This window comes from Roseateles sp. GW821-FHT09B06 (genome assembly GCF_059418245.1).
Window position 1 is genome coordinate 56060 of the sequence record NZ_JBWKPM010000008.1, and the last position, 53182, is coordinate 109241.

Here is a 53182-nt window from a genome sequence, read left to right on the forward strand (position 1 = left end):
GAGATCGTCGGGGAACGAATGGCTCAGGCCGAGCAGGCCGACATTGACATCGAGAATCGTGAGGGACTGGCCCACATTGATCGTGCTGGGATAGGGAGTGGCGGGACCCGAATCGGGGATCGAAATGACGCCGCTGCTGCTGAATGTGAACGTGACCGGGCTCGCCTGAGCCAGCCCGCCGCACAGGGCCAGAGCGCCGAGGGCCGCGGCCCTGATCAGTTGTTGGACCCTCATTGTTTTGCTTTCTTTCATCATCATCTTTCCTCCGCGGCATGCGCACGCAGGGGCGGCAAAAGCAAAAACCGGGCCTTGTGAGGCAAGTCCTTGATTTCAGGGGCATGGGCCGGCCCGGAGCGGGCGGCCGAGGCCTCAAGGTGTAAAGCGGGCCGACAGGGTCAGGTCTTGCGGAAGCCGGCGCCGAATCCGCAGGGGCTCGGCGCGGGGCTTCCGCCGTGCCGGATCAATGCCGGAAATGCCGCACGCCGGTGAGCACCATCGCGATGCCGCGCTCGTTGGCGGCGGCGATCACCTCCTCGTCGCGCATCGAGCCACCGGGCTGAATCACGCAGGAAGCGCCGGCGTCGGCCAGCACGTCCAGGCCGTCGCGGAACGGGAAGAAGGCGTCGCTGGCGACGGCCGAGCCCGTCAGGCTCAGACCGGCGTTCTCGGCCTTGATCGAGGCGATGCGGGCCGAATCGATGCGGCTCATCTGGCCGGCGCCGACGCCCAGGGTCATGCCGTCGCCGCAGAACACGATGGCATTGCTCTTGACGTACTGCGCGACGGTCCAGGCGAACATCAGGTCGTCGAGCTGCTGCGGCGTGGGCTGCAGCGTGGTGACGACCTTCAGGTCGGCCGGCTTCAGGAAATGGTTGTCGGCGCTCTGGATCAGGATGCCGGAGCCGACGCGCTTGCTGTCCTGCGCGTTGCGGCCTTGCTCCCAGGGCGTCTTGCCGCCGGCGGCCGGCAGGGCGATTTCCAGCAGGCGCACATTGACCTTCGGCGCGAAGATGGCCTTGGCCTCCTCGGTGAAGCCGGGCGCCATCAGCACCTCGACGAACTGCTTGACCACCAGCTCGGCCGCGGCCTTGTCCACCACGCGGTTGAAGGCAATGATGCCGCCGAAGGCGCTGGTGGGGTCGGTCTTGAAGGCCTTGGCATAGGCCTCGGCGGCGCTGGCCGCCACGGCCACGCCGCAGGGGTTGGCATGCTTGACGATCACGCAGGCCGCGGGACCATGGGTCCCTCCGGTCCCGTCGAAGCTCTTCACGCATTCCCAGGCCGCGTCGGCATCGGCGATGTTGTTGTAGCTCAGTTCCTTGCCCTGCAGCTGCTTGCCCGTCACCAGCGCGCCGGGGGCGGGGTAGAGGTCGCGGTAGAGCGCGGCGCTCTGGTGGCTGTTCTCGCCATAGCGCAGGTCCTGCACCTTGATGAAGCTGCTGTTCATCTGGGCCGGGAAGGCGCTCACCGTGCCGTCCTCGGCCAGGGCGCTCAGGTAGTTGCTGATCGCGGCGTCGTACTGGGCGATGCGGTTGAAGGCGGCGACCGAGCAGGCGAAGCGGGTCTTGTCGCTGGTCTTGCCGGCACTCTTCAACTCGGCCAGCACGCCCGCGTACTGCGCGGCGTCGGTCAGCACCGTGACGTCCTTCCAGTTCTTCGCCGCGCTGCGCACCATGGCCGGGCCGCCGATGTCGATGTTCTCGATCGCGTCCTCCAGCGTGCAGCCGGGCTTGGCAACCGTGGCTTCGAACGGGTAGAGGTTGACCGCCAGGATGTCGATGGTGGCGATGCCATGCTCTTGAAGAGCGGCCACATGCTCGGGCAGGTCGCGGCGCGCCAGCAGGCCGCCGTGGATCTTCGGGTGCAGGGTCTTGACGCGGCCGTCCAGCATCTCGGGGAAGCCGGTGTGCTGGGCCACCTCGGTGACCGGCAGGCCGGCATCGGCCAGCAGCTTGGCGGTGCCGCCGGTCGACAGCAGCTTGATGCCCAGGCCGTGCAGTTGCTGGGCGAATTCGAGGATGCCGGTCTTGTCGGACACGGAGATCAGGGCGGTGAGTACTTGGCTCATGGCGAGGGTCTCGGGAGTTCTCGGGAGTTTCGGGAGTTCGTTCACAGCAGCTTGTGGTCGGTGAGCTTGCGCCGCAGGGTGTTGCGGTTGATGCCCAGCCAGTCGGCGGCCTTGCTCTGGTTGCCGCCGGTGCGCTGCATCACCATCTCCAGCAGCGGTTTCTCGACCAGCTTGATCAGCATCTCGTGCATCGAGTGGGGCTCTTCGCCGTCCAGGTCGTGGAAATAGGCTTCGAGGTTCTCGCGAACCACGGTATCGATGGGCTTGGGCGTCATGCCATTAACCTTGTTGTTGTGCTTGTTGTGTCGTCTTCTTGATCTTCGTCATTGGCCGCCGGCAGCGCCAGATAGGGCAGACGCTCATGCGCGTCGCCCAGCGCGCCGAAGAAGCCGCGCAGGGCCTCGACCTGGGCCTCGCAGCTCTCCAGCAGATTCATGCGCTGGCGGAAGGCCTCGCCGCCGGGCAGGGCGCGCACGGCCCAGCCGATGTGCTTGCGCGCGCTGCGCATGCCGGTCAGCGCGCCGTAGAGGCGGTAATGGTCGTCCAGATGTTCGATCAGCCAGTCGCGCGCCTCGCCCACCTGTGGCGCCGGCAGCTCCTCGCCGGTGGCCAGGAAATGCGCGATCTCGCGGAAGATCCAGGGCCGGCCCTGGGCCGCGCGACCGACCATGATCGCGTCGGCGCCGGTATGGGTCAGCACCTCGCGGGCCTTGTGCGGCGAATCGATGTCGCCGTTGGCCACCACGGGAATGCGCAGCGCGGCCTTCACGGCCCGGATCGTGTCGTACTCGGCCAGGCCCTTGTAGCCCTGCTCGCGGGTGCGGCCATGCACGGTGACCATCGCGACGCCGGCGGCCTCGGCCCGGCGCGCCAGCGCCACCGCGTTCCTCTCGGCCGCGCACCAGCCGGTGCGCATCTTCAGGGTGACCGGCACGCCCTGCGGCGCCGCCGCGGCCACCACGGCCTCGATGATCTCCAGCGCCAGCGGCTCGTCCTGCATCAGGGCCGAGCCGGCCCATTTGTTGCAGACCTTCTTGGCCGGGCAGCCCATATTGATGTCGATGATCTGGGCGCCGCGTGCGATGTTGTAGGCGGTGGCCTCGGCCATCATCGCCGCGTCGGTGCCGGCGATCTGCACCGCGATCGGCGCGGTCTCGCCCTCGTGGTTGGCGCGGCGCGAGGTCTTCAGGCTGTGCCACAGATCCTTGCGCGAGGTCACCATCTCGGAGACCGCATAGCCGGCGCCCAGGCGCTTGCACAGCTGACGGAACGGCCGGTCGGTGACGCCGGCCATCGGCGCCACGAACAAGCGGTTCGGCAGCTCATGGGGGCCGATATGCATGGGAGGGGGAGGGAAGTCTGCTCAAAAAAGAGGCAAGAGTATACCTCCTGGGCGTCTCCGGGGGCCGGGCCTGCGCCACGGCGACCGCGGATTCCGGCGCATCCAGAGCCGGCTGTTCTTGTCGTCCGGGGGGGGCATCGGGCCAGGCGTCCGGGAGCGCGATCGCATCGGGTCGACCTCCGCCCTGGGGATAATGCCGACGATGGAAGCCTGGCTGCAAGACCTGATCGCCGCGCTGCTGGAATACCTGGCGCTGCCACAGCTGGGTCTGCCGGCGGTCTTCGTCGTGGCCCTGGTGTCGGCCACGCTGTTGCCGATGGGCTCGGAGCCCGCGGTGTTCGGGCTGGTGAAGCTCAACCCCGAGCTGTTCTGGCCGGCGGTGCTGGTCGCCACCTTGGGCAACACGCTGGGCGGCGGCATCAGCTGGTGGATGGGCTACGGCGCCGAACGGCTTTACGAGCGCGCGGCCCACCATCCGCCGCGCGAGCGCCGCGTGCTGCAATGGCTGCAGCGCTTCGGTGCCAGGGCTTGCCTGCTGAGCTGGCTGCCCCTGGTGGGCGACCCCCTGTGCGCGCTGGCCGGCTGGCTGCGCCTGCCCTTCTGGCCCTGCCTGTTCTACATGGGCATCGGCAAGCTGGTCCGCTATATCGGCATGACCGCGGTCCTGCTCTGGATATTTCCGAACCACTGAATCGCTGACAATGCGGCCGCGCCCACCCGGCGTGCCGATCAGCCCCATTCATCCATGAGCAACACCCCCGCCTACGACGATCTGTGCCGCCGCCACCAGCGCATGCACCGCCTCGCCCATCTGCAGTCCATCGCCTCCTGGGACCAGGCGGCCAATATGCCCGCGAAGGGCAACGAGGCGCGCTCGCTGGCGCTGGCCGAGATGGGGGGGCTGCTGCACCAGCAGGCCACCGAGCCGGCCTGGAAGCCGCTGCTGGAGGCCGCCGAGGGCGAGAGCCTGGACGAGCTGCAGCGTGCCAATCTGCGCGAGATGCGCCGCGCCTGGCGCAGCAGCAATGCGCTGCCGCAGAGCCTGGTGGAGGCCAAGAGTCTGGCCAGCTCGCGCTGCGAACATGCCTGGCGCAGCCAGCGCCCGGCCAACGACTGGGCCGGCTATCTGGAGAACCTGCGCGAGGTGGTGCGCCTCGCCCGCGAGGAGGCGCGCCTGCTGGCCGAGGACGGCGGGCTGTCGAAGTACGACGCCCTGATGGACCAGTACGAGCCCGGCATGCGCGGCGCCGAGGTGGAGCGCGTGTTCGGCGATCTGCGCCAGTGGCTGCCGGGCCTGATCCGGCAGACGCAGGAGCGCCAGTTGCAGGAAACCGTGCTGGTGCCCGAGGGCCGCTTCCCGGCCGCGGCACAGCGCGCGCTGGGCCTGGATGCGATGAAGCTGATGGGCTTCGACTTCGAGGCCGGCCGACTGGACGAGAGCACCCATCCCTTCTGCGGCGGCGTGCCCGAGGATGTGCGCATGACCACGCGCTACCGCGAGGACAGCTTCCTGCCCAGCCTGACCGGCACCATCCACGAAACGGGCCATGGCCGCTACGAGCAGAACCTGCCGCGCGCCTGGATGGGCCTGCCGGTGGCGCGTGCGCGCTCGATGGGCCTGCACGAGAGCCAGAGCCTGTCCTTCGAGATGCAGCTGGGCAGCCACCCGGCCTTTGCCGGCCTCCTGAGCCCGCTGGTCGTCAAGCACCTGGGCGAGCAGCCGGCCTTCGCGGCGCAGAACCTGAACCGGCTGATGACCCGCGTCGTGCCCGGCCATATCCGCGTCGACGCCGACGAGGTGACCTACCCGGCCCACGTGATCCTGCGCTTCGAGATCGAGCGCGCCCTGATCGAGGGCGAGATCGAATGCGAGGACATCCCGGCGCTGTGGGACGCCAAGATGATGGAGCTGCTGGGCATCGACACGCGCGGCAACTTCAGGGACGGCGCCATGCAGGACGTGCACTGGGGCGCCGGCCTGTTCGGCTACTTCCCCTGCTACACGCTGGGCGCGATGTACGCGGCGCAATGGTTCGCCGCGATGCGCCGCGCGCTGCCGGACCTGGACGCCAGGATCGCCGCCGGCGAGCTGGGCGCCGTGTTCGACTGGCTGAACGCCCAGATCTGGAGCCAGGGCAGCCGCTGGGAGACGCCCGAGCTGGTGCGCCGCGCCAGCGGCGAGGCGGCGCTCAACCCGGCGCATTTCAAGGCCCATCTGCAGGCACGCTATCTGGCCTGAAGTCCCGGCGGGGAGGCGGAAAGAACGGGAGCGCCAGGCCGGCGATGGCCATGGCGCCCCCGGGTCGTCGGCGTCTGCGGTCTCTGCTCCGGCAGGCGGTCCCGGCGACGAAACTGCTTCTTGTCTTCGGCCGCGCTTGCGCGCTGCATGGCCGGCATTGTTGCGGCGCCTCCTGGCGCGGCCATCCCCCCGCGTGCAGGGGTTGGTCGCGCGCGGCGTGACGCAGGTCACGCCGCCAGGCGTTGCTCCAGCAGATCCAGGCTGTCGCGCAGGCGTTGCAGGGCCTGCTCGGTGCGCGCGGTGGTCGGCGGCACCAGCGGGGCCGGCGGCAGGTCCAGCAGGCGCCGCCGCGGGTCGCCCAGCACCGCCTCGTCGAGGGTCAGGCCTTGCCGGGCCAGCTTGGGCGCGAGCTCGGCGCGGCGCGCGCACAGCGCGGCGCGCGTGGCCTGGTAGGCATGCTCGGCCAGATGGCGGCGGCGCGAATAGCTGAAGGTGTTGGCCAGGAACATCTCGGCATCGCGCGGATCCGGCTCGAACAGCAGGATGTCGGTCTGCGGATGACTCAGCTCGTAGCGCTTCAGGCCGAGCTCCAGCCGCGAATGGATCAGCGCGCGCAGGGTCTGGCTCAGCACCAGGGGCAGGCCGCCGTCGGCGAGGCGCGGGATGCGCGAGCGCTGCGGCCCCGCGGTCTCGCCGGACTCGAAGGGCACCAGCGGATTCAGGCAGATCAGCAGGTCCAGCCCCTCGTCCAGCAGCACCGAGGCATGGATGGTCTTTTTCAGGGCGCCGTCGACATAGTGGCGGCCGTCGATCTCCACCGGCGGGAACAGGCCCGGCAGCGCGGCGCTGGCCTGCACCGCTCGAGAAACAGGCACATGGTCGAGGCCCGGCATGCCGAAGGGCGTGGCCTCGCCGCTGTCCAGGTCGGTGGCGACCAGCACCAGGCGGTGCCGGAGCTGGCGGAAATCGTCGCTGCGGCCCGGCAGGCTGAATTGCTGCCGCAGCTGCGCCGCCAGCGCGTCGCCCGACAGCAGGCCGGTCGGCAGGGCGCGGCCCAGGCGCTCGAAGGCCGAGAGCGCCGAGCGCCCGCGCGCCAGGCTCTGCCACAGCGCCTCGCCCAGGAGGCCGGGCAGGGCGCGCAGCCGGTTCCGGTATTCGTCCCAGGCGGGGCGCAGCATCAGGCTGGGAACGAAGCGGTCCGGGGCCGGCGCGCTGTTCTCGATGAAGGCGGCGCAGAGCTGGCGCGGCGTCAGGCCGTTGGCCAGGCCCGCGGCGACGAAGCCGCCGGCGCTGACGCCGATATAGCTGTCGCAGCACGTCAGGTCGAGGCCCTCGATGGCCTCGTCCAGCGCGCACAGCGCGCCGATCTCGTAGATCGCGCCGAGCGGGCCACCGCCGGCCAGGGCCAGGCCGATGCGCGGCGCGCGCGGGGCAGGGCGGCTGCGCTGGGCTTTCCGCGGCATCGGCGGGTGCTAGCGATCAGGCCGCGGCGGCTGCCTTGGTGGCGCGCTTGCGCGGCGCGGCCGCGGCCTTCTTGGCGACGACGGGCGCGGTCTTCTTGACCGGCGCCTTGCGCGCGGCGGCGGGCTTGGCCGCGGCGGCCTTCCTGACCGGCGCCGCCTTCTGCGCCGGTGCAGCCTTCCTGGCGGCCGGCTTGGCGCGGCCGGCGCCCACCGCGGCGCTCAGCGCATCGATGCGCTCGATCAGGGCCTCGACCTCCTTGGCGGTGGGCACGCCCAGGCGCTTCAGCGCATTGGCCACGCGGTCCTCGAAGATGGATTCCAGCTTGTCCCATTGCTGGCCGGCCTTGGCGCCGACCTCGCCGGCCATGCCGCTCATCTTGCTGGCCACGGCACCGAGCTTCTCCTCGGCGGCGCTCTGGGTCTTCTTCTGCAGGCTCATGCCTTCCTTGACCAGGGCCTCGAAGACCTTGCCGCCTTCGCCCTGGGCCTTGGCGAAGGCGCCCAGGCCGGCGGCCCAGATCTGCTGGGCCGAGTCCTTCACGGTCTGCGCGATCTGGCTGTCCAGCAGGCCCGATGGCAGACCCTGCAGGCCGGGGATGGCGCCGTTGGCGTCGGCCTTCTTCCTTGCGGCCATCTTCTGAAGCTTCTTGACCATGATGTGCAGTCCTTTGTCTCGGAGGAGGAGGGGATGGCTTCACTATAGGGCCCGCAAGGCCCTTGCCGACGCGCAATCCTAGTGAGTGCGCTCTATCGCGACCTTCGGGAAAGCGCGCAGCGGCGGACCCGCGGCGATCGTCAAGAATCAAGCAAACAAGGCCAGAGCAAACCATCAGGAGACAAGGCATGCAGTATTTCGTCACGGGCGCGACCGGCTTCATCGGCAAGCGGCTGGTCAGGAAGCTGCTGGCGCGGCGCGGCAGCACGGTGCACTTCCTGCTGCGCGAGGAGAGCCGCGGCAAGCTGCCCGAACTGCTGGAGTTCTGGGGCGTCGGCAAGACCCGCGCCCTGCCCGTGTTCGGCGACCTGAATGCCAAGAAGCTGGGCGTGGCGGCCGAGCAGCTCAAGGCGCTGAAGGGCAAGATCGACCATGTCTACCACCTGGCCGCGATCTACGACCTGACGGCGCCCGAGGACGAGCAGGTGCGCGTCAATATCGACGGCACGCGCGCGCTGGTGGAGTTCGCCCAGGCCGTCGATGCCGGCCATGTGCATCATGTGTCGTCGATCGCCGCGGCGGGGCTCTACGAGGGGGTGTTCCGCGAGGACATGTTCGACGAGGCGGAAGGGCTGGATCATCCCTACTTCAAGACCAAGCACGAGAGCGAAGCGATCGTGCGCAAGGAGTGCAAGCGTCCCTGGACGGTCTACCGCCCGGCGATGGTGGTGGGCGACTCGCAGACCGGCGAGGCCGACAAGATCGATGGCCCCTACTACTTCTTCAAGCTGATCCAGCGCCTGCGCCAGATCCTGCCGCCCTGGATGCCCTCGGTGGGCCTGGAGGGCGGGCGGGTCAACATCGTGCCGGTGGACTTCGTCGTCGATGCGCTGGACCACATCAGCCACCAGGACCGCAAGGGCGGTGCCTGCTTCCATCTGGTCGATCCGGTCGGCTACCGCGTCGGTGACGTGCTGGACATCTTCTCGAAGGCCGCCCATGCGCCGAAGATGAACCTGTTCGTCAACGCCGCGCTGCTGGGCTTCATCCCGAAGAGCGTCAAGAAGGGGCTGATGGCGCTGGCGCCGGTGCGCCGCATCCGCAACGCGGTGATGAAGGACCTGGGTCTGCCCGAGGACATGCTGACCTTCGTCAACTACCCGACCCGCTTCGACTGCCGCGAGACCGAGAAGGCACTGAAGGGCTCGGGCATCGCCTGCCCGAACCTGAAGGGCTACGCCTGGCGGCTGTGGGACTACTGGGAGCGCCATCTCGACCCCGACCTGTTCATCGACCGCAGCCTGAAGGGCGCCACCGCCGGCAAGGTGGTGCTGGTGACCGGCGGTTCCTCGGGGATCGGCCTGGCGGCGGCGAAGAAGTTCGCCGAGGCCGGCGCGATCACGGTGATCTGCGCGCGCGACGAGGTCAAGCTGGCCGAGGCGCTGAAGGAGATCCGCGAGTTCGCCGGCCCCAAGGCCCAGGTGCACAGCTACTCGGCCGACATCGCCAACGAGCAGAGCTGCGCCGAGATGGTGGCCTGGCTGACCGAGCAGTTCGGCGGCGTCGACTTCCTGATCAACAACGCCGGGCGCTCGATCCGCCGCGCGATCGAGAGCAGCTACGACCGCTTCCATGACTACGAGCGCACCATGCAGCTGAACTATTTCGGCTGCCTGAGAGTCACGATGGGCCTCTTGCCCGGCATGGTCGCGAAGCGCAAGGGCCATGTGGTCAACATCTCCAGCATCGGCGTGCTGACCAATGCGCCGCGCTTCTCGGCCTATGTGGCCAGCAAGGCCGCGCTGGACGCCTGGACGCGCTGCGCCTCCAGCGAGTTCGCCGACTTGGGGCTGACCTTCACGACCATCAACATGCCCCTGGTGCGCACGCCGATGATCGCGCCCACCAAGATCTACAACAATGTGCCGACCCTGGCACCCGAGGAGGCGGCCGACATGATCGCCCAGGCCTGCATCACGAAGCCGGTGCGGGTGGCGACGCGCCTGGGGATCACCGGCGAGGTCCTGCACGCGCTGCTGCCGCGCGTCGCGCAGATCGTGATGAACACCAGCTTCCGCATGTTCCCCGACAGCGACGCGGCCAAGGGCGATGGGCCGGGCAAGGGCGGCAAGCCCCAGCTCTCGGCCGAGGCGATCGCGTTGCAGCAGATGATGCGCGGCATCCATTTCTGAAGTGACGGACCACCCCCCGCGCGCTTCGCGCGCCCCCTCAAGGGGCGGTGCCGGCCGCCCGGCAAGGCCGGATCGGCGGCACCCGGCCGGTTGACTCCCTAGAAGACCAGCCACGCGAGCAGCAGCAGGCCCAGCGCCAGCGCGGCCCGCCAGGCCAGCGCCAGGTTTTCCTCCTCGTCGGGCCGCAGCCGGTGCAGCAGGCGCGCCAGGCCGGTGTCGCGCCAGTCGCGCGGGCGGCGCGGCGGGCGCTGCGGCGGCGGCGCGCGCGACGCGATCTCGGCGCGCAGCTCGGCCTCCACGCCGTCCAGCAGCGGCGTGATGTCCAGCAGCGAGGGCGCGACCACCGCATGGTCGCATTGCGGGCAGCCGGCGTGGCGGCTCGGATCCAGCGGCGCACCGCAGCCGCGGCAGGGCCAGGCCAGCGCGCGGCCGGCGGGTGCGGGTGCTGCTGCTTGCGCGTCGGGCCGGCCCGGCCGCAGGCGCAGCGCATGGGCCAGGCGCGGCAGGTCCAGCATCACGAAGGGGCTGCGGCAGTAGACGCAGTCCTCGCTGCGGCCCGCGCTCGGCGCGCCGCAGTTCAGGCAGCAGAGCGTCCGCCGCTCCTCGATCAGCGCGCGCCGCTCGGGCGGCAGCAGCGGCCGTACCAGGCCGCGCTCGGCCAGCATGCCGGCATGGCTGTGCAGATGACCTTGGCAGCGCGGGCATTCCAGCGCCGGAAAGCGGCCGAAGCGGGTGCGGTTGTGCACCGCCTTCAGCCGGGTCCGGCACACCGGGCAGTCCAGGGGCTCGGCCCGCGCGGCCGGCAGCGGGCCGCCGCCGCCCTGCTGCTGCAGTTCGCGCAGCAGCGCGACCCAGCCCAGGCCCGCCAGCTGCACCGACTCCAGCGAATCGAACCACACCAGACGGCAGGGCGGGCAATGATCCACCGGCACCGCCGCGCCGCTGCGTCCCGCCAGGCTCAGATGCGCCATCGGCGCCGCGCATTGCGGGCAATGCAGCTGATGAGGCTGGGCGATCAGCTGCATGGAGGGGGAGCGCGGCGCAGACAAGGGTTCGAGGGGTTGGCTGGGGGCGGTGGCAAGTCAGCTGCTCAAGGGGCGCTGCATTCTGACCACGTTGAAGTGCATTGCTGGCTCGCCGCGAACGAACGACTCTTCGGCGACTGGAACAAAGCCTTGGCTTTGGTAGAACTCCCAGGAGTTCTTTGTGGCGACTACGGTCAAAGGTCCGGAGAAGCCAAACTCTGCCTTCTTCGTGCCCAGCGCGAACAGATGCTTGCCGAGACCAAGACCGACGGCCTCCTGACGTACGAACAGGAGCGTCACTTCTCCGGGGGCAAAGCCGACAAAGGCTAGGACGCGATCGCCCCGCTCGGCCAGCCAAATCTGATGCGCTTCAAGGGCTGGCCTGTAGATCTCGGGTGATCGACCCGAGAACCAGGCCTTCATCTGTTCCTCCGAGTAGGCGCCGGCGCACAGATTGAGAACAGAGTCTTGATGCGCATCGAAGAGCGCCGCGGCATCGGCTAACTCTGCCTCTCGGATGACGATGTCGTTGAGCATTGAAGTTGTGACGCCTTGACTTGGTATAGACCTACAAACCCTGTTTCCAGCCGATCCTGTCCGCCTGGGTGGCAGGCCGCTTCCGCAGCAAGGCGGCCGGCGTCCCGCCTAGACGCTGAACACCTGCACCGCCTGCGCCAGCCGTCCGGCCTGGTCCTTCAGCTGCTCGCTGGAGGCCGCCATCTCCTCGACCAGCGCGGCGTTCTGCTGCGCCACCTGGTCGAGCTCGCGCACCTGCAGCTGCAGCTCGGCGATGTCCTCGTTGTCGCGCCCCGAACTTTGGTCCAGCCGCGTCATCAGACCGCCCAGGCGCTGGATTTCGTCCACCATCTGGGCCAGGGTGCGGCCGGTGTTCTCGATCTGCTGCGTGCCCTGTTCGCTGCGCGTCGCCGCATCGCCGATCAGGGTCTTGATCTCGCGCGCGGCCCCGGCCGAGCGCTGGGCCAGGGCGCGCACCTCGGTCGCCACCACCGCGAAGCCGCGCCCGCTGTCGCCGGCGCGCGCCGCCTCGACCGCGGCGTTCAGGGCCAGGATATTGGTCTGGAAGGCGATGCCGTCGATCACGCCGATGATCTCGGTGATGCGCTGGGTCGAGGCGTCGATGCCGCGCATCGCGGCGATCGCCGCGTCCATCTGCGTGCCGGCCTGGCGGGCCACGGCCTGGCTGTCCTCGGCCAGCGCGCGCGCCTCGCCGGCATGGCCGATGCGCTGGCGCAGGCGCTGCATCACCTCGTCCAGCCTTGCGCTGGCACGCTGCGTGGTGGCGGCGGTTTCCTCGGTGCGGCTGGACAGGTCCAGATTGCCCTGGGCGATCTGGCCCGAGGCGGCATGCAGTTCGTCGACATTGGCGCGCACCTCGCCGACCAGGGCCGCCAGGGCGCGCTGCATGCTGTGCATGAAGGCCATCACGCTGCTCTGGTCGCCCTGGGCCACGAGCAGGCGCTGGTTGAGTTCGCCGCGCGCGATGCCCTGGGCCACGTCGCGCACCGCGCTCGGCTCGGCGCCCAGCGAGCGCATGATGCGTCCGGTGATCAGGCCGGCCACGCCCACGCCCAGCAGGCAGGCCAGCGCCAGGCCCGCGAGGGCGCTCCAGCGCGCGCGCTCGTAGCGCGCCAGCGCCTGCTCGTATTCGCGCTGCGCCACCTCCAGCTGCACCGCCACCAGCGCGTTGAGCTTGTCGCTCAGCGGATCGATCGTGGCATAGAGCTCCTGCGCCGCCAGCCGCTCCAGGCCGGCCATGTCGCGCGCCGCCAGCAGGCTGCGCAGCCGGCCGCTCAGCGCATCGGCGCGCGCCATCAGCGGGCCGATCTCGGCCACCAGGCGCTGTTCCTCGGGGACCAGGAAGGTGCGGCTGTACTCGCCCCAGGTGCGCTGCACCGTGGCGCTGGCCTCGTCAACCAGGCGAGCGCCGGTCGCCCAGTCCAGATTGCCCATGCGCACCTTGTGCGTGGTGTCGACGATATTGACCGCATACATGTCGGCCACGATCTTCAGCTGGCGCAGCGGCACGACGCGATCGTCGTAGACGGTGCGCAGGGCCTCGTTGGACTGGGCCAGCAGGGCCATGCCGGCCAGGGCCAGCGCGGCCATCAGCAGACACAGGATGGCGGTGAGCAGGGTCAGGCGGGCGCGCACGCTGGGCACGCGTGCGAACAAAGCATCGAGCAACATTTTTTTATCTCCCTTGAGGACGACTTCGGCCAGGTGGCTCCGGCGTCCGGGGGCGACTATAGCGGGCCGTGCCGACGCTCGTGCCGGCGCGGCCGCATCGCTTACAGTGCGCTGGATCATGCAATTCCACGCCGCCGTACAAGCCGCTGCCGCGCCGACCGCGCTGGCCTGGTGTTTCGCCTTCTTCGAGGGGCGCCTGCTGCTGCGCGAGCAGCTGCTGACGCCGCAGTCCCCCGCGCTGTTCGAGGCGGCGCGGCGCCATTACCTGGGTCGCCTCGACGGGCTGGACTGCTGGGCGCTGCGCCTGGCCGCGGTGCCGCCGGGCTGGGAGGCCCTGCCGCTGCGAGCCGCGATGATGACCCTGGCCGAGCCGCTGATGGGCCTGGCCGGCCGCGCGGCCCAGGTGCTGGAATGGGACCGTGCGCATGCCTTCTGCGGCGTCTGCGGCACGCCCACCGAGGCGCTGCCGCAGGAGCGCGCGCGGCGCTGCCCGGCCTGCGGCCATGCGGTCTACCCGCGCCTGAGCCCGGCCATGATGTGCCTGGTGTGGCGGCGCACGCCCCGCGGCCCCGAACTGCTGCTGGCGCGTTCGCCCGGCTATGCGCCGGGGGTCTACAGCGCGCTGGCCGGCTTCGTCGAGGCCGGCGAGTCGCTGGAGGATTGCGTGCACCGCGAGGTGGCCGAGGAGGTGGGCGTGCGGGTGCGCGGCCTGCGCTATTACGGCAGCCAGAGCTGGCCCTTCCCGCACAGCCTGATGCTGGCCTACACGGCCGAATGGGACGGCGGCGAGATCGTGCCCCAGCCCGGCGAGATCGAGGATGCGCGCTGGTTCCCGCTCGATGCGCTGCCGGGCATCCCGCCGCGCTTCTCGATCGCCGGCCACCTGATCCGCGACCAGGTAGCGGCGCTGTCCGAGGGGCAGTCCTAAGCTGAATCGACAATCGGCTGAGTCGTGTCAAGCCGGCGTGCTTAGGCTCAAGCGGGCGTGGCCGCCCGGCGGCCCCGCCGAAGCAGCGAGCGCCGGCGCGCAGGCCGGCCCCGGCCTCAGGGCTTGCGGCCGCCGACCAGCAGCAGGAGCACGCCGGCCGCGATGGCGCCGATGCCGGCCCAGGTGGGCACGGTGACGGTTTCCTTTTCCTTCATGCTCAGCTCGACCGGGCCGAGCTTCAGGTCGTGGCTGTCCTTGGTGTAGCTGAACTTGCCGTAGAGCAGGCCGGCCACGCCGGCGGCGATCAGCAGGATGGCGATGAGGCGCAGCAGGGCGGTCATGGTGCGGGTCTCCGGCTTGGGGGCAGGTCTTGTGCCGGCCCAGCATACCCCGCCATGCCGTCTTCTGCGGACCGACGACCGGCGCCTCAGCGCCCCGCGTAGTCGATGAGGCCCTTGTTGATGTCGGGAATCTTGCGGGAGAGGCGGTAGACGCCGCCGCCCTCGCGGGTCTTGGAGGCGTCGGTATTGCCCTCGATGGTGTCGATCAGGCCGCCATTGACGCGCTCGATCAGGCCTGTGTGGCCGGCACCGCCGCCGAAGTCCATGATGAAGATCATGCCGGGCCGCAGCAGGCCGGGATCGGCCACCGCCTGGAAGCGCTGGATGCGGCGCGCGCCGGCGCCGGGGGCTCCGGCCCAATGCGCCAGGCAACCGGCGGTCCTGAACATCGGGTTGGCGCGGCCCATGGACTTGGCGGCCTCGTCGAAGCACCAGTAGACGAAGGCGCAGCACCAGGCGAAGCCCGGCCCCAGGCCGACGCGGGCCAGGTAGCGCTCGACCGCGGGGCCGCGATTGGAGTTGGGCGGCAGCTCGCGGATGCCCTTGTCGCACTCGGTGCCGGCGATGGCCAGCACGCGGGCCAGCAGCGCATCGCTGGTGCTGGCCGCGACGGGCACCGTTGCCGGCCCGAACAATATGGCCCAGGTGATGGAACCGACCTCGCCGTCGGCCTTCAGCGGCCGGCCCTCGGCATCGACATGGCGGGCCTGGAACAGCTGCACGGCCTGCTTCATGTTCGGCCCGAAGTTCGGGTTGCCGGTGTCCAGCGGCGGCATGCTCTCGCCCTGCAGCGCCAGCGCGCGGTTGAGCTGCTGCTTCAGCGCCCTGACGATCTGCGCGTCCGGCTCGCCCTGCTTGATGATGCGGCCCGGGTAGTCCATGCGCGGTCTCCGGTGGTGGTGTGCGCATGCTAGGCCGCGAGGGCGCGCGCGCCATCCACCAAGCTAGGGAACCCGATGCGTCAATGGAAGTCCCGGCTGGGCGTCAGGATCGGGCCCAGCAGGTGCGACAGGTCGGCGAAGCGCTGGGCCAGCAGGTGCGAGACGCCGTTCTTTTCCTTCTGCCAGCGCCCCTGCACGGCCAGCAGGCGCGCGTTGATGATGGTGGAGCGATGCTGCAGATAGACGTCGCGCCAGACGATCACCTGCACATTGCCGCTCTCGTCCTCCAGCGAGACGAAGATCGTGCCCTTGGCGGTCTGCGGGCGCTGGCGCACGGTGACGATGCCGCAGGTGCGGGCCGTTCGGCCGCTGGGCCAGTCCGCCAGTTCTGCCGAACTCTTGAGACCGCGCCGGGCGAGCTGTGGCCGCAGCAGGGCCAGCGGATGGCGGCGCAGGGTCAGGCCGGTGGCCGCATAGTCCCAGCGCACCTCCTCGCCCTCGGGCGCGGCCGGCAGCTCCAGCGCGGGCTCGGGCGCCGCGGCCGCGCGCAAGAGCGGCGGCAGCTTCTGCCAGGCGGTGGCCTGCCAGACCTGCTGGCGGCGATGTCCGGCCAGCGACAGCAGCGCGTCGGCGGCGGCCAGCTGCTGCATCTCGCGCTGCTCCAGCGCGGCGCGCAGGGCCAGGTCTTGCGCGTCGGCAAAGGGCGCCGCCGCGCGCGCCGCGACGATGCGCTCGGCGGCCTCGGTGGACAGTCCCGACACCAGGCGCAGGCCCAGGCGCACGGCCAGGCCCTTCGCGCTGGCGGGGCTGGGCTCCAGCGTGCTGTCCAGCTCGCTCGCGCTCACGTCGGCCGGCCGCACCTCGACGCCGTGGCGGCGCGCGTCCTGCACCAGCTGGCTGGGCGTGTAGAAGCCCAGCGGCTGCGAGTTCAGGAGCGCGCAGAGAAAGAGGCCGGGCTCGTGGCATTTGATCCACGAGGACACATAGGTCAGCAGCGCGAAGCTGGCGGCGTGGGATTCTGGGAAGCCGTAGGAGGAGAAGCCCTTGATCTGGCTGAAGATGGATTCTGCGAACTCTGGCGTGTAGCCGCGCTTGTGCATGCCGTCGAGAATCCTCCTGTGGAAGTCCTGCAGCAAGCCGGGCCGCTTCCATGAAGCCATCGCACGCCGCAACTCGTCGGCCTCATCCGCGCTGAAGCCGGCCGCGATCATCGAGACCTGCATCACCTGCTCCTGAAAGATCGGTACGCCGAGCGTGCGCTCGAGTGCCGGCTTCAAGGCCTCGCTCGGATAGCGCACCATGTCCTTTGGCAGCTTGCGGTTCTTCAGATAGGGGTGGACCATGCCGCCCTCGATCGGGCCGGGCCGCACGATCGCGACCTCGATCACCAGGTCGTAATAGTTCTCCGGCCGCAGGCGCGGCAGCATCGACATCTGCGCGCGGCTCTCGATCTGGAACACGCCGACGGTATCGGCCTCGCAGATCATCTTGTAGGTGGGCTTGTCGCCCTCGGGGATGCTGGCCAGCTCGTAGTCCAGGCCGCGCCACTGGCGGTAGAAGTCGAAGCAGCGCCGCAGGCAGGACAGCATGCCTAAAGCGAGCACGTCAACCTTCATCAGCCGCAGTGATTCCAGATCATCCTTGTCCCACTCGATGACCGTGCGGTCCGCCATCGCCGCCTTCTCGATCGGCACCAGCCGGTCCAGCGGCCCCTGGGTCAGCACGAAGCCGCCGACATGCTGGCTCAGGTGGCGCGGCATGCCCATCAGCTGGCGCGAGAGCTGAACCAGCTGGCGCAAGGTCTGTTCGCTCTCGTCCAGACCCAGTTCGGCGCAGAGCTGGCCTAAGCGTTCGTCCGGCAGCGATTCCTCGGACCAGCCATGGTGATCCAGCGTCAGCCGTTCCAGCAGGGCCTCGTCCATGCCCAGCGCCTTGCCGACATCGCGGATCGCGCTCTTGGCGCGGTAGCTGATCACGGTGGCGGCCAGCGCGGCCCGGTCGCGGCCGTATTTGCGGTAGAGATGCTGGATCACTTCCTCGCGGCGTTCATGCTCGAAGTCCACATCGATATCGGGCGGTTCGTTGCGCTCGCGGCTGATGAAGCGTTCGAACAGCAGGGTGCTGCGGCCCGGGTCGACGGCCGTGATGTGCAGGCAGTAGCAGACCACGCTGTTGGCGGCCGAGCCGCGGCCCTGGCAGAGAATCTTGATCGAGCGCGCGTAGTCGACGATGTCGGCCACGGTCAGGAAATAATGCTCGTACTTCAGCTCCTCGATCAGCGTCAACTCGTAGTCGATCCGCTCGCGCCATTGCGCGGGCACACCTTGCGGCCAGCGCTTGGCCATGCCCGCGTAGGTACGTTTACGAAGATGGCTAGAGGGCGTCTCGCCCCTGGGGACGACCTCGTTGGGGTATTGGTACTTGATCTCGTCGAGCGAGAACGTGCAGCCCCCCATCAGGACCAGGGTCTGCGCCAGCAGATCCTCCGGATACAGCTGCGCCAGCCGCAGCCGGCTGCGCAGATGGCGCTCGGCATTGGGCTGCAGGTCCATGCCGCAGTCGCGCACCGGCTTGGCGAGGCGCGTGGCGGTCATCACGTCCTGCAGCGGCTTGCGCGAGCGCAGATGCATGTGCACGTCGCCGCAGGCCAGCAGTGGCAGGGCCGTGGTCTCGGCCACCGCGCGCAGGCGCTGCAGCCACAGCTCGTCGCCTGTTTCTCGCAGCAGCTCGACGCCGATCCAGGCCTGGCCCGGATGATGGCGCAAGAGCCATAGCGCGGGTGCGAGCAGCTCGGCATCGCTGGCCTCGCGGCGCGGCAGCAGGATCAGCTGACAGCCGGCGAGGCGCCCGGGCTGCAGCTGCGCGCGCCGCAGCCGGTACCGGCCCTTGGTCTCGCTCTCGCGCCGCAACCCGGTGATGAACTGGCACAGATTGCCGTAGCCCTCCAGATGCCGGGCGATCGCGACCAGCTTGAAGTCGGGCTCGCCCATCAGGTCGTCGCGCACCAGGAATTCGGCGCCGATCAGCAGCTTCGGCAGGGTGATGTTCAGCCCCTGTTCCTCGGCGCGGGTCCGCATGCGCTTGAGCTGGGTATAGGCCCGCACCACACCGGCCAGCGAGCATTCGTCGGTGATCGCGATGCCCGCATAGCCCAGCTTGCAGGCCCGCTCGACCAGTTCCTCGGGATTGGAAGCGCCGCGCAGGAAGCTGAAGTTGCTGAGGCAGTGCAGCTCCGCGTAATCCGGAATCATGCAAACACCCCATGCAGGAACCAGCCCGATTCGTCCGGTGCCGACAGGCGCTGCTGGTAGATCCACAGCAGTCCGGCCTGCGGGCTCAGGGCCAGCACATAGTCGCGCTGCACCACGCCCGGCCCTGCGCTTTGCTGCCACCAGCCGCCCTCGATGCGCTGCGGCCGGGTCAGCAGTTGCAGCGGCTTGCCCAGATAACGCGGCTGGCTGCCGCGCATCTCCAGCCGCTGCGGCGGCTCCAGCAGCCAGGCGGGCTGCGGGGACAGCGGCGCGCGCGCCGCGGCGGGCCGGGCCGGGCCGGGCCAGGGGGCCCAGCGCTGCATGCATTCCAGCCTGTGGTCCTCCAGCGGCAGACCGGCGCGTACCCGCTCGGGCCCTAGGCGCACGGCCAGGCGCTCCAACAGACGCGGCAGCGGCTCGGTGGCCTCATCCGGTGAACTCGGCAGCAGGCTGGCCGCCTGCTCGGTTTTTCGCACCACCTCGTCGGCGCGCAAGCTCAGTTCGCCCACCGGCGCGGCCAGTTCCAGGCGTGCCAGATGCTCGCCCAGCAGCCGGCTCAGATGGCGCAGGTCGCGCGTGGCGTCGGCGGTGCCGAACTGCAGCGCGCCGTCCAGGCTCACATCGCGGCCGCGCATCGCATCGTGCTGCCAGGCCAGGGTCAGCTGCTTGACGCCGGCATGGCGCGCGGCCAGCCAGCCGCACAGCTGGCGCAGCAGGCTCTCGGCGTAGTGCAGGAGCGCCGGCGCATGCTCGATGCGGAAGGGCAGTTCCAGCCGCGCCTCGAAGCGCTCCGGCGCCTGCAGCCAGACATGGGCCTCGGGCGCGCAGCCATAGGCCCGGTCCAGCGCGCCCAGCAGTGCGTCGCCGAAGCGCCGCGCCAGCGCGGCGCGCGGCAGCGCGCGCACCTGACCCAGACGCCGGCAGCCCAGGCGCGCCAGCATCGCCTCATGGGCCTGGACGGCGCTCAGGGCCGCCAGCGGCTGCGCATCGAGCAACTCGTTCAGCGGGGCACTCAGCCCGTCGTGCTGTCCGGCGCGCGCCAGCGCCAGCGCCGCGAGGCTGGTCGGTGCCCAGGCCATGCCGGTGAGCCCGAGATCGCGCGCTTCGCGCCACAGCCGCCGGTGCAGCCGGCGGGCGCCGCCGAACAGGCGCAGGCTGGCCGCCACCTCCAGCACGACGGCCTCCTCCAGCCGCGCCACCCGCGGCGAGAACTGCAGCGCCCACCAGCCCAGGGCGCGCAGGCTGGCCTCCCGGGCCGCGGCGGCGCCGGGGCTGCCATCAGGCGCCGACACGCTGCCGAGCAGGGCGAGCCAATGCTGCATCACGGGGCTCCTTTTGCGGCTTCTCTTGCGGCGCCTCTTGCACCAGGGACGTGGGTCGCGGCGTCTGCAGCAAGCGCGCGGCCAGCACCGGGGCCAGGGCCGGCGGCACGGCCTGCAGCAGCAGGGCCTCGTCCAGCGCCGGGCCGCGGCGCTTCAGCACCTCGACGCGCAGGCCCCAGGCGTCCTGCGGCCGCACGGCCAGGCGCAGCGGCGCGGCCGAGGCCTGCCGCTGCAGGGCCGCCTCGGGCCGGAAGACGAACACGGGCGCCTGCATGCCCAGGGCGCAGGCCTGCAGCCGGCGCAGCTGTTCGGGCCGGGCCTGCGGCAGCCAGGCCATCACGGCGCCGGCGGCATTGGCCTTCAGCACCTGCTCCAGGGCCCACAGGCCTTGCGTCGGGCTGGCGGGGGCCAGCCAGACCACCTGGCGGGCCTTGATGCCCCAGGCCGCCAGGCCCGGCAGATGCGGCGTGAACGGCGGCCCCAGCAGCAGCAGCGAGCGGCCGCCGGCCAGCAGCGGTGCCAGAGCCGGCCCCACCAGTCGCCATTCGCAGACGCCGGCCTGCGGCTGCAGGATCTCGCTGAGCGCGCGGCCGGGCCAGCCGCCTCCGGGCAGGGCCGCGTCCAGCGCCGCAAAGCCGGTGGCAAAACCGGGGCCGTGGCCATGGGCCAGTTCCGAGCCGCGCCACAGCGCCTGTCCCAGCGGGCCGCTGAGCAGGGGGGCGGCGGCCGGGGACGACCGGACCTGCCGGGGTGAGGCTGCGGCATCCATCATGGCAAGGCGTGGAAAGGTGGGCGGAGAGGCGGCGAGCTATGAAACTGTATTTTTATACAGTATACGAGGAAGCCATTCCAGCCAAGCGGGCGACGCTTACCCGAGCGGCGCGTGCAGGTTTTCGCGCTTTCGGGCTCGGTGCGTGCGAGCCAAGGGCGCCGCGGCCGAACGAAGGGCGGCAACGTCTCGATACTTGAGATATAAGGTCAAACCCTTACATTTGATGCAGAAATCGGAGCCTGACCTCAATGCCCGAGCGAGAGGATCTGCTGTTGTCATCGACGCCGCTGGAGACTGCGCGCCTGTTGCTGCGTGCCCCTCGCGAAGAGGACCTGGACGCGATCTACGCGCTGCATGCCGATCCGGTGACCAACCGCTTCAGCCCCGGCGGGCCGCTGCATTCGCCCGCGGCCGCGGCCGAACTGCTGCAGGGCTGGCTGGTGCATTGGCGGGCCCAGAACTTCGGCTACTGGGCCATCGCACTGCGCGAGCAGCCAGAGGAACTGATCGGCCTGGGCGGCATCATGCATAGGCCCGTGGCGGGCCAGCCGGGCCTGTACCTGTATTTCCGTTTCCGGCCCCAGCATTGGGGCCAGGGTTATGCGTCGGAGATGTCGCAGGCCGCGCTGGCGCTGGCCTTCGAGCGGCTGCAGGCGGCCTCGGTGCAGGCGGTGGTGCAGCCGGCCAACACGCCGTCGCGCAAGACCCTGGACCGCCTGGGCCTGCTGCTGAAGGGTTCGCTGGCCGATGTGCCAGGCCAGGCGCCCAGCCTGCACTATGAGATCACCGCGGCGCGCTGGGCCGCGCTGCCGAGGACGCCCGCGGAACCGACGCCCTTCGGCGCCTGATGATCCCATGGTGCCGAAGGCGCCATGGGATCAGGTGCATTTCCAAGCGAGCGACGCCGATCCGGCTCCGCCGGGCGGCCGTCGCTGCCCCCTTGAGGGGGCCGGCGCAGCCGGTAGGGGGTGGTTCAGTCCTTGGGCTTGTAGGCCACCACGTCGATTTCGACCTTGGCGTCCACCATCAGGCGGGCCTCGGTGGTGGAGCGGGCGGGCTTGCCGTTGGGGAAGTAGCTCATGTAGACGCGGTTGAAGGCGCCGAAGTCGCGCGCGTCGTCCAGCCACACCGTGCTCTTGCAGACATCGTCCAGCGTGCAGCCGGCCAGCGCCAGCACGGTCTTCAGATTGGCCATCACCTGATGGGTCTGAGCCTCGATGCCGCCGGCGATGATCTCGCCCTGCGCATTGGCCGGTACCTGGCCGGACACATAGACGAAATCGCCGGCCCGCACGGCGGGCGAGAAGGGGCGGGCTTGCTGGTCGGAGGCCACGGGCGGGGCACCCAGGTATTCCAGAGGCATGGTGAGGTCCTTGCGGTTGATGGCTTGTGGCTGAAATTGTATTTCAGTGATTTGCGCTTGATACCGGGTTTTCTCTAGGTTTGAAACGCGAAAAACCGCATATCGTTCATTTCGCTGAAACTATTTTTCATGCGGAGAACGTCAACATGCGCATCGCAGCAGCATCCCCAGCCGCCTCGTCTTCTTTGGTCAAGCGCCGCCAGCTTCTGCGCCAGACGATGGCCCTGACCGCCCTGATCGGCGGCCTCCAGGCGCTGCCGCTGCAGGCCCAGCCGGGCGCCGCGAGCAGCCATGCGACGCTGGCCATGGTGGGCGAGCCCCAGACCCTGGACCCGATGGCGTCCACGGCCGATCTGGTGGGCACCATCATGCAGCATGTGTTCGAGCCGCTCTACACCTTCGACGCCAAGTGGCAGCTCACCCCGATGCTGGCCGAGGCCCTGCCCAAGGTTTCGGCCGACGGCAAGACCTACCGCATCGCACTGCGCAAGGGAGTCAAGCTGCATTCGGGCCGCGAGCTGAACGCCGAGGACGTGGTGGCCAGCCTGCAGCGCTGGATGGACAACGCGCCGCGCGGCAAGGCGGTGGCCAAGGAACTGCTCGGCCTGAAGGCGTTGAGCCCGCTGGAGATCGAGCTGACCCTGAAGAATCCCTATGCGCCGCTGGTCGCGCAACTGGCCCTGCCCACCGGCATGGCCGCCATCATGGCCAAGGAGGCGATCGCGCTGCCTCTGAAGGATTTCGTCGGCACCGGGCCCTACCGCTTCAAGGAGCGCCGCCCCGACCAATACGTGCTCTTGAGCCGCTTCGATCAGTACAGCGCCCGCAAGGAGCCGGCCAGCGGCTATGGCGGCCGTCGCGAGGCCCTGATCCAGGAGCTGCGCTTCGTGCCGGTGCCCAATGCCAACACCCGGGTCGAGGGCGCGCTGGCCGGCCAGTACCACTATGCGGATCTGCTGCCGGTCGAGGCGATGGCGCGGCTGGACAAGGCCCAGGGCAAGACCGTGGCCCTGATGACGCCGTCCTTCGGCTTCCCCTACATCGTCTTCAACACCAAGGAGGGCGTGCTGGCCAACCAGGCGCTGCGCCAGGCGGTGCAGACCGCGATGGGCAGCGGCGAGATGCTGGCCGCCGGCTTCGGCGACACGCGCTTCTTCAGCGCCGAGGCGAATCACTTCCCGAAGGGCTCGCCGTTCTACTCGACCGCCGGCGCCGAGCAGTACAACCAGCGCAATGCCGCGAAAGCGAAGGCCATGGCCGAGAAGGCCGGCTACAAGGGCGAGACCATACGCGTGCTGACCAGCCGCCAGTACGACTTCCACTACAACATGGCCCTCTTGATGGCCGAGCAGTTCAAGCGTGCCGGCCTGAAGGCGGAGCTCAACGTGGTCGACTGGGCCACCCTGGTGCAGCGCCGCGGCGAAGCCAAGCTGTGGGACCTCTACATCACGCATTCGGGCCAGTTCCCCGAGCCGATGCTGTCGCCGCCGCAACTGGGCGACGGCGCGCCCGGCTGGTGGAGCAGCCCGGCCAAGACCGCGGCGCTGGAGGCCTTCAACCGCGAGGCCGACCCGGTCAAGCGCGGCGCGCTGTGGGGCAAGGTCCAGCAGGTGGTCTACGACGAGGTGCCCTATGTCAACGTCGGCAAGTTCGCCGGCCTGTCGGCGCGCAGCCCGGCGCTGACGAACTACCAGCCTGCGGCCTGGCCCTTCTTCTGGAACGCCAGCATCAAGAACTGAGCCTGCGATGCTGAAGTACCTGCTCTCCCGCCTGGGCGGCATGGCGCTGGTGATGGCCATCGTCGCCGTGCTGGTGTTCCTGCTGACGCGCGCCGCGCCCGGCGACCCGGTGGCCGTGCTACTGGGCGACCAGGCCACGCCGGCCGATATCGCCCGGGTGCGCGTGCAGTACGGGCTGGACCAGCCGCTGCCGCTGCAGTTCGGCTACTGGCTGCGCGAGCTGGCCCAGGGCAATCTGGGCGACTCGATCTTTCTGCAGCGCCCGGTCACGCAGGCGCTGTGGGAGCGCGCCGAGCCGACCTTTCTGCTGGCCCTGCTGGCGGTGGGCATCGCGGCGCTGATCGGCGTGCCCTGCGGCGTCTTGTCGGCGGTGTTCCGCGGCCGCTTCGTCGACCAGTTCTTCACCGGCCTGGCGATGCTGGGCGCCAGCATCCCGAGCTTCTGGATGGGCCTGGTGCTGATCCAGATCTTTGCGGTCGGCTTCGGCTGGTTCCCGGTCTCGGGCTATGGCGAACCCGGTGCGCCCTTGATCGAGCGCCTGCACACGCTGGTGTTGCCGGCCCTGGTCTTGGGTTTGCTCAACTCGGCCCTGATCATCCGCTTCACGCGCGCCTCGATGCTGGACGTGCTGGGCGAGGACTATGTGCGCACCGCCCGCTCCAAGGGCCTGCCCGAGAGCCGGGTGGTGTTCAAGCATGCGCTGCGCAATGCGCTGGTGCCCATCGTCACGGTGCTGGGCCTGACCGTCGCGCTGATGATCGGCGGCGCCGTGATCACCGAGACGGTGTTCGGCCTGCCCGGCGTCGGCAACCTGGTCGTCAACGCGGTACTGCGGCGCGACTACCCGGTGATCCAGGGCGCGCTGCTGGTGATCGCGGCCATCTATGTGCTGATCAATTTCTTCATCGACCTGCTCTACATGGTCGTCGACCCGCGGGTGAAGGTATAGACATGAAGCCCCCACGCTCACTTCGTTCACTGCCCCCCGAGGGGGCGCGGCTTCCCTTGGGGCGGCCCGGCGGGAAGCCATGAAAGTTCCACTCGCTCTCAAACAATTGGTGCGGCGTCGCATCGTGCTGGTCGCGATGATCGTGCTGGCGCTGATCTCGGTGCTGGCGCTGGGCGCCGAGGTCTTCGGCCGCTTCGATCCGAACGACACCGCGGTGCTGGAGCGCCTGCGTGGCCCCGGAAGCGCGCATTGGCTGGGCACCGACGAGCTGGGCCGCGACGTCTATGCCCGCATCGTCCATGGCGGCCGCTACTCGCTGATGATCGCCGCCGGCACCGCGCTCGGCGCGGTGCTGATGGGCACCTTGCTGGGCCTGGTGGCCGGCTTCTTCAAGCGCCTGGACGGCCCGCTGATGCGCCTGGTGGACGCGATGATGTCCTTCCCCGACATCCTGCTGGCGATCGCGCTGGTGGCCATCCTCGGGCCCTCGATGTTCAACGTCGTGCTGGCCCTGGTGCTGGTCTACACGCCGCGCGTCGCGCGGGTGGTGCGGGCCTCGACCTTGGTGCTGCGCGAGCTGCTCTTCGTCGAGGCGGCGCGCGCGGTCGGTGTCGGCACCTGGCGCATCCTGTGGCGCCATATCCTTCCCAACCTGCTGTCGCCGGTGCTGGTGCAGCTGTCCTTCATCTTCGCCTACGCGATCCTGGCCGAGGCCGGCCTGTCCTTCCTGGGCGTCGGCGTGCCGCCCGAGATCCCGACCTGGGGCACGATGGTGGCGGGCAGCCAGAGCTATGCGCACAAGGCCTTCTGGGTCGTGCTGTTCCCGGGCCTGGCCATCATCTTCACCGCGCTGTCCTTGCAGCTGGTGGGTGACGGCGTGCGCGATCTGCTGGATCCCAAACTCAAGAAGTCCATGAAATGAGCGCGATCCAAGAACCCCTCTTGAACGTCCAGGGCCTGGGCACGGCCTTCCCGACCCATGACGGCCTGGTGCGCGCGGTAGCCGATGTCAGCTTCAGCGTGCAGCCCGGCCGCACCACGGCCCTGGTCGGCGAGTCGGGCTCCGGCAAGTCGGTCACCAGCCTGACCCTGATGGGCCTGCTGCCCAAGGATTGCGATGCGCGCATCAGCGGCCGCGCCGAGTTCCGGTGCCGCGATGGCCGCCAGGTGGACCTGCTGAGCCTGCCGGCCAGGCAGGCGAGGGCGCTGCGCGGCAACGAGATTGCGATGATCTTCCAGGAGCCGATGACCAGCCTGAACCCGGTGCTGACGATCGGCGAGCAGATCGCCGAGAGCCTGCGCCTGCACAAGGGCCTGGACCGCGCCGCGGCGCTGGCGGCCGCCAAGCGCATGCTGGAGCTGGTCGAGATCCCGGCCGCCGGCCAGCGCCTGCACGAGTACCCGCACCAGCTGTCCGGCGGCATGCGCCAGCGCGTGATGATCGCGCTGGCGATGGCCTGCGAGCCGCGCCTCTTGATTGCCGACGAGCCGACCACCGCGCTGGACGTGACGATACAGGCGCAGATCCTGGCGCTGATGGGCCGGCTGCAGCGCGAGACCGGCATGAGCATGCTCTTCATCACCCACAACCTGGGTGTCGTGGCCCACCATGCGGACGAGGTCGTGGTGATGTATGCGGGCCGCGTGGTCGAGAGTGCACCGGTGCGGCCGCTGTTCGCCGCGCCGCGCCACCCCTACACGCAGGGCCTGTTGAACTGCCTGCCGGCCAAGGCGCGCAAGCCGGGTGAACCCCGGCCCAAGCGCCTGTTCGCGATCCGTGGCCAGGTGGCCAGCCCGCTGGCGCCGCCGCCGGGCTGCGCCTTCGAGCCACGCTGCGACCAGGCCGAGGCGCGCTGCCGCGAGGCGATGCCGGCGCTGATCGGCCAGGCCGAGCGCCAGGTGCGCTGCATCCATGTCGAGGAGATGGTGTGATGGCACCGGAGCAAGTGCAGGAACAACAAGCCCTGATCGAGGTGCGCCATCTGAAGCGCTACTTCGGCGACCTGAACAGGAAGCCGGTGCGCGCGGTCGACGATGTCAGCTTCGCGATCCGCCCCGGCGAGACCCTGGGCCTGGTCGGCGAATCGGGCTCCGGCAAGAGCACCTTGGGCCGCAGCGTGCTGCGCCTGATCGAGCCGAGTGCCGGCCAGGTGCTGTACCGCGGCGAGGACATCGCCCAGGCCAGCGCCAAGCGCATGCGCGAGCTGCGCCGCAAGCTGCAGATCATCTTCCAGGATCCCTATGCCAGCCTGAACCCGAAGATGCGCATCGCCGACATCCTGGGCGAGGCGCTGGACACCCATGGCCTGGCCAAGGGCCGCGAGGCGCGGGCGGCGCGCATCGCCGAGCTCTTGAGCCTGGTGGGCCTGCGGCCCGAGCATGGCGCGCGTTACCCGCATGAGTTCAGCGGCGGCCAGCGTCAGCGCATCGGCGTGGCGCGCGCGCTGGCGGTGGAGCCGGAGTTCATCGTCGCGGACGAGCCGCTGTCGGCGCTGGACGTGTCGATCCAGTCCCAGGTGGTGAATCTGCTGCTGGAGCTGCGCGAGCGCTTCAAGCTGACGATGCTGTTCATCTCGCATGATCTGGACGTGGTCGAGTACCTGTGCGACCGGGTCGTCGTGCTGTACCTGGGCCGCGTGATGGAGGTGGCCGAGACCGACGCGCTCTACGCGCAGCCGCTGCACCCCTACACTCGCGCGCTGCTGGCCGCCTCGCCGCAGCCCGACCCCGAGGCGCCGCACCGGCCGGTGCCGCTGCAGGGCGACATCCCCAGCCCGATCAATCCGCCCTCGGGTTGCGTGTTCCGCACCCGTTGCCCGCATGCCGAGGCGCGCTGCGCCGAGGCCCAACCCCCGTTGACCGAAGTGCGTCCCGGCCGTTTCTCGGCCTGCTGGCGCCAGGAGCTTTTCGTATGACCACGCCTGTTGTTCTGAGTGCCGCTCTGAAGGGCTTCCCGCTGACCGAGGCGCCGCTGCCGCTGGCCGAGCTGGCGGGCAAGCGATGGAATGTACTGGCCGGCGACCTGCCGCTGCCGCTGGCCGTGATCAGGCGCGAGGCGCTGGAGCACAACCTGCGCTGGATGCAGGACTATGCGCGCGGCCAGGGCGTGGCGCTGGCGCCGCATGGCAAGACGACGATGAGCCCGCAGCTGTTCAAGCGCCAGCTCGACGCCGGCGCCTGGGGTTTGAGCTTCGCGACCATCAAGCAGCTGGCGGTCGGCGTGGCCAGCGGCGTGCGCCGCGCGGTGATCGCCAACCAGGTCTGCACGGAGGCCGACCTGGCCGGGCTGGCCGGCCTGCTGAAGCAGCACGCCGATCTGCGCGTCGTGTTCCTGGTCGATTCGCTGGCCCAATGCGCGCTGATCGAGCGCTGGCAGGCACGCCGCGCCGGTGCGCCGGTGTTCGAGGTGCTGCTGGAGATCGGTCTGGAAATCGGTATGCCGGGCGGCCGTACCGGCACGCGCACGCAGGACGAGGCGCTGGCCCTGGCCGCCCATCTGCATGCCAGCCCGGCATTCCGGCTGGTGGGCATCGAATGCTACGAAGGCCTGGGCGCCACCGGCGACAGCGTGGCCGACAAGGCCTATGCCGACGCGCTGATGGCCCGGGTACAGGCGGTGGCCCGGACCTGCGCCGAGCGCGGCTGGTTCGACGCCGACGAGGTGATCGTCTCGGCCGGCGGCTCCGGCATCTTCGATCTGGTGGCCGGCGCGCTGCGACCGCGCCTGGGCGATGACCGGCCGGTGCTGGGCCTGCTGCGCTCGGGCTGCTACATCACCCATGACCATGGCCATTACAAGCGCCTGGTCAACGTGCTGGACCAGCGCTGCCGGCATGTCGACGGCCTGCAGAGCGCGCTGGAGGTCTGGGCCCTGGTGCAGTCCTGCCCCGAGCCGGGCCTGGCCATCCTGGCCGTGGGCCGGCGCGACATCTCCTTCGACATCGACCTGCCGACGCCGGTCTGGCATGCGCCGCTCGATGCCGGCGCGCCGCTGACCGCCCCGTCCGCCTGGCGCATCACCGGGTTGAACGACCAGCATGCCTATCTGCGCTGGGACCCGGCGAGCGGCGTGGGCCCGCAGGTCGGCGACCGGCTGGGCCTGGGCATCTCGCATCCCTGCACCACCTTCGACAAATGGACCTGGCTGCCGATCGTCGAGAACGACTACCGCGTCAGCGACGCGGTGCTGACTCACTTCTAACGTGAAACAACCCCTTGTCCAAGGCGTACCTTGGCCGGTCCCCCGAGGGGGCGGCGATGCTCGCGGGGAATGCCCCGCGAGCACATCGCCACGGCGGGCCGGCTTGGGAGCGGCCCGGCGCTCGGCCCGCGAATTTCATACGGCGTGGGTGCCGCGGATGGTGAATGGACAACTGACATGAGCAGCAGCAACGGCAACCACAAGGGCCTGATGGCCGCGATCGCCGAGGCGCAGGAAACGGCGCCGGCGGCGCGGCGCGCGATCTTCGCGCTGATGCTGGAGGACCCGGAGCGGGTGCTGGAGGAGAGTTTCGAGCACCTCGCTGCGCGCAGCGGCGCCTCGGTGCCGACCATCATGCGGGCCTGCCGCGACCTCGGGTTCGCGGGCCTGCGCGAGTTCAAGCTGGCGCTGGCACAAGACCTTGCGGTCGGCGGCTCGCCGCTGCACCGCCGCGTGCAGCTGGAGGACACGACCGAGCAGGTCGCGAGCAAGGTCTCGCGCAGCGCCGCCGGCACGATCGCCGGCCTGGCGCAGCAGTTCGACGCCGCTGCGCTGGACGCCGCTGCCAGCGCGATCGTCAAGGCGAACCGCGTCGACGTGCTGGCCGTCGGTGCTACCTCCAACTTCATGGCGGCCGACCTGCATGCGCGGCTGTTCCGCCTGGGCCTGGTCTCGAATGCCTGGTCGGACTTCCATTCGCAGCTGCTGGCCGCAGCCACCCAGGGACCGGGCGGCGTGGTTGTCGCGATCTCGCATGTGGGCGGCATGCCGCTGCTGCTGGAGGCCGTGACGGTGGCGCGCGCGCAGGGCGCCACCGTGATCGCGCTGACCCAGCCCGGCACCAAGCTGGCCGCCAATGCCGACATCGTGCTGGGTTTGAAGGTACCGGACGACGCGACCATGCATGTGGGCACCGAGGCCTATCTCGCGCACCTGACCGCGATCGAGGTCTTGACCGTGCTGATCGCCAAGGCGATCGGCGAGCCGGCGGTCTACCGGCTCAAGAGCGTGCGCGAGGTGCTGCAGCGCCATGGCATCGACACGCATGACCATCCACTCCTGAACTGGCAGGTGCCGCAATGAGCGGACAGCCGGTGCTGCTGCGGAGCGGCCTGATCGTCGACGGCTCCGGCGCCACGCCGGGCTGGCGCGGCGATGTCCTGCTGAAGGACGGGCGCATCGCGGCGATCGGCGAGCGCTTGCCTGCCGATGGCGAGGACGCGCGCGTGATCGACTGCGCGGGCCTGGTGGTCGCGCCCGGCTTCATCGATGTGCACACGCATGACGACGCGCTGGTGCTGGAGCAGCCGGACTGTCTGCCGAAGATCTCCCAGGGCATCACGACCGTGGTGGCCGGCAACTGCGGCATCTCGGTCGTGCCGCTGCAAACGAGCGAACCGCCGCCGCCGCTGAACCTCCTGGGCCGCACGGCCTTCCGCTTCGACAGCTTCGCGGCCTACCAGGCAGCGCTGCAAGAGGCGCGTCCCGCCGTCAACGTGGTCTCGCTGATCGGCCATACGGCGCTGCGTTTCGCGACGATGAGTGATGTGGCGCGGCCTGCCGATGCCGCCGAGCTGGCACGCATGGCCGCGCTGCTGGATGCGGCGCTGGCCGAGGGGGCGCAGGGCCTGTCGTCGGGCCTGTTCTATCAGCCCGCCGCGGCGGCACCGGCGGCCGAGGTGCTGGCGCTGGCCAAGGTCGTGGCCCGCCATGGCGGCGTCTACGCCACCCATCTGCGCGACGAGATGGCCGCCATCCTGGACGCCATGCACGAGGCCGCCGACACCGCCTTCGAGGCCGGCGTGCCGCTGATCTTCTCGCACCACAAATGCGCCGGCCCGGCCAACTGGGGCCGCACGAAGGAAACGCTGCCACTGATCGATGCCTTCGCGGCACGCCAGCCGGTGGGCCTGGATGTCTATCCCTATCTGGCCGGCTCCACGGTGCTGCGCGAGGACTTGGTGGACGGCGTGATCGAGGTGCTCTTGACCTGGTCGGATAGCCATCCCGAAATGAGCGGGCGCAGCCTGGCCGACATCGCGGCCGAGTGGGGCGTCGACCAGCAGGAGGCCTGCCGGCGCCTGCAGCCCGGCGGTGCCTGCTACTTCCAGATGCACGAGGACGATGTCGAGCGCGTGCTGGCGCACCGCCTGACGATGATCGGCTCGGACGGCCTGCCGCATGACCGCCACCCGCATCCGCGCCTGTGGGGCGCCTTCCCGCGCGTGCTGGCGCGCTACTGGCGCGAGCGGGGCCTGTTCGGCCTGGAGGAGGCGGTGCACCGGATGACGGGCTTGTCGGCGCGCCAGTTCCGGCTGAAGGAGCGCGGCGAACTGCGCGCCGGCTGGGCGGCCGATGTCACGGTCTTCGATCCGCGGCGCGTGCAGGACCTGGCCAGCTTCGAGGCGCCGCTGCGCCGCGCCGAGGGCATCGCCCATGTTTTCGTCAATGGCGAGCAGGCCTATGAGGAGGGCGCGGCGGGCACCTTGGCGCGGTCCGGGCGGGCCCTAAGGCGCGGGCTGGCCTGAGGTGGGTTCGGCGGGGAAGAAGCCGCGCAGGCCCTGCAGGTCCAGCACCCGCACGCCGCCGTATTCCACGCTGATCAGCCGCTGCGCCTGCAGGCGCTTCAGCGCCTCGTTGACCCGCTGGCGCGACAGGCCCACCAGATAGGCCAGCTCCTGCTGGGTGATGCGCAGCATGCTGCCGACGCCGGGATAGAGCTGCGGATGGAAGAGGGCGGCCAGGTTGCGGGCCACGCGCACGTCGGGGTTGCCGATGCGGTCGGTCTCGCGCGCGGCGATGAACTGGCCCAGGCGTTCGTTCAGCTGGTTCAGCACGAAGCGGTTGAAGCCGATGCTGTGCTCCAGCAGCTCGTGGAAGGTCTCCAGCGGCAGGCCCGCGACCACGCTCTTGCGCAGCACCTGGATGTTGTAGCGGTAGACCTCGCGCTTGAGCAGCGTTCCTTCGCCGAACCAGCCGCCCGGCGGCACGCCGGTGAAGGTGACGGCCTGGCCGACGGAATCGTCGTTGCTCATCTTCAGCAGCCCGTCGACCACGCCGAACCAGAAGCTGGCCGGTCGACCGATGCGGCAGACCCGCTCGCCCACCTCGGCATCGGCCACCTGCAGCTGCGCGACGGCCTGCTGGCGCTGGCCGGGCTCCAGCACCTTGAGCCAGGGAATCGCGTCCAGCTCGGTCTGGGTGGCGGCGCGCGCGCGCTGGCGCAGCGGTGTCGAACGGGACGGCGTGGAAAAGGCCAGGGAACTCATGGCGCCAAGCATGCGGACAAAGCCCTTGCCGGGGGCTTCGGGAAAGCACGCCCCCGTGCAGACCCTAGGATTGTCGTCGTAATGACAACCAAACGTCAAAGTCCGGCCTAGTATTGCTGCAACCGGGGCCCAGAGATGTCGCGACAAGGATCGACGCCAGGCCCGCTCGACCAGAGTACAGGAGACAACGGTGGCGACGTTCCCGACGACTTTTCCTCGGCTGCTGCTTGAGCATGCCGCGCAGCGCCCCGACGCGCCGGCGCTGCGCGAGAAGGAATACGGCATCTGGCAGACGCTCAGCTGGTCGCAGCTGGCGGCCTTGGTGCGCGAACTGGCCCATGGCCTGGCGCAGGCGGGGCTGCAGCGCGGCCAGCATCTGGTAGTGGTGGGCGAGAACCGGCCGCGCCTGTCGGCCGCGATGCTGGCGGCGCAGTCGCTCGGGGCCATCCCGGTGCCGCTGTACCAGGACGCGGTGGCGGCCGAGTTCGTGTTCCCGATCACCAATGCCGAGGTCGCCTTTGCCATCGTCGAGGACCAGGAGCAGGTCGACAAGCTGCTGGAGGTGCGCGAGCAATGCCCGCAACTGGCGCAGATCTGGTTCGACGATCCGCGCGGGCTGCGCAACTATGCGCAGCCCGGCCTGGCCTCGCTGGACGATCTGTGCGCGCGCGGCCGCCAGCATGCCGGCGCGCATCCGGCCTTCTTCGACGGCGCGGTGCAGGCGGGCGTGCCCGACGATGTGGCGGCGATGTTCTTCACCTCGGGGACGACCGGCAATCCGAAGGGCGTGGTGCATACGCACCGCAGCCTGATCGACCGCGCCCAGGCCGGCGCGCGCTTCGACAAGCTGAGCCATGCCGAGGAGGTGCTGGCCTATCTGCCGCCGGCCTGGGTCGGCCAGAACATCTTCAGCTATGCGCAGTGGCTGGCCTGCGGCTATGTGGTGAACTGCCCCGAGTCCGCCAGCACCGTGGCCATCGATCTGAAGGAGATCGGCCCGACCTACTACTTTGCGCCGCCGCGCGTGTTCGAGGGCCTGCTGACCCAGGTGATGATACGCATGGAGGACGCGGGCCGCTTCAAGCGCTGGCTGTTCGCGACCTGCATGGCGCTGGCGCGCAAGGTCGGCCCGGCGCTGATGGACGGCAAGCCGGTCGGCGCGCTGGATCGCTTCAGGTACGCGCTGGGCAATGTCGCGATCTACGGGCCGCTGCGCAACACCCTTGGCCTGTCGCGGGTGCGCGTGGCCTACACGGCCGGCGAGGCGATCGGCCCCGATCTGTTCAGCTTCTACCGCAGCATCGGCATCAACCTGAAGCAGCTCTACGGCTCGACCGAGACCGCGGTGTTCGTCTGCCTGCAGCCCGACCACGAGGCCAAGGCCGACACGGTCGGCGTGCCGATCGAGGGCGTGGAGATCAGGCTGGCGGACAGCGGCGAGATTCTGGTGCGCTCGCCCGGCCTGCTGAAGGGCTATTACAAGAACGAGGCGGCCACGGCCGAGGTGCTGACCGCCGAGGGCTGGTACCACACCGGCGATGCCGGCTTCATCGACGCGGGCGGCCATCTGAAGATCATCGATCGCGCCAAGGACGTCGGCCGTATCCTCGGCGGACCCAATGACGGCGCGATGTTCGCGCCCAAGTATGTCGAGAACAAGCTGAAGTTCTTCGCCCACATCAAGGAGGCGGTGGCCTTCGGGGACAAGAAGGACCGGGTCTGCGCCTTCGTCAACATCGACTTCGAGGCGGTGGGCAACTGGGCCGAGCGCCGCAACCTGCCCTATGCGGGCTACACCGACCTGGCGGGCAAGCCCGAGGTCTACGAGCTGATCCGCGACTGCCTGGAGAAGGTCAATGCCGACCTGGCCCAGGACGAACTGCTGGCCGGCAGCCAGGTCACCCGCTTCCTGATCCTGCACAAGGAACTGGACGCCGACGACGGCGAGCTGACCCGCACCCGCAAGGTGCGACGCGGCGCGATCGCCGACAAGTACGGCGTGCTGATCGATGCGCTCTATGCCGGCAAGAGCTCGCAGTTCATCGAGACGGCGGTGAAGTTCGAGGACGGCCGCAGCGGTTCGGTGTCCGCCGAGCTGAAGATCGTCGATGTCAAAACCTTTTCGGTCGCCCGGAGGGCAGCATGATGAAAAGGTTTCAGAGCAGGCTCATGTGCAAAGCACGTGATGCCGGAACTAAGACTTTCCCCGCCGTCCGGAGGGCCGCCTGATGTCCAGCAAGAAGATCGGGGACGTGATCCTCGACGTCCAGAACATCTCCCTGGCATTCGGCGGCGTCAAGGCGCTGACCGACATCAGCTTCAATGTGCGCGAGCATGAGATCCGCGCCATCATCGGCCCCAACGGCGCGGGCAAGAGTTCGATGCTGAACTGCATCAACGGCGTCTACCAGCCGCAGCAGGGCTCGATCACCTTCCGCGGCCAGCATTTCAAGCACATGAATTCGCGCCAGGTGGCCGAGATGGGCGTGGCTCGCACCTTCCAGAACCTGGCCCTGTTCAAGGGCATGAGCGTGCTGGACAACATCATGACCGGCCGCAACCTGCGCATGAAGAGCAATATCTTCCTGCAGGCACTGCGCTGGGGACCGGCCGAGCGCGAGGAGATCGCGCAGCGCGAGCAGGTCGAGCGCATCATCGACTTCCTCGAGATCCAGGCCTATCGCAAGACGCCGGTCGGCCGCCTGCCCTACGGCCTGCAAAAGCGCGTCGATCTGGGCCGCGCGCTGGCGATGGAGCCGCAGGTGCTCTTGCTGGACGAGCCGATGGCGGGCATGAACGTCGAGGAGAAGCAGGACATGTGCCGCTTCATCCTGGACGTCAACGACGAGTTCGGCACCACCATCGTGCTGATCGAGCATGACATGGGTGTGGTGATGGACATCAGCGACCGCGTGGTCGTGCTGGACTACGGCAAGAAGATCGGCGATGGCGCGCCCGATGAGGTGCGCCGCAACGATGACGTGATCCGTGCCTACCTGGGCACTTCACATTGATGAACCACCCCCTACGCGCTTCGCGCGCCCCCTCAAGGGGGCAACACCGGCGGCCCGGCAAGGCCGGATCTGCGGTGTTCGCTCGGGAATGCAAGGGCCTTCGTGCCAAGGGATGAGCTGATATGGGATTCTTCTTCGAGACCTTGATCGGCGGCCTGATGGCCGGCATGCTGTATTCGCTGATCGCCCTGGGCTTTGTGCTGATCTATAAGGCGTCGGGCGTGTTCAATTTCGCCCAGGGGGCGATGGTGCTGTTCGCGGCGCTGGCGATGGCGCGCTTCGCCGAATGGATACCGCAGTGGACCGGCGTGCAGAGCCAGTTGCTGGCCAATCTGCTGGCCTTCGTGCTGGCTTGTGGCGTGATGGTGGTGGTGGCCTGGGCGATCGAGAAGCTGGCGCTCTCGCGGCTGGTGAACCAGGAGGGCATCACCCTGCTGATGGCGACCCTCGGGATCACCTACTTCCTCGACGGCCTGGGCCAGACCCTGTTCGGCAACGACATCTACAAGATCGATGTGGGCATGCCCAAGGACCCGGTGATCGTGGCCGACTCGCTGTTCCAGGGCGGCATCCTGGTCGGCAAGGAGGACCTCTATGCGGCCCTGATCGCCGCGGCCCTGGTGATCCTGCTGGCCCTGTTCTTCCAGAAGACCGGCACCGGCCGCGCGCTGCGCGCGGTGGCCGACGACCACCAGGCCGCCCAGTCGATCGGCATTCCGCTGTCCACCATCTGGATCATCGTCTGGAGCGTGGCCGGCTTCGTCGCGCTGGTGGCCGGCATCATCTGGGGCTCCAAGCTGGGCGTGCAGTTCTCGCTCTCGCTGGTGGCGCTGAAGGCGCTGCCGGTGGTGATCCTGGGCGGCCTGACCTCGGTGCCAGGCGCCATCATCGGCGGGCTGATCATCGGCGTCGGCGAGAAGCTGTCGGAGATCTACATCGGCCCGATGCTCGGCGGCGGCATCGAGATCTGGTTCGCCTATGTATTGGCGCTGGTCTTCCTGCTCTTCCGGCCGCAAGGGTTGTTCGGCGAAAAAATCATTGACCGCGTATGACGAGGGCAATGATTTTTCGGCGCAGGCTAACTTCGCACAGCGAAGTTAAGCGAACGTAGTGAGCGGCCGAAGCCAAAAGATCATCGGAGACATGCATGCTCTATAGAGAAAACGGCCAGTTCAAGGCCAGCTACCGCGCCGATCAGCAGATCTTCCCGATCCGCCAGGACCGCATCGCCGTCGTCGCGCTGCTGCTGATCGCCTTCGTCGTGGTGCCGCTGTCGGCGCCGGAATACCTGTTCCGCGCGATCCTGATCCCCTTCCTGATCCTGTCGCTGGCGGCGCTGGGGCTGAACATCCTGGTCGGCTATTGCGGCCAGATCTCGCTGGGCACCGGCGCCTTCATGGCGGTGGGCGCCTATGCGGCCTACAACTTCCAGGTCCGCATCGACGGCATGCCGCTGATCCTCTCGCTGCTGCTGGGCGGGGCCTGCTCCACCGTGGTGGGCGTGCTGTTCGGCATCCCCTCGCTGCGCATCAAGGGCCTGTACCTGGCGGTGGCGACGCTGGCCGCGCAGTTCTTCGTCGACTGGGCGGCGCTGCGGCTGAAATGGGTCACCAACGGCTCGGACTCCGGCTCGGTCAGCGTGGCCGGCCTGAATGTCTTCGGCATCCCGCTGCAGAGCCCGGCGTCCAAGTACCTGTTCTGCCTGGCCATCGTGGCGCTGTTCGCGCTGCTGGCCAAGAACCTGGTGCGCAGCGCGATCGGCCGCGAGTGGATGGCGATGCGCGACATGGATGTGGCCGCCGCGGTGATCGGCATCCGTCCCGTGTACGCCAAGCTGACGGCCTTCGCGGTCAGCGCCTTCATCGTCGGCGTGGCCGGCGCGCTGTGGGGCTTCGTCCATCTGGGGGCCTGGGAGCCGGCCGCCTTCAATATCGACCGCTCGTTCCAGCTGCTCTTCATGGTCATCATCGGCGGGCTGGGCTCGATCCTCGGCGCCTTCCTGGGCGCGGGCTTCATCGTGCTGCTGCCCATCTTCTTGGACCAGATCCCGCAGTGGTTCGGCATCCCGATCTCGACCGCCACCGCCTCGCACCTGACCAGCATGATCTTCGGCGCGCTGATCGTGTTCTTCCTGATCGTCGAACCCCATGGCCTGGCAAGGCTCTGGGCCACGGCCAAGGAGAAGCTGCGCCTCTGGCCTTTCCCGCATTGATCCCTGGAGTTCCCATCCCCAAGAGAAACGCACCACGAGTGCCCATAAGGAGACAAGCATGAAGACAAGCATCAAATCCATCGCGCTGGCGCTGGCGGCCTGCGCCTCGGCCCTGAGCGGCTCGGCCGTGCAGGCGCAGTCCAAGGAGCAGTTCTTCCCTTTGCTGGTCTACCGCACCGGCCCCTATGCGCCCAACGGCACGCCCTGGGCCAACGGCAAGCAGGACTACATCAAGCTGATCAATACGCGCGACGGCGGCATCAACGGCGTCAAGCTGACCTTCGAGGAATGCGAGACCGGCTACGCCACCGACAAGGGCGTCGAATGCTACGAGCGCCTGAAGGGCAAGGGCGCCTCGCTGTTCGATCCGCAGGCCACCGGCATCACCTTCGCGCTGACCGACAAGGTGCCCAATGACAAGATCCCGCTGATCACGCTGGGCTACGGCCTGTCGTCCTCGCAGGACGGCAATGTCTTCAAGTGGAACTTCCCGCTGATGGGCAGCTACTGGACCGCGGCCGACATGCTGATCCAGCATATCGCCAAGAAGGAGGGCGGCTTCGACAAGCTCAAGGGCAAGAAGATCGCCCTGGTCTACCACGACTCGCCCTTCGGCAAGGAACCGATCCCGCTCTTGGACGAGCGCCAGAAGATGCACGGCTTCGACCTGGTCAAGATCCCGGTGACGGCGCCCGGCGTCGAGCAGAAGTCGGCCTGGCTGCAGGTGCGCCAGCAGCGTCCCGACTATGTGCTGCTGTGGGGCTGGGGCGTGATGAACAGCACCGCGCTGAAGGAGGCCCAGGCCACCGGCTATCCGCGCGAGAAGATGTATGGCGTCTGGTGGGCCGGCGCCGAGCCGGACGTGAAGGACGTGGGCGAGGGCGCCAAGGGCTACAACGCGCTGGCGCTGAACACCTCGGGCCAGACGCCCAAGGTGATCCAGGACATCCTGAAGAACGTGCACGACAAGGGCCAGGGCACGGGGCCGAAGGAGGAGGTCGGCTCGGTGCTCTACACCCGCGGCCTGATCATCCAGATGCTGGGCGTCGAGGCGGTGCGCCGCGCGCAGGAGCGCTTCGGCAAGGGCAAGGTGATGAGCGGCGAGCAGGTGCGCTGGGGCCTGGAGAACCTGGCGCTGGACCAGAAGAAGCTCGACGCGCTGGGCTTCTCCGGCGTGCTGCGCCCGCTCTCCACCTCCTGCCAGGACCATATGGGCTCGACCTGGGCGCGCGTGCACACCTGGGACGGCGCCAAGTGGAACTTCAGCTCCGACTGGCTGCAGGCCGACGAGCAGATCATCAAGCCGATGGTCAAGGCCGGCGCGGACAAGTACGCGGGCGAGAAGAAGCTGACCCGCCGTTCGCCGGAGGATTGCCAAAGCTGATCGCCTGATCGGCTGGAGGGCTCCCGGGCGGGAGCCCTCATCGAAGCGCCGCGTGCGGTGTTTCGATGAGTCACGAGGACCCCTTATGAGCAGCAATGTGCTTCTGAACGTCAACGGCATCGAAGTGATCTACAACCATGTGATCCTGGTGCTGAAGGGCGTGTCCCTGCAGGTCAAGGAGGGCGGCATCGTCGCGCTGCTGGGCGGCAACGGCGCCGGCAAGACCACGACCCTGCGCGCGGTCTCCAACCTGCTGGCCGGCGAGCGCGGCGAGGTCACCAAGGGCAGCATCGAACTGCGCGGCGAGCGCATCGAGAAGCTCAGCACCTCGGACATGGTGAACCGCGGCGTGATCCAGGTGATGGAGGGGCGGCACTGCTTCGCCCATCTCAGCATCGAGGAGAACCTGATGACCGGGGCCTACACCCGCAAGGACGGCAAGGCGGCCGTCAATGCGACCCTGGAGAAGGTCTACAACTACTTCCCGCGCCTGAAGACGCGCCGCGCCAGCCAGGCCGCCTACACCTCGGGCGGCGAGCAGCAGATGTGCGCGATCGGCCGCGCGTTGATGGCCAATCCGAAGATGGTGCTGCTGGACGAGCCCTCGATGGGCCTGGCGCCGCAGATCGTCGAGGAGGTGTTCGAGATCGTCAAGGATCTGAATGCGAAGGAGGGCACCACCTTCCTGCTGGCCGAGCAGAACACCAGCATGGCGCTGCGCTACGCGGACTACGGCTACATCCTGGAGAACGGCCGTGTGGTGATGGATGGCGAGGCCCGGGCGCTGCGCGAGAACGAGGACGTCAAGGAGTTCTACCTCGGCGTGGGCGGCGGCGACCGCAAGAGCTTCAAGGATGTGAAGAGCTACAAGCGGCGCAAGCGCTGGTTGGCCTAGGCCCACCCCCTACGCGCTGCGCGCCCCCTCAAGGGGGCGCAGCCGGCGGCCCGGCAGAGCCGGATCTGCGGCCGTCGCTGGATAAGGATGCGAGACATGAGTGACGACGACCAGGACTTCTTCGCCCCGCCGGCCTTCAAGCCGGATGTGGCGCTGATCCAGCTGAAACGCTTTCTGCGCGATCAGCGCCAACTGGCCGAGCGTGGCAATGCCTTCACGCTCAAGGGGCTGGACGTGCTGGAGCTGAGCATCGACGCGGCGACGCTGACGGCCAAGCTGGCGAAGCGGCCGCTGCAGCGCCCCGAATGGGACAGCAAGGTCTGCAGGAGCAGCGCCGACATGCGCGCGCTGCAGGATGAGATCAAGAGGCGCGTGACGCGCTGGACGGACGAGGACAGATGAGCGCCTTCTACGACGAACTGGAAACCCGCGACCCGGCCGAGCGCGAGCGCGGGCAGATGCTGGCCCTGGGCGGCCAGGTGGCGCATGCGCGCGCGCACGCGCCGGCCTTCGCCGAACTGCTGGCCGGGGTGGAGCCCGCGGCGGTGATCAGCCGCGCCGCGCTGGCGCGCCTACCGGTGACGCGCAAGCACGAGCTGGCGGCGCGCCAGCGGGAACGCCGCGCGGAAAGTCCGTTCGGCGGCTTCTCGGCCATCGGCTGGGGCAGCGCCCGGCGCGTGTTCCAGTCGCCCGGCACGATCTACGAGCCCGAGGGCGGGCGCCGGGATTACTGGCGCGTGGCACGCGCCCTGTTCGCCGCCGGCCTGCGCGCCGGCGATCTGGCGCACAACAGCTTCAGCTACCACCTGACGCCGGCCGGCTCGATGATGGAGACCGGCGCCCATGCACTGGGCTGCACCGTGTTTCCCGGGGGCGTGGGCAATACCGAGCTGCAGCTGCAGGCGATGGCCGAGCTGAAGCCCCAGGCCTATGTGGGCACGCCCAGCTTCCTGAAGATCCTGCTGGACAAGGCGGCGGAACTTGGTCAGCCGCTGTCGATCGCCAAGGCCCTGGTCAGCGGCGAGGCCTTCCCGCCCGCGCTGCGCGACTGGTTCGCGGCGCGCGGCGTGGCGGCCTACCAATGCTATGCCACGGCCGATATCGGCCTGATCGCCTACGAGACCGCGGCGCGCGAGGGCCTGGTGCTGGACGAGGGCGTGATCGTCGAGATCGTGCGCCCCGGCACCGGCGACCCTGTGCCGGACGGCGAGGTCGGCGAACTGGTCGTCACCACCCTGAATCCCGACTACCCGCTGATCCGCTTCGGCACCGGTGATCTGTCGGCCGTGCTGCCCGGCCGCTGCCCCACCGGCCGCAGCAACACCCGCATCAAGGGCTGGATGGGCCGGGCCGATCAGAGCGCCAAGGTGCGCGGCATGTTCGTCCACGCCTCCCAGGTGGCCGAGATCGCGCGGCGCTTCCCGCTCGTGGGCCGGGCGCGCCTGGTGGTGGAGGGCGAGATGGCCAACGACCGCATGACCCTGAAGCTGGAGCTGGCCGGTGCCGCGCCCGAGGGCCTGGCCGAGCAGGTGGCCGGCGCGATCCGCGACGTCACCAAGCTGCGCGGCTCGGTGCAGCTGCTGGCCGCGGGCAGCCTGCCCAATGACGGACGGGTGATCGAGGACGCGCGGAAATACGACTGAGGAACGGGCTGGCGCCCGGCGCTGCTCAGCGCGAGGTTGCTGCGAGCTGCTCTTGTGCCGGCGCCGGCAGGTCGCGCAGCGCGGCGGCGGCCATGCGGCCGCCGGCCTCGGTATCGCGCAGCACCAGGTGCTGCGGCACCGGCAGGCGCCGGGCGGGCGCGGCGACCACGCTGCGGCCGCTCATCTGCCACTCGCTCAGGCCGCCGACCAGCCAATCGACCCGACCGCTGGACAGCCGGCCCAGCAGTGCATGCAGGGCCTGGGCGCGGGCATCGCCGGGTTCGCCATAGATCAGCACGTCGCGCGACAGGTCGATGCCGGCCGCCGAGACGGCCTGGGCCAGCACGGCCACGTCGCCGGTCGCCCCCAGATCGCTGGCCGGCAGGCGCACCGCGCCGGGCAGCAGGGTCGCAGCGTCGGCGCGCATATCCCAGGCCTGCGCCCCCTCGTGCAGGCGCTCGGCCGCGGCCGCGGCCGAGAGCGCGTCGGCTCGCGCGCCGCCGGTCAGCAGCAGGCCGGCCAAGACCGCGGTCCAGCCGGCGGCTCGGGCAAGGTGGGAAGGGCGAAGCGAACGCGTCATGGTGCCCACATGGTGGCAGTGCATGCTTATGCCGTCCAATACAGACTCGCAAGATCCATATTCGATTCCGATCTATGGCGCGCGATCGGGGCCTGCTGGACATCCTCAACGGCCTTACGTAGTTCCCGCTACGGGATGCGCACAGGCCTCCCCTAGCATTCGGGCTTCGACCCCACCCCACAAAACTGAGGATGACGATGAAAAAGCTGATGCTTGCCGTGGCGGCCGCGCTGGCTGCCGGCGCTGTTTGGGCCTACCCCGATAAACCCGTCACGATCGTCGTGCCCTTCTCGGCCGGCGGCCCGACCGACAAGGTGGCCCGCGATCTGGCCGAGGCGCTGCGCAAGCCCCTGGGCGCCACCATCGTGATCGAGAACGTCGGCGGCGCCGGCGGCACGCTGGGCGCCACCAAGGTGGCCAAGGCCGCGCCGGACGGCTACACCCTGCTGCTGCATCACATCGGCATGGCCACCTCGCCGGCCCTGTACCGCAATCTGCAGTACAAGACCCTGGACGACTTCGAGTACCTGGGCCTGATCAATGAAGTGCCGATGACCCTGATCGGCAAGCCCGGCCTGCCGGCCAACAACTACGCCGAACTGGCCAAGTGGCTGGAAGCCAACAAGGGCAAGATCAATCTGGCCAATGCCGGCCTGGGTGCCGCCTCGCATCTATGCGGCCTGCTGTTCCAGAGCGCCGTCAAGATCGACATGACGACCGTGCCCTACAAGGGGACGGGTCCGGCCATGACCGATCTGCTGGGCGGCCAGGTCGACATCATGTGCGACCAGACCACCAATACCTCCAGCCAGATCGAATCGGGCAAGGTCAAGGCCTTCGCGGTGACCACCACCAAGCGCCTCTCCACGCCCGCGCTGGCCAAGCTGCCCACGCTGGACGAGGCCGGCGTCAAGGGCTTCAACGTGAGCATCTGGCACGGCATGTACGCGCCCAAGGGCACGCCCAAGCCGGTGCTGGACAAGGTCAACGCCGCGCTGAAGACCGCGCTGAAGGACGCCGAGTTCATCAAGCGCGAGGAGGCCCTGGGTGCCGTGGTCGTGACCGACAACCGCGTCAACGGCCCGGAGCACAAGAAGTGGGTCGAGGCCGAGATCAACAAATGGGGCCCGGTCATCAAGGCCGCCGGCCAGTATGCCGACTGAGGACCGAGAGCCCTCCTTGCGGACGGCCTGCAAGGCCGACCGATAAGCCGCCGGGCGCACGCCGCCCGAGCCCCGCAGCCCGCCTCCGGCGGGCTTTTTCCTTGGCTCTTTGCCCTTAGCATGGGGCCGATGAGCGGAGCGTCTCCCCCCGATGCACCCTGGGCCGGCCGCCTGCTGCTGGCGCGCGGCCTGCGCGGCTTCGGCGACGGCTTCGTCGCGGTGCTGCTGCCGGCCTATCTGCAGGCGCAGGGCCTGACGCTGCTGCAGGTCGGGTTGATCGCCACCCTGACCCTGGCCGGCTCGGCGCTCGCGACCCTGGCATTGGGCGCCCTCGGCCATCGCTGGCCGGCGCGCCGCCTGCTGCTGGCGGCGGCGGCGCTGATGGCGGCCACCGGCCTGGGTTTTGCCGGGCTCTCGGGCTTCTGGCCGCTGGCCGTGATCGCCTTCGTCGGCACCCTGAACCCGAGCTCGGGCGATGTCAGCGTGTTCCTGCCGATCGAGCATGCGCGCATCGCGGTAGCGGCCGAGGGCGACATCGCGCGCACCCGGCTGTTCGCCCGCTACTCGCTGATCGGTTCGCTCAGCGCCGCCTGCGGCGCACTGGCCTCGGGCGCGCCGCTGCGGCTGCAGGAGCAGGCGGGCTGGCCGCTGCCGGCGGCGCTGCGCGCGATGTTCGTCGTCTATGCGGCGATCGGCGTGGCCGTCTGGCTGCTCTATGTCGGCCTGCCGCGCCAGCCGGCGCGGTCCGAGCCGGAACCGGCGCCGCTCGGCGCGTCGCGCCCGGCGGTACTGACGCTGGCCGCGCTGTTCAGCATCGATGCCTTCGCCGGCGGGCTGATCGTCGGCGCGCTGATGTCGGCCTGGCTGCAGCAGCGCTTCGGCCTGTCGCTGGCGGCGGCGGGTGCCTTCTTCTTCTGGGCCGGCCTGCTGAGCACCCTGTCGCAATGGCTGGCGCCCAAGCTGGCCGCGCGCATCGGTCTGGTCAACACGATGGTCTGGACCCATATCCCGGCCAACCTGCTGCTGATGGCCGCGGCGCTGGCGCCGAACTGGCCCGCGGCCGCCGCGCTGCTGCTGGGGCGGGCCCTGCTGCAGCAGATGGATGTGCCGGCGCGCTCGGCCTTCGTGATGGCGCTGGTGACACCGGGCGAGCGCGCCGCCGCGGCCAGTTTCACGGCGGTGCCGCGCAGCCTGGCGGCGTCCTTGAGCCCCAGCCTCGCCGCCGCGCTGCTGGCCGCCGGCTGGCCGGCCACGCCGCTGCTGCTGTGCGGCGCGCTGAAGATCGGCTATGACCTGACGCTGTGGCGGCGCTTCCGCCGCAGCCTGTCCTGAGGCCGAACCCAACGCCGAGCGCCTCCCTGGCGCGCGCGCAGCGCCTAGGGGCTGGGTTTTTCAGCCCTCGGCCCGGCAGACCACGGCCAGCTTGTTGCCGTCCAGGTCGCGGAAGTAGCAGGCATAGAAGTTCGGCGCATAGTCGCGCAGGCCCGGCGCCCCCTCGCTCGCGCCGCCGGCCGCCAGCGCCGCGGCATGCACCGCGTCCACCTGGGCCCGGCTGGCGGCGTCCAGCGCCACCATCACGCCGTTGCCCACGCAGGCCGGCCGGCCGTCATGGGGTTGGCAGAGCCACAGCCGAGGCTGGCCCGCCGGACCGAAGCTGGCGAAGTTCTCGTCCGCGTAGCCCGCCACCACGCCCAGCGGCGCCAGCGCCGCGGTATAGAAACGGCCGGCGGCGGCCAGATCGCGGCTGCCCAGGGTCACATAGCTGATCATCGGGGGGGGCTCCTTTTGGGCTTACTGGATGCGGATCGGGATGGTGACCGGCCCATTGTTCAGCAGATGCACCTGCATGTCGGCGCCGAAGCGGCCCGCCTGCACCTCGGGGTGCAGCGCGCGGGCGCGTTCGAGCAGGTGGTCGTAGAGCCGCCGCCCCAGTTCGGCCGGCGCCGCGCCGCTGAAGCTGGGGCGGTTGCCGCCGCCGACGTCGGCGGCCAGCGTGAACTGCGAGACGATCAGCAGGCCACCGCCGATGTCCTGCACGCTCTGGTTCATCTTGCCCTCGGTGTCACCGAAGACGCGCAGCTTCAGCACCTTGGCCAGCAGCTTGTCCGCCTGGGCCTCGCTGTCGCCGGGTTCGGCGCAGACCAGCATCAACAGGCCCGGCCCGATCGCGCCCACCACCTGCGCGTCCACCTCGACGCGCGCCTCGCTCACCCGTTGCAGTATCGCGATCACAGCTGAGAGTCCTCCACTTCGTTGAAATGCGCTTCCATGTCCAGCGGCAGCAGCTGGATGCTGGCGCGCAGCCCCGGCACCGCGCTCATCAGCGCCTGCTCCACCGCGCCGCGCAGCGCCGCCGCGCGGCCCAGGCTCCAGCCGGCCGGCATGTGCATATGCAGGTCGACGAAGCGGCGCCGGCCGGAGTTGCGGCTGGCCACATGATCGAAGCGTATCGTGTTCGGCTGGGCGAAGCCGTCCAGCACGGTCTGGATGCGGGCCAGCGTGTCGGCGTCCAGGGCCTCGTCCATCAGCCCCTGGGAGGAGCGCCAGACCAGGTGGCTGCCCTCGCGCAGGATGTTCAGCGCCACCAGCAGCGCCAGCAGCGGGTCCAGCCACAGCCAGCCGGTGGCCCAGACGCCCAGCAGGCCCAGCATCACGCCGACCGAGGTCCAGACATCGGTGAACAGGTGGCGCGCATCGGCCTCCAGCGCCATCGAGCGGTGCCGGCGCGCATTGCGCAGCATGGCCCAGGCCAGGCTGCCGTTCATCAGCGTGCTGAGCAGGGTCAGCGCCAGGCCCAGGTCCAGCCCCTGCAGCGGCTGCGGCGCGAGGAAGCGCTGCACGGCCGCCCAGGCGATGCCCAGCGCGGCGGCGATGATCAGCACGCCCTCGAAACCGCTGGAGAAATATTCGGCCTTGTGGTGGCCATAGGGGTGGTCCTGGTCGGGCGGGCGCGCCGCGATCGTCACCATCGCCAGCGCGAACAGCGCGCCGGCCAGATTGACGAAGGACTCCAGCGCATCGGCGGCCAGGCTGACCGAGCCGGTCCACCACCAGGCCCCGGTCTTCATCGCGATGGTGGCCAGGGCCACGGCCACCGACAGCTTCAGATAGGCGCTCACTTGCATGCGCGGATTGTCGGCCCCCGACCCCTACAATCATTTGCAGCTTCCCAACATCCTCCTCCATCCACGCCATGAAGACCGAGCCCGCCGCCCACACCACCGACGTTGCGCACATCGCTCCGCGCGAGAAGGCCGAGATCCTGTCGCAGGCCCTGCCCTATATCCGCAAGTTCCACGGCAAGACCATCGTCATCAAGTACGGCGGCAATGCGATGACCGATCCGGCCCTGCAGCAGGACTTCGCCGAGGACGTGGTGCTGTTGAAGCTGGTGGGCCTGAACCCGGTGGTGGTGCATGGCGGCGGCCCGCAGATCGAAGACGCGCTGAACAAGCTGGGCAAGAAGGGCCATTTCATCCAGGGCATGCGGGTCACCGACGAGGAGACCATGAGCGTCGTGGAATGGGTGCTGGCCGGCGAGGTGCAGCAGGACATCGTGGGCCTGATCAATGTGGCCGGCGGCAAGGCGGTGGGCCTGACCGGCCGCGACGGCGGCATGATCCGCGCCAAGAAGCTGAAGATGGTGGACAAGGACGATCCGGCCAAGGAACATGATGTGGGCCAGGTCGGCGACATCGTCGCGATCGACCCCAGCGTCGTGAAGGCGCTGCAGGACGACCAGTTCATCCCGGTGGTCAGCCCGATCGGCTTCGGCGAGGACAACGAGAGCTACAACATCAATGCCGACGTGGTGGCCGGCAAGCTGGCCGAGGTGCTGAAGGCCGAGAAGCTGGTGCTGCTGACCAACACGCCCGGCGTGCTGGACAAGCAGGGCCAGCTGCTGACCGACCTGTCGGCCCGCGAGATCGATGCGCTCTTCGCCGACGGCACGCTGTCGGGCGGCATGCTGCCCAAGATCGCCTCGGCACTGGACGCCGCGCGCAACGGCGTCAAGGCGGTGCACATCATCGACGGCCGGGTGCCGCACGCGATGCTGCTGGAGATTCTTTCGGACCAGGCCTACGGGACGATGATCCGCTCGCATTGAAGGCCCACCCCCTACGGCCCGCGGCCGCCCCTCAAGGGGTGCAGGACCGGCGGAGCCGGATCCTCGGGTGCCGCTCGGGAAGTCTGTGCGGAGGCCGCGTGACGTGAAAGCATCCTCGCGCACCATCTGGCTCTTCGACCTGGACAACACGGTCCACAACGCCTCGCACCATGTGTTCGGGGCGCTGAACGTGGCGATGACGGACTACATCGTCCGCCATCTGGGCGTGGAACGCGCCGAGGCGAACCGGCTGCGCGGTCTGTACTGGGCGCGCTATGGCGCCACCCTGCTGGGCCTGGTGCGCCATCATGGCGTGCGGGTCGAGCATTTCCTGGCCGAGACCCATGCGCTGCCGGGCCTGGAAGCCCTGGTGCACAGCCATGCGCATGATCTGGCGGCGCTCAAGCGCCTGCCGGGCCGCAAGATCCTGCTGACCAATGCACCGGCCGCCTACGCCCGGCGGGTGCTGGGCGCGCTGGGCCTCTCCCGGCGGTTCGAGCGGGTGATCGGCTTCGAGGCCATGCGCATGTTCGGCCAGCACCGGCCGAAACCCGACACGCGCATGCTGCGCTGGGTGGCGGCGCGCCACCGCCTGCCGCTGCAGCGCTGCGTGCTGGTGGAAGACACCCTGGTGCATCAGAAGGCGGCGCGCTCGGTGGGCATGGGCACGGTCTGGATGCAGCGCTGGGTGGGCCGGCATGGCCCCGAGGCAGGCACCCGGCTGAAACGCCGGCCGGCCTATGTGGACCGGCGAGTCGCCAGCCTGGGCCAGTTGCTGCGACGCTGAGGCCGCGCCTGCCCGAGCCCGCCGGGTCCGGCAATCCCAAGAATGGCGTCGTGCCAGGGCGGCATATCCTCTGCCTCGGGGGGAGCGGCCGCTTGTCGCTCACAAAGGGGGCAAGCAGAATCGGTGCGTCCATCGCCCGTCACAGGTTTGCCACCGATATGCCCGATTTCTCCGTGCTGATCGTCGAGGATCAGGCCAGATTCCGCGATGCTTTCCAGCTCGCGCTGGCCAGCGTTCCCGATATCGAACTGCTGGGCATCGCACCCGACCTGCCGCAGGGCCGCAAGCTGTTCGACCAGACCCAGCCCGATGTGCTGCTGGTCGACCTGGACCTGCCCGGCGGCAGCGGCATCGAGCTGATACGCCATGCGGCCCAGACCCGGCCGTCCTGCGACGTGATGGTGATCTCGGTCTTCGGCGACGAGCAGCATGTGCTGTCCAGCATCGAGGCCGGCGCCACCGGCTATCTGCTGAAGGACTCGCTGGCCCTCGATCTGGCCGGCCAGCTGCGCACCCTGCGCTCGGGCGGCAGCCCGATCAGCCCGGTGATCGCGCGGCGCCTGCTGCTGCGGCTGGCGCCCGGCGCGGGCGGCGTGCAGCAGACGCCGCCGCTGGAGGACGAATCGGCGGTGGCTTTGTCCGAGCAGGAGTCGCGTGTGCTGCACCTGGCGGCCAAGGGTTTCACCTTCGACGAGATCGCGCAGTTCATGCAGGTCTCGCCACATACCGTGATGACCTATGTGAAGCGCACCTACCGCAAGCTGCAGGTGCGCTCCAAGGTCGAAGCCATCTACGAGGCACGCAGGCTGGGCTGGTTGCGTGATTAGGCAAGAGCGGTAACGGGCTGTGCCAGAATGGCCCGCACAGCCTCGCTTCCAATCCCACCCGATGCACGCCGCCTCCCCCGCAGATACACCGGACGTTGCCCCCAGCGAGGCTCCGCGCAAGCGCCCGCGACCGGGCGAACGCCGCGTGCAGATCCTGCAGACCCTGGCGGGCATGCTGGAGCAGCCCGGCTCCGAGCGCATCACCACCGCGGCCCTGGCCGCCAAGCTGGAAGTGAGCGAGGCGGCGCTGTACCGTCACTTCGCCAGCAAGGCGCAGATGTTCGAGGGACTGATCGAGTTCATCGAGAGCAGCATCTTCACCCTGGTCAACCAGATTGCCGAGCGCGAGGGGTCGGGTCTTGCCCAGGCGCAGAAGATCGTCTCGGTGCTCCTGCAGTTCGGCGAACGCAATCCCGGCATGACCCGCGTGATGGTGGGCGACGCCCTGGTCTACGAGAACGAGCGCCTGGTGGCGCGCATGAATCAGTTCTTCGACCGCATCGAGGGCGCGCTGCGCCAGGCCCTGCGCCAGGCCGCGGAGGCCGCCGGTTCGTCCACGCCGACGGTGGAGGCCAATGCCCAGGCTTCGGTGCTGATCAGCTTCGTGATCGGCCGGCTGCAGCGCTATGCGCGCTCGGGCTTCAAGCGCCTGCCCAGCGAACAGCTGGAGGCAGCGCTGCGCATGCTGGCCGGCTGAGGCCGCTGGGCGCCGGTTCAGTCGGCGCCCAGCAGTTGCAAGCTCAGCGGCAGCGCTTCCTCGTAGCGCTGGTCGGGGCTCAGCGGCGCGGCCGAGTCTTGCGCGGGCAGGGCCCGCAGCCAGGGGGCCAGGGCCTCGGCGAGCCGGCTCAAGGGCAGCAGCTGCGGCGGGCCCGCGGCGTCGCTGGCGAGCGCGATGCCGATCCAGCGGCCGGCCATGTCGAACACCGGTCCGCCCTGCACGCCCTTTGGCAGGCCGATGCCCAGCGCCTGCCGGCCGCGAGCGTCCATCCGGCCCAGGAAGCCGCTGTGCATCGCCGGCCAAGCCGGACGGCCCGCCGGGTCGGACGGATGGGCGATCACGCTGGCGGGGCTGCCGGCGAAGGCATCGCGCGGCGCGCGGCGCGGCTGTGCCGGAGCCGCCGCCAGGGGCTGCTCGAGCCGCAGCAGGGCCAGGCCTGCGGCGTCCAGGGCCTGCTCCAGTTGGGCCGGGCTGGCGGCCCCCAGGCCGTTGCGCACCCACAGGCGCGCGGTGGCGCGGGCCGCCGGCAGCGGCACCAGGGCCAGCCGGCCGGCGTCGAGCAGCAGGCCGCTGGACAGGGCGCGAGCATGGGCCGGCGGTGCCGCGCCATGGGGCAGCGGGCCGGGGCGTACCGCTGCCGGTGCGAGCTCGGTCTCGGCCGGTGCCTCGGCCTGCAACCTGGTCAATTGGGCGCGCAGCGCCGCCAGCAGCGGATCGGTGGGCCGGCGCTGCAGTCCCTCATCAAGCAGGGCCGCGGCCGGCCCCGCCTGTTCGCCGAGCGCCAGCAGCCAGGCATACAGTGCCAGCGCGCGCGGCTCCTGCTGGTGGGCGCTGGCGGTGTGCGATGCAAAGGCGAGCGCGCGCCGGTAGTCGCCGCGCTGCAGTTGGGCCTGCACCAGCAGCATCTCGGTGTCCGCGGCATGGCCGAGCGCCGCCGCGGCCTCCAGCTGCTGCTGCGCCGCGTCGGTGTCGCCGGCGCGCAGCCGCTGCTCGGCGCTGCGCAGCAGATCCTGGCGCTGCGCCTCCTGCTCGGGCGTCGCGACGGCGGCCGCGCGCCGCTGCAACAGCAGCTTCAGGTCGCGCGGCGGCTCGGCCGACGGCGGGACCGGCCGGGCCTGGAGGGCGCCGCCCAGGCCCGACAGCAGGGCTGCTGCTGCTAGGGCGCGCCGTGTCGCTGCGCGCATCAGGGCAGCCGGGTGATGCGTGGCTTCGCCAGCAGCGGGCTGGCCGGGTCGTAAGCCATGGCCGGCGCCTTGTAGCCGCCCAGGTAGGCGACCAGCGCGTCGATGTCCTGGGCCCCGCCGAGCGGATTGGCGCCGCCCAGCAGCACGCTGAAGCCGTCGCCGCCGGTGGCCATGAAGTTGTTGACCGTCACGCGGTAGGTCTTGGCGGGGTTCTGCACCACACCGCCGATCACCAGCTGCTCGGTCGGGCCGCTGACCGCTGGCGGCACGCTGCCGAGATCGGTGGGGGTGAAGGCGACGTTGACGATCTTGCCGCAGGCCGGCGCCGAGGGGCTCCAGGAGTAGCTGAAGCCATTGGAGACCTGCATGATGCGCTGCGCGGTCTGGCCCATGCAGCCCGGGAACTGCTGCTCCAGCAGGTCCTTGATCTGCTGCGCGCTCAGCGTCAGCGTGACCAGGCTGTTGCCGAAGGGCTGGACCGTGAAGGCATCGCCATAGGTCAGCGCATAGGGATAGCCGGCCGCGGCCGGCTTGACGAAGCCGGGGTTGCGCACGCCGCCGGCATTCATGAAGGCGATCACCGCGCCGCCCAGGCCGGGGGGCTGGGTGGCCTGCAGCTGGGCATCGGCGATCAGGTCGCCGGCGGCCATCTCGCCGGCCGCGTTGGCCGCGTTGCTGGCGTCGGCCGTCAGGGTTGCGATCACCTGGCCGGCCAGCGGGGCCACCGCGGCCTTGTAGGCGGCGACGATGTTTTTGACCTCGGGGTTGGCGTTGATCCAATCGGTTGCGGCCGTCTGGCCGCGGTCGACCAGGCGGTTGGTCGGGCTGACCTCGACGATGTCGCGGCTGGCCGGGTCGATCTTCAGATCGATCTCGGTCAGCACCCGGCCGAAGGCGCTGGAGCTGGTGACCGGCACCAGGCGGCCGGCCTTGTTGGGCAGGCCGGTCGGGCGCAGCGTGTTGCCGTTGTCGTTGGTGTTCTTCGAGCAGTTGTAGGCGGCATGGGTATGGCCGCTGACCACCAGGTCCACCGCGTTGTCCAGGCGCGCGACGATGCCGGCGATGTCGCTGGCGGCGCCGCCGGTGGTGCGCAGATCGTTCAGGCAGCCGTTGATGTCCTGGTTGTTGGTGCCGCCCGGCGCGGCCGGGTTCTGGAAGCCGCCCTGGTGAACCAGCACGACGATGGCCTCGATGCCCTGGGCGCGCAGCCGCGGCACCAGGGCGTTGACCGTGTCGGCCTCGTCCTGGAAGCTCAGGCCGGCCACGCCGGTCGGGGTGACGATGCCGGGCGTGCCCTTCAGCGTCATGCCGATGAAGGCCAGCTTTACGCCGCCGAAGCTCTTGACGCCATAGGCCGGCAGCAGCGGCCGGCTGGTGGCGGTCTCGATCACATTGGCGGACAGCCACTTGAATCGAGCGCCGTCAAAGGTGCCGGGCGCCGAGGAGCCGAAGCCCTTGCAGCTGTTCGGCACGGGCGCGCCGCCCAGCAGCTTGCAGCCGCCGGACTGCAGGCGGCGCAGCTCATCCTTGCCCTTGTCGAACTCGTGGTTGCCCACGGACGAGAAATCCAGGCCGATCTTGTTGAGCGTTTCGACGGCCGGCTCGTCGAAGAACAGCGAGGAGACCAGGGGTGTGGCGCCGATCAGGTCGCCGCCGCCGACCACGACGGTGTTCGGATTGGCGGTGCGCATCTGCGCGATATAGGCCGCCAGGTACTCGGCGCCGCCGACCGCGGGACGCTGGGCCGCGGGCACCGCGGTGTTCTGGCCGAAGGTGCCGGGCGACTCGAGCGTGCCGTGGTAGTCGTTGAAGCCGACGATCTTGACGCTGATCGGGGCCGGCGCGGCCGCCCAGGCCGGCGCGCCGAGGCCGCAGGCGAGGGCCAGGACGAGAGGACGAAGAAGAACTGGCATCGGGTGCTCCTGTGAGGCTGTGAGGCGGGGGCGGGGGCGGATCAGCGCGGTTCGGCGCGCGGGCCGCGGCGGCGCTGCAACCCGGCCAGCAGCGCCAGGCCCGCCAGCAGCGTGGCGGCGCCAGCGGGTTCGGGCACCGCCGAGACCTGCAGGCGCAGGCCGCCGAAGCTGCTGTTCAGCGCCTGGCCGTCCAGCGTGGTGGAGGCGATCAACTCGCCGCTGATCAGGTGGCTGCCGGCGCCCAGCACGAAGGTGGCGCGGCTGAAGGCGGCGTCGGCCAGGGCCGCATCGAAGCTGAACTGGATCGCGCCGGTGGCATCGCCGTTCAGGGCGGTGCCGCTCTGGCCGATCAGCGCGCCGAAGTCGCGCAGCGCGTAGCGGTCGCCGGAGAAGCCGGCATCCACCACGGTCAGCAGGCCCTGGTGGCCGGCCGGGATCTCGAAGCCGAAGGTCAGGGGGCTGCCGTCCACCTCCTGCCAGCCGAACTCGTAGGGCGGCAGGTTGGCGTCGACCGTGAACTCGGCCCAGCTGCCATCGGCGGCGAGC

At 69.6% G+C, this 53182-nt stretch carries 50 protein-coding genes (2 of these 50 cut by a window edge); 27 read left to right on the top strand and 23 right to left on the bottom strand.

Features of this window, described 5'->3' with window-relative positions; translation table 11 throughout:
* The 4 genes from AC07OQ_RS09345 to dusB all read right to left on the bottom strand — a co-directional run.
* Nucleotides 1-258 carry the start of a PEP-CTERM sorting domain-containing protein gene (locus AC07OQ_RS09345; protein ID WP_495052844.1) on the bottom strand. 453 nt of this gene lie to the left of the window's left edge, so only the first 258 of its 711 coding nucleotides appear in the window; its start codon is at nt 256-258; the stop codon falls past the left edge of the window.
* Nucleotides 259-460: 202 nt separating this feature from the next.
* Nucleotides 461-2068, bottom strand: coding sequence for a bifunctional phosphoribosylaminoimidazolecarboxamide formyltransferase/IMP cyclohydrolase (purH, locus tag AC07OQ_RS09350; RefSeq protein WP_495052845.1), 1608 nt, complete (start codon nt 2066-2068; stop codon nt 461-463).
* 41 nt (nt 2069-2109) lie between these two features.
* Nucleotides 2110-2343, bottom strand: a complete 234-nt coding sequence (locus AC07OQ_RS09355) for a helix-turn-helix domain-containing protein (protein ID WP_195794049.1) — start codon at nt 2341-2343, stop codon at nt 2110-2112.
* Complete coding sequence (gene dusB, locus AC07OQ_RS09360; protein ID WP_495052846.1) at nt 2340-3410, bottom strand: tRNA dihydrouridine synthase DusB; 1071 nt, start codon at nt 3408-3410, stop codon at nt 2340-2342. The genes AC07OQ_RS09355 and dusB overlap by 4 nt, the downstream gene beginning before the upstream one ends.
* 202 nt (nt 3411-3612) lie before the next feature.
* On the opposite strand from dusB, the gene AC07OQ_RS09365 reads away from it, so the two are divergent.
* Complete coding sequence (locus AC07OQ_RS09365) at nt 3613-4101, top strand: YqaA family protein (protein ID WP_495052847.1); 489 nt, start codon at nt 3613-3615, stop codon at nt 4099-4101.
* Between the two features lie 54 nt (nt 4102-4155).
* Nucleotides 4156-5649, top strand: a complete 1494-nt coding sequence (locus AC07OQ_RS09370; protein WP_495052848.1) for a carboxypeptidase M32 — start codon at nt 4156-4158, stop codon at nt 5647-5649.
* A 227-nt stretch (nt 5650-5876) separates the two neighbouring features.
* On the opposite strand, the gene AC07OQ_RS09375 is transcribed toward AC07OQ_RS09370, so the two are convergent.
* Entirely contained in the window at nt 5877-7112 is a 1236-nt protein-coding gene (locus AC07OQ_RS09375) for a patatin-like phospholipase family protein (RefSeq protein WP_495052849.1), read from the bottom strand.
* Between the two features lie 16 nt (nt 7113-7128).
* Nucleotides 7129-7767, bottom strand: a complete 639-nt coding sequence (locus AC07OQ_RS09380) for a phasin family protein (RefSeq protein ID WP_495052850.1) — start codon at nt 7765-7767, stop codon at nt 7129-7131.
* Between the two features lie 188 nt (nt 7768-7955).
* On the opposite strand from AC07OQ_RS09380, the gene AC07OQ_RS09385 reads away from it, so the two are divergent.
* Complete coding sequence (locus AC07OQ_RS09385) at nt 7956-9959, top strand: SDR family oxidoreductase (RefSeq protein ID WP_495052851.1); 2004 nt, start codon at nt 7956-7958, stop codon at nt 9957-9959.
* 98 nt (nt 9960-10057) lie between these two features.
* On the opposite strand, the gene AC07OQ_RS09390 is transcribed toward AC07OQ_RS09385, so the two are convergent.
* From AC07OQ_RS09390 to AC07OQ_RS09400, 3 genes are all read right to left on the bottom strand, one after another.
* Complete coding sequence (locus AC07OQ_RS09390; RefSeq protein WP_495052852.1) at nt 10058-10984, bottom strand: TFIIB-type zinc ribbon-containing protein; 927 nt, start codon at nt 10982-10984, stop codon at nt 10058-10060.
* Nucleotides 10985-11041: 57 nt separating this feature from the next.
* A complete protein-coding gene (locus AC07OQ_RS09395; protein ID WP_495052853.1) occupies nt 11042-11521 on the bottom strand; it encodes a GNAT family N-acetyltransferase in 480 nt (159 codons plus the stop codon).
* A gap of 108 nt (nt 11522-11629) precedes the next feature.
* On the bottom strand, nt 11630-13192 hold the full coding sequence (locus AC07OQ_RS09400) for a methyl-accepting chemotaxis protein (protein WP_495052854.1): 1563 nt from the start codon (nt 13190-13192) through the stop codon (nt 11630-11632).
* A gap of 118 nt (nt 13193-13310) precedes the next feature.
* Here AC07OQ_RS09400 and nudC point away from each other — a divergent pair, with 118 nt between their 5' ends.
* Complete coding sequence (gene nudC, locus AC07OQ_RS09405) at nt 13311-14120, top strand: NAD(+) diphosphatase (RefSeq protein WP_495052855.1); 810 nt, start codon at nt 13311-13313, stop codon at nt 14118-14120.
* A 116-nt stretch (nt 14121-14236) separates the two neighbouring features.
* On the opposite strand, the gene AC07OQ_RS09410 is transcribed toward nudC, so the two are convergent.
* The 5 genes from AC07OQ_RS09410 to imuA form a co-directional block, all read right to left on the bottom strand.
* Nucleotides 14237-14461: a hypothetical protein gene (locus tag AC07OQ_RS09410; protein WP_495052856.1), complete on the bottom strand. Its 225-nt coding sequence runs from the start codon at nt 14459-14461 to the stop codon at nt 14237-14239.
* 86 nt (nt 14462-14547) lie between these two features.
* Nucleotides 14548-15342 (bottom strand): CHAP domain-containing protein, encoded by a 795-nt coding sequence (locus AC07OQ_RS09415; protein ID WP_495052857.1) that lies wholly within the window; start codon nt 15340-15342, stop codon nt 14548-14550.
* 80 nt (nt 15343-15422) lie between these two features.
* Nucleotides 15423-18593 carry an error-prone DNA polymerase gene (locus AC07OQ_RS09420; RefSeq protein WP_495052858.1) on the bottom strand — a complete coding sequence of 1057 codons (3171 nt, stop codon included), beginning with the start codon at nt 18591-18593 and terminating at the stop codon, nt 15423-15425.
* Entirely contained in the window at nt 18590-19915 is a 1326-nt protein-coding gene (locus AC07OQ_RS09425; protein WP_495052859.1) for a Y-family DNA polymerase, read from the bottom strand. The genes AC07OQ_RS09420 and AC07OQ_RS09425 overlap by 4 nt, the downstream gene beginning before the upstream one ends.
* Nucleotides 19872-20687 (bottom strand): translesion DNA synthesis-associated protein ImuA, encoded by an 816-nt coding sequence (imuA, locus tag AC07OQ_RS09430; protein ID WP_495052860.1) that lies wholly within the window; start codon nt 20685-20687, stop codon nt 19872-19874. The genes AC07OQ_RS09425 and imuA overlap by 44 nt, the downstream gene beginning before the upstream one ends.
* A 248-nt stretch (nt 20688-20935) precedes the next feature.
* Here imuA and AC07OQ_RS09435 point away from each other — a divergent pair, with 248 nt between their 5' ends.
* Nucleotides 20936-21535, top strand: coding sequence for a GNAT family N-acetyltransferase (locus AC07OQ_RS09435; RefSeq protein ID WP_495052861.1), 600 nt, complete (start codon nt 20936-20938; stop codon nt 21533-21535).
* Between the two features lie 125 nt (nt 21536-21660).
* Here AC07OQ_RS09435 and AC07OQ_RS09440 read toward each other — a convergent pair whose 3' ends face one another.
* The gene (locus tag AC07OQ_RS09440) at nt 21661-22050 is read right to left on the bottom strand and encodes a RidA family protein (RefSeq protein WP_495052862.1); all 390 of its coding nucleotides are present in this window, start codon (nt 22048-22050) and stop codon (nt 21661-21663) included.
* A 218-nt stretch (nt 22051-22268) separates the two neighbouring features.
* Here AC07OQ_RS09440 and AC07OQ_RS09445 point away from each other — a divergent pair, with 218 nt between their 5' ends.
* The 8 genes from AC07OQ_RS09445 (at nt 22269) to AC07OQ_RS09480 (ending at nt 31467) form a co-directional block, all read left to right on the top strand.
* A complete protein-coding gene (locus tag AC07OQ_RS09445) occupies nt 22269-23789 on the top strand; it encodes an ABC transporter substrate-binding protein (protein ID WP_495052969.1) in 1521 nt (506 codons plus the stop codon).
* A gap of 7 nt (nt 23790-23796) precedes the next feature.
* Nucleotides 23797-24738 carry an ABC transporter permease gene (locus AC07OQ_RS09450; RefSeq protein ID WP_495052863.1) on the top strand — a complete coding sequence of 314 codons (942 nt, stop codon included), beginning with the start codon at nt 23797-23799 and terminating at the stop codon, nt 24736-24738.
* A 79-nt stretch (nt 24739-24817) separates the two neighbouring features.
* Nucleotides 24818-25660: an ABC transporter permease gene (locus tag AC07OQ_RS09455; protein WP_495052864.1), complete on the top strand. Its 843-nt coding sequence runs from the start codon at nt 24818-24820 to the stop codon at nt 25658-25660.
* The gene (locus AC07OQ_RS09460; RefSeq protein WP_495052865.1) at nt 25657-26670 is read left to right on the top strand and encodes an ABC transporter ATP-binding protein; all 1014 of its coding nucleotides are present in this window, start codon (nt 25657-25659) and stop codon (nt 26668-26670) included. The genes AC07OQ_RS09455 and AC07OQ_RS09460 overlap by 4 nt, the downstream gene beginning before the upstream one ends.
* The gene (locus tag AC07OQ_RS09465) at nt 26670-27653 is read left to right on the top strand and encodes an ABC transporter ATP-binding protein (RefSeq protein WP_495052866.1); all 984 of its coding nucleotides are present in this window, start codon (nt 26670-26672) and stop codon (nt 27651-27653) included. Before AC07OQ_RS09460 ends, AC07OQ_RS09465 begins: the two co-directional genes overlap by 1 nt.
* The gene (locus AC07OQ_RS09470) at nt 27650-28939 is read left to right on the top strand and encodes an alanine racemase (RefSeq protein ID WP_495052867.1); all 1290 of its coding nucleotides are present in this window, start codon (nt 27650-27652) and stop codon (nt 28937-28939) included. The genes AC07OQ_RS09465 and AC07OQ_RS09470 overlap by 4 nt, the downstream gene beginning before the upstream one ends.
* A 177-nt stretch (nt 28940-29116) precedes the next feature.
* The gene (locus AC07OQ_RS09475) at nt 29117-30022 is read left to right on the top strand and encodes a MurR/RpiR family transcriptional regulator (RefSeq protein WP_495052868.1); all 906 of its coding nucleotides are present in this window, start codon (nt 29117-29119) and stop codon (nt 30020-30022) included.
* The gene (locus AC07OQ_RS09480) at nt 30019-31467 is read left to right on the top strand and encodes an N-acyl-D-amino-acid deacylase family protein (protein WP_495052869.1); all 1449 of its coding nucleotides are present in this window, start codon (nt 30019-30021) and stop codon (nt 31465-31467) included. Before AC07OQ_RS09475 ends, AC07OQ_RS09480 begins: the two co-directional genes overlap by 4 nt.
* On the opposite strand, the gene AC07OQ_RS09485 is transcribed toward AC07OQ_RS09480, so the two are convergent.
* Complete coding sequence (locus AC07OQ_RS09485) at nt 31447-32208, bottom strand: Crp/Fnr family transcriptional regulator (protein WP_495052870.1); 762 nt, start codon at nt 32206-32208, stop codon at nt 31447-31449. The two genes, AC07OQ_RS09480 and AC07OQ_RS09485, sit on opposite strands and share 21 nt — an antisense overlap.
* A gap of 190 nt (nt 32209-32398) precedes the next feature.
* Here AC07OQ_RS09485 and AC07OQ_RS09490 point away from each other — a divergent pair, with 190 nt between their 5' ends.
* The 8 genes from AC07OQ_RS09490 to AC07OQ_RS09525 all read left to right on the top strand — a co-directional run bounded on the left by AC07OQ_RS09490 (nt 32399) and on the right by AC07OQ_RS09525 (nt 41356).
* A complete protein-coding gene (locus tag AC07OQ_RS09490) occupies nt 32399-34354 on the top strand; it encodes an AMP-dependent synthetase/ligase (protein ID WP_495052871.1) in 1956 nt (651 codons plus the stop codon).
* Nucleotides 34355-34436: 82 nt separating this feature from the next.
* Entirely contained in the window at nt 34437-35222 is a 786-nt protein-coding gene (locus tag AC07OQ_RS09495; protein ID WP_495052872.1) for an ABC transporter ATP-binding protein, read from the top strand.
* 122 nt (nt 35223-35344) lie between these two features.
* Nucleotides 35345-36274 (top strand): branched-chain amino acid ABC transporter permease, encoded by a 930-nt coding sequence (locus AC07OQ_RS09500; protein WP_495052873.1) that lies wholly within the window; start codon nt 35345-35347, stop codon nt 36272-36274.
* Between the two features lie 95 nt (nt 36275-36369).
* A complete protein-coding gene (locus tag AC07OQ_RS09505; protein ID WP_495052874.1) occupies nt 36370-37434 on the top strand; it encodes a branched-chain amino acid ABC transporter permease in 1065 nt (354 codons plus the stop codon).
* A gap of 58 nt (nt 37435-37492) precedes the next feature.
* A complete protein-coding gene (locus AC07OQ_RS09510; protein WP_495052875.1) occupies nt 37493-38818 on the top strand; it encodes an ABC transporter substrate-binding protein in 1326 nt (441 codons plus the stop codon).
* Nucleotides 38819-38903: 85 nt separating this feature from the next.
* Nucleotides 38904-39713, top strand: a complete 810-nt coding sequence (locus AC07OQ_RS09515) for an ABC transporter ATP-binding protein (RefSeq protein WP_495052876.1) — start codon at nt 38904-38906, stop codon at nt 39711-39713.
* Nucleotides 39714-39809: 96 nt separating this feature from the next.
* Nucleotides 39810-40115, top strand: a complete 306-nt coding sequence (locus tag AC07OQ_RS09520; protein WP_495052877.1) for a hypothetical protein — start codon at nt 39810-39812, stop codon at nt 40113-40115.
* On the top strand, nt 40112-41356 hold the full coding sequence (locus AC07OQ_RS09525) for a phenylacetate--CoA ligase family protein (RefSeq protein WP_495052878.1): 1245 nt from the start codon (nt 40112-40114) through the stop codon (nt 41354-41356). Before AC07OQ_RS09520 ends, AC07OQ_RS09525 begins: the two co-directional genes overlap by 4 nt.
* A 25-nt stretch (nt 41357-41381) precedes the next feature.
* Here AC07OQ_RS09525 and AC07OQ_RS09530 read toward each other — a convergent pair whose 3' ends face one another.
* Complete coding sequence (locus AC07OQ_RS09530) at nt 41382-41936, bottom strand: rhodanese-like domain-containing protein (RefSeq protein ID WP_495052879.1); 555 nt, start codon at nt 41934-41936, stop codon at nt 41382-41384.
* A gap of 197 nt (nt 41937-42133) precedes the next feature.
* Here AC07OQ_RS09530 and AC07OQ_RS09535 point away from each other — a divergent pair, with 197 nt between their 5' ends.
* The gene (locus AC07OQ_RS09535; RefSeq protein ID WP_495052970.1) at nt 42134-43099 is read left to right on the top strand and encodes a tripartite tricarboxylate transporter substrate-binding protein; all 966 of its coding nucleotides are present in this window, start codon (nt 42134-42136) and stop codon (nt 43097-43099) included.
* Nucleotides 43100-43228: 129 nt separating this feature from the next.
* On the top strand, nt 43229-44431 hold the full coding sequence (locus tag AC07OQ_RS09540) for an MFS transporter (RefSeq protein WP_495052880.1): 1203 nt from the start codon (nt 43229-43231) through the stop codon (nt 44429-44431).
* Between the two features lie 60 nt (nt 44432-44491).
* Here AC07OQ_RS09540 and AC07OQ_RS09545 read toward each other — a convergent pair whose 3' ends face one another.
* The 3 genes from AC07OQ_RS09545 to AC07OQ_RS09555 are packed head-to-tail and all read right to left on the bottom strand — an operon-like array spanning nt 44492 to nt 46224.
* Nucleotides 44492-44869 carry a VOC family protein gene (locus AC07OQ_RS09545; RefSeq protein WP_495052881.1) on the bottom strand — a complete coding sequence of 126 codons (378 nt, stop codon included), beginning with the start codon at nt 44867-44869 and terminating at the stop codon, nt 44492-44494.
* A gap of 21 nt (nt 44870-44890) precedes the next feature.
* Nucleotides 44891-45331, bottom strand: coding sequence for a D-aminoacyl-tRNA deacylase (dtd, locus tag AC07OQ_RS09550; RefSeq protein ID WP_495052882.1), 441 nt, complete (start codon nt 45329-45331; stop codon nt 44891-44893).
* A complete protein-coding gene (locus AC07OQ_RS09555) occupies nt 45328-46224 on the bottom strand; it encodes a cation diffusion facilitator family transporter (RefSeq protein ID WP_495052883.1) in 897 nt (298 codons plus the stop codon). Before AC07OQ_RS09555 ends, dtd begins: the two co-directional genes overlap by 4 nt.
* A 68-nt stretch (nt 46225-46292) precedes the next feature.
* On the opposite strand from AC07OQ_RS09555, the gene argB reads away from it, so the two are divergent.
* The 4 genes from argB to slmA all read left to right on the top strand — a co-directional run bounded on the left by argB (nt 46293) and on the right by slmA (nt 49518).
* Entirely contained in the window at nt 46293-47207 is a 915-nt protein-coding gene (gene argB, locus AC07OQ_RS09560; protein ID WP_495052884.1) for an acetylglutamate kinase, read from the top strand.
* 103 nt (nt 47208-47310) lie between these two features.
* Nucleotides 47311-47994 carry an HAD-IA family hydrolase gene (locus AC07OQ_RS09565; RefSeq protein WP_495052885.1) on the top strand — a complete coding sequence of 228 codons (684 nt, stop codon included), beginning with the start codon at nt 47311-47313 and terminating at the stop codon, nt 47992-47994.
* 158 nt (nt 47995-48152) lie between these two features.
* Complete coding sequence (locus AC07OQ_RS09570) at nt 48153-48821, top strand: response regulator (RefSeq protein WP_495052886.1); 669 nt, start codon at nt 48153-48155, stop codon at nt 48819-48821.
* Between the two features lie 61 nt (nt 48822-48882).
* A complete protein-coding gene (gene slmA / locus AC07OQ_RS09575; protein WP_495052887.1) occupies nt 48883-49518 on the top strand; it encodes a nucleoid occlusion factor SlmA in 636 nt (211 codons plus the stop codon).
* Nucleotides 49519-49535: 17 nt separating this feature from the next.
* Here the strand turns inward: slmA and AC07OQ_RS09580 are convergent, their stop codons facing one another.
* The 3 genes in view from AC07OQ_RS09580 to AC07OQ_RS09590 are tightly spaced (at most 41 nt apart) and all read right to left on the bottom strand, a layout consistent with a single transcriptional unit that may run on beyond the window.
* The gene (locus AC07OQ_RS09580; RefSeq protein ID WP_495052888.1) at nt 49536-50723 is read right to left on the bottom strand and encodes a hypothetical protein; all 1188 of its coding nucleotides are present in this window, start codon (nt 50721-50723) and stop codon (nt 49536-49538) included.
* A complete protein-coding gene (locus AC07OQ_RS09585) occupies nt 50723-52636 on the bottom strand; it encodes a bifunctional metallophosphatase/5'-nucleotidase (RefSeq protein WP_495052889.1) in 1914 nt (637 codons plus the stop codon). The genes AC07OQ_RS09580 and AC07OQ_RS09585 overlap by 1 nt, the downstream gene beginning before the upstream one ends.
* A gap of 41 nt (nt 52637-52677) precedes the next feature.
* Nucleotides 52678-53182, bottom strand: partial view of a hypothetical protein gene (locus AC07OQ_RS09590; RefSeq protein WP_495052890.1) — the 3' portion only. Its footprint extends 74 nt past the window's final position; only the last 505 of its 579 coding nucleotides appear in the window; its start codon lies off the right edge, out of view; its stop codon occupies nt 52678-52680.

What these genes read in the sequence shown, in the direction of transcription:
- AC07OQ_RS09570 (WP_495052886.1), top strand. Translation starts at nt 48,153, where the DNA reads ATGCCCGATTTCTCCGTGCTGATCGTCGAGGATCAGGCCAGATTCCGC.
- AC07OQ_RS09460 (WP_495052865.1), top strand. Translation starts at nt 25,657, where the DNA reads ATGAGCGCGATCCAAGAACCCCTCTTGAACGTCCAGGGCCTGGGCACG.
- AC07OQ_RS09355 (WP_195794049.1), bottom strand. Translation starts at nt 2,343, where the DNA reads ATGACGCCCAAGCCCATCGATACCGTGGTTCGCGAGAACCTCGAAGCC.
- AC07OQ_RS09520 (WP_495052877.1), top strand. Translation starts at nt 39,810, where the DNA reads ATGAGTGACGACGACCAGGACTTCTTCGCCCCGCCGGCCTTCAAGCCG.
- AC07OQ_RS09390 (WP_495052852.1), bottom strand. Translation starts at nt 10,984, where the DNA reads ATGCAGCTGATCGCCCAGCCTCATCAGCTGCATTGCCCGCAATGCGCG.
- AC07OQ_RS09440 (WP_495052862.1), bottom strand. Translation starts at nt 22,050, where the DNA reads ATGCCTCTGGAATACCTGGGTGCCCCGCCCGTGGCCTCCGACCAGCAA.
- AC07OQ_RS09515 (WP_495052876.1), top strand. Translation starts at nt 38,904, where the DNA reads ATGAGCAGCAATGTGCTTCTGAACGTCAACGGCATCGAAGTGATCTAC.
- imuA (WP_495052860.1), bottom strand. Translation starts at nt 20,687, where the DNA reads ATGATGGATGCCGCAGCCTCACCCCGGCAGGTCCGGTCGTCCCCGGCC.
- AC07OQ_RS09395 (WP_495052853.1), bottom strand. Translation starts at nt 11,521, where the DNA reads ATGCTCAACGACATCGTCATCCGAGAGGCAGAGTTAGCCGATGCCGCG.
- dusB (WP_495052846.1), bottom strand. Translation starts at nt 3,410, where the DNA reads ATGCATATCGGCCCCCATGAGCTGCCGAACCGCTTGTTCGTGGCGCCG.
- AC07OQ_RS09475 (WP_495052868.1), top strand. Translation starts at nt 29,117, where the DNA reads ATGAGCAGCAGCAACGGCAACCACAAGGGCCTGATGGCCGCGATCGCC.
- AC07OQ_RS09370 (WP_495052848.1), top strand. Translation starts at nt 4,156, where the DNA reads ATGAGCAACACCCCCGCCTACGACGATCTGTGCCGCCGCCACCAGCGC.
- AC07OQ_RS09415 (WP_495052857.1), bottom strand. Translation starts at nt 15,342, where the DNA reads ATGGACTACCCGGGCCGCATCATCAAGCAGGGCGAGCCGGACGCGCAG.
- AC07OQ_RS09470 (WP_495052867.1), top strand. Translation starts at nt 27,650, where the DNA reads ATGACCACGCCTGTTGTTCTGAGTGCCGCTCTGAAGGGCTTCCCGCTG.
- AC07OQ_RS09410 (WP_495052856.1), bottom strand. Translation starts at nt 14,461, where the DNA reads ATGACCGCCCTGCTGCGCCTCATCGCCATCCTGCTGATCGCCGCCGGC.
- AC07OQ_RS09525 (WP_495052878.1), top strand. Translation starts at nt 40,112, where the DNA reads ATGAGCGCCTTCTACGACGAACTGGAAACCCGCGACCCGGCCGAGCGC.
- AC07OQ_RS09495 (WP_495052872.1), top strand. Translation starts at nt 34,437, where the DNA reads ATGTCCAGCAAGAAGATCGGGGACGTGATCCTCGACGTCCAGAACATC.
- AC07OQ_RS09530 (WP_495052879.1), bottom strand. Translation starts at nt 41,936, where the DNA reads ATGACGCGTTCGCTTCGCCCTTCCCACCTTGCCCGAGCCGCCGGCTGG.
- AC07OQ_RS09510 (WP_495052875.1), top strand. Translation starts at nt 37,493, where the DNA reads ATGAAGACAAGCATCAAATCCATCGCGCTGGCGCTGGCGGCCTGCGCC.
- argB (WP_495052884.1), top strand. Translation starts at nt 46,293, where the DNA reads ATGAAGACCGAGCCCGCCGCCCACACCACCGACGTTGCGCACATCGCT.
- AC07OQ_RS09420 (WP_495052858.1), bottom strand. Translation starts at nt 18,593, where the DNA reads ATGATTCCGGATTACGCGGAGCTGCACTGCCTCAGCAACTTCAGCTTC.
- AC07OQ_RS09555 (WP_495052883.1), bottom strand. Translation starts at nt 46,224, where the DNA reads ATGCAAGTGAGCGCCTATCTGAAGCTGTCGGTGGCCGTGGCCCTGGCC.
- AC07OQ_RS09445 (WP_495052969.1), top strand. Translation starts at nt 22,269, where the DNA reads ATGGCCCTGACCGCCCTGATCGGCGGCCTCCAGGCGCTGCCGCTGCAG.
- nudC (WP_495052855.1), top strand. Translation starts at nt 13,311, where the DNA reads ATGCAATTCCACGCCGCCGTACAAGCCGCTGCCGCGCCGACCGCGCTG.
- AC07OQ_RS09425 (WP_495052859.1), bottom strand. Translation starts at nt 19,915, where the DNA reads ATGCAGCATTGGCTCGCCCTGCTCGGCAGCGTGTCGGCGCCTGATGGC.
- AC07OQ_RS09365 (WP_495052847.1), top strand. Translation starts at nt 3,613, where the DNA reads ATGGAAGCCTGGCTGCAAGACCTGATCGCCGCGCTGCTGGAATACCTG.
- AC07OQ_RS09580 (WP_495052888.1), bottom strand. Translation starts at nt 50,723, where the DNA reads ATGCGCGCAGCGACACGGCGCGCCCTAGCAGCAGCAGCCCTGCTGTCG.
- AC07OQ_RS09385 (WP_495052851.1), top strand. Translation starts at nt 7,956, where the DNA reads ATGCAGTATTTCGTCACGGGCGCGACCGGCTTCATCGGCAAGCGGCTG.
- AC07OQ_RS09435 (WP_495052861.1), top strand. Translation starts at nt 20,936, where the DNA reads ATGCCCGAGCGAGAGGATCTGCTGTTGTCATCGACGCCGCTGGAGACT.
- AC07OQ_RS09540 (WP_495052880.1), top strand. Translation starts at nt 43,229, where the DNA reads ATGAGCGGAGCGTCTCCCCCCGATGCACCCTGGGCCGGCCGCCTGCTG.
- AC07OQ_RS09455 (WP_495052864.1), top strand. Translation starts at nt 24,818, where the DNA reads ATGAAAGTTCCACTCGCTCTCAAACAATTGGTGCGGCGTCGCATCGTG.
- slmA (WP_495052887.1), top strand. Translation starts at nt 48,883, where the DNA reads ATGCACGCCGCCTCCCCCGCAGATACACCGGACGTTGCCCCCAGCGAG.
- AC07OQ_RS09535 (WP_495052970.1), top strand. Translation starts at nt 42,134, where the DNA reads ATGAAAAAGCTGATGCTTGCCGTGGCGGCCGCGCTGGCTGCCGGCGCT.
- AC07OQ_RS09500 (WP_495052873.1), top strand. Translation starts at nt 35,345, where the DNA reads ATGGGATTCTTCTTCGAGACCTTGATCGGCGGCCTGATGGCCGGCATG.
- AC07OQ_RS09400 (WP_495052854.1), bottom strand. Translation starts at nt 13,192, where the DNA reads ATGTTGCTCGATGCTTTGTTCGCACGCGTGCCCAGCGTGCGCGCCCGC.
- AC07OQ_RS09450 (WP_495052863.1), top strand. Translation starts at nt 23,797, where the DNA reads ATGCTGAAGTACCTGCTCTCCCGCCTGGGCGGCATGGCGCTGGTGATG.
- AC07OQ_RS09375 (WP_495052849.1), bottom strand. Translation starts at nt 7,112, where the DNA reads ATGCCGCGGAAAGCCCAGCGCAGCCGCCCTGCCCCGCGCGCGCCGCGC.
- AC07OQ_RS09585 (WP_495052889.1), bottom strand. Translation starts at nt 52,636, where the DNA reads ATGCCAGTTCTTCTTCGTCCTCTCGTCCTGGCCCTCGCCTGCGGCCTC.
- AC07OQ_RS09480 (WP_495052869.1), top strand. Translation starts at nt 30,019, where the DNA reads ATGAGCGGACAGCCGGTGCTGCTGCGGAGCGGCCTGATCGTCGACGGC.
- purH (WP_495052845.1), bottom strand. Translation starts at nt 2,068, where the DNA reads ATGAGCCAAGTACTCACCGCCCTGATCTCCGTGTCCGACAAGACCGGC.
- AC07OQ_RS09380 (WP_495052850.1), bottom strand. Translation starts at nt 7,767, where the DNA reads ATGGTCAAGAAGCTTCAGAAGATGGCCGCAAGGAAGAAGGCCGACGCC.
- AC07OQ_RS09465 (WP_495052866.1), top strand. Translation starts at nt 26,670, where the DNA reads ATGGCACCGGAGCAAGTGCAGGAACAACAAGCCCTGATCGAGGTGCGC.
- AC07OQ_RS09545 (WP_495052881.1), bottom strand. Translation starts at nt 44,869, where the DNA reads ATGATCAGCTATGTGACCCTGGGCAGCCGCGATCTGGCCGCCGCCGGC.
- AC07OQ_RS09505 (WP_495052874.1), top strand. Translation starts at nt 36,370, where the DNA reads ATGCTCTATAGAGAAAACGGCCAGTTCAAGGCCAGCTACCGCGCCGAT.
- AC07OQ_RS09485 (WP_495052870.1), bottom strand. Translation starts at nt 32,208, where the DNA reads ATGAGTTCCCTGGCCTTTTCCACGCCGTCCCGTTCGACACCGCTGCGC.